Genomic DNA, 57,671 nt, shown 5'->3' on the forward strand with positions numbered 1-57,671 from the left:
ATGAAATTCAAGGTTGTCGGCCGAGATCGTCCCGTGGTTTCGAACGACAAAATCTACAAGCAATTCAAAGACGCGATCGAAGCACGCGATTTCATTTTCGTGACTTTGGCCGATTCGGACGGCGAATATTTGATGTAACCGTAACTTGATTCGCGGTCAAATTTGAGCGTTTTCCCGACAGACCTAACAGATTTTCAAAATCTGTTAGGTCTTTCAAAAATAACGATTTTCAAGCACAGGTAAGTACATGAAAAACGCATCAATTCTTAAAATTCCGCAATTAAAATTTGAGCATACTCGTACGCCTGCAAGCGTCGTTTCCAAAGACATTTAAAGACGATGTCGCGGGCGGCGGTGATTCCTCACGATCGTTCACTGCAATTTCTTGCGGCAATCGGTCATCGAATCGCTTTGAATAGCTGAACCAATTCGTTACTTTTACGGCGCTGCACCGCGGCAAAAATCACGATACCACGAACAAAAAGCTTAAAAATGACAACAGCGGAATTTATTTCAGGATTGCACGAAGAACTCGAATTCGACGCCCAGCTCACCGAGTCGACGAACCTCAAAGACCTCGACGAATGGGATTCGATGGCCGCGATGGTCCTGATCGGATACGTTTCGAACAACCTCGACATAACGCTCACTGCCGACGATCTGAAGGAAATCACAACGGTTTCGTCACTCATCGACCGCATCGGCGCCGATAAATTTAACTGATATGTTCCAGGATTTCAAAGGAGTCGAAATCACGGCGATCGCGACCTGCGTTCCAAAGAAAACCGTGGGTAACGACTCGTTCGGGGAATTGCTGTCGGCCAAGGAATTGCGATTGTTCGAGAAAACGGTCGGGATTCTCGAAAGGCGATGGGTCGAAGATGGCGTTACCGCTTCCGATCTGTCGTTTGCGGCCGCCGAAGCGCTTTTCGCGAAATATCCATCGGCGAAAAACGACATCGATTGCCTGATCTTCCTGAGCCAATCTCCCGATTATAAAATCCCGTTCACGTCGAATATCCTGCAGGATCGCCTCGGTTTGAAACGCGGCATGCTGTGCCTCGACATCAACGCCGGTTGCGCCGGATTCGTGCAAGGTTTGGCAACTGCGTTCGCGCTCGCCCAGACCGTAAAAGGAAAAGTGCTGTTGATCACGGCCGAAACCATGTCGCGCATGTTGTCTAAAAAAGACCGCGCCACGACGATGCTTTTCGGTGACGGAGCCGCGGCGGTCCTGATCGGGAATACGGGCAACCAAAACGCAATTTCAAACTTCAATTTCTTTACCGACGGAGCGAACGCCGACGCGATCATCATCCCCGACGGCGGTTACCGAAACCCTACGACCGACAAGAGTTTTGAACCTGTCGAAGACGAAAAACTCAACGTCAAGAATCGCCTGAATCTTTCGATGGACGGCGCGCGAGTCTTCGATTTTACGTTGCGCGAGATCACGCCAAGCCTCAAATCGTTGCTTGAAAAAGTCGGGAAAACCACGGGCGAAATCGAATATTTCCTGTTGCACCAATCGAACCGCTTCATCCTTGCGCAAATCGCGACGCAATTGGGAATTCCGATGGATAAAATGCTCGTCAACATCGAGAAATACGGGAACACGAGCAGCGTTTCGATTCCATTGCTGATGGCGAGTCATCGCGAAAAATTGAGCGGGAACCAATCGATCGCGTTGTGCGGTTATGGCGTCGGGCTCAATTGGGCAAACGCCGTTCTTGAGAATACCAGAATCGACATTTTAGAAACCGTTTCCATATAATGTTCACCGACAAAACCATTGTAGTCACCGGCGCTTCGTCGGGAATCGGGAAAGCCGTAGCCATTCATTTGAGCAGCCTCGGGGCGAACTGCGTACTCATCGGGCGCGACGCGGACAAGCTTGAAAAAGTGCGTCAGTCGTGCAAAGGAAAGACGTTGGCAATCAGAGAAGATTTGTCGGATTTTGAAAAGTATACGGATATCGCCGATAGGATTTTGAATGAATTCGGCCCGATTTCAGGGTTCGTACATTCGGCGGGAATCGACCAGACCATCGCGTTGCAACAATTGCGCACCCAGGATCTGCAATCGATTTTCGACATCAACGTTTTCGCGGCGATCCAACTTTCAGGGATCTTTACCAAGAAAAAATACAAGGCCGAAAGCCAAAGCATCGTCCTTATTTCGTCGGTCATGGGAATCGTCGGGAACAAAGGGTTGACTTCATATTCGGCATCGAAAGGCGCAATCGTCGCGATGGTCAGATCGATGGCGCTCGAACTCGCCCAGAAAGGCGTGCGCGTGAATGCGGTTTCGCCTGGACATATTTCGGATTCCGAGATGGCGATTCTCAAAGAAAGCCGATTGCCCGAAGAAGCCAACCAACGCATACGCGACAACCATCCGCTCGGACTCGGAACCTGCGACGACGTGGCGTTTGCGGTCAAATTTTTATTGTCGGACGAATCGCGCTGGATCACGGGACAGAATCTTGTCATCGACGGCGGTTATTCGATACAATAACTTTAATGAACGGCAAATTCATCATATCGCTGGATTTTGAGCTGCATTGGGGCATCGCCGACATTTGTGCGCTCGACGGCAAAAAGGAATATTTCGACGCCACGCGTGAAAGCATCCCGAAAGTCTTGTCGCTGTTTGAAAAATACGGCATCCACGCCACTTGGGCGAGTGTCGGTTTTTTGTTCGCGCATGATAAAGAACAATTGTTGGACTTCAGCCGAATCGAACGTCCGAATTACGAAAATCAAGTGCTTTCGAATTATTCGATCTTCGATACGGTCGGCGCCGATGAAAAAAGCGATCCGTATCATTTCGCGCCTTCGTTCATCCAAAAAATTATCGACACACCCAACCAGGAACTGGGAAGCCATACGTTTTCGCATTACTACTGCAACGAATCCGGGCAGACGGCCGCGCAATTCGAAGCCGATTTGAAATCGGCCCAGGAAATAGCGAAACAAAATTTTGGCGTTGAAATGCGATCGCTGGTGTTTCCACGCAATCAAATCAATGCCGATTACTTGTCGATTCTCGCTGAGAAAGGTTTCCGGACGGCGCGTTCGAACCCGAAACAATGGTTCTGGAAAGGAAATGCTTTGCACATGCGATTGGCGCGTCTGCTCGATACGCTATTGCCGATCGGAAATCCGCCCGCGTTTGAAAGTGAAGTGGTCGACGGCGTTTTGCTGTTGCCCGCGAATCGGTTCTTGCGTCCGATAAACGCAAATGAAAAATTGCTGCAACCGTTAAAGTGGAACCGAATAAAAAGCGAAATGAAATATGCCGCCAAGCACAAACGCGCGTATCATTTGTGGTGGCATCCGCACAACTTCGGATATTTTACAAACGAGAACATGGCCTATCTCGAAAAAATCCTCAACTACTATTCGGAACTGAACAAGAAATACGGTTTTGAATCGGCGTCGATGATCGAGATGCTCAAACCTTAGTTCGCGACGGCCGTAGTTTCCTTTTTACCGAAAATCTTCTTGTACCAATTCTTGTCCATGCACGGCCTTTCGACCAAAAGGAAGAAAAGTGCCGAACTGACTGCTATCGGAACCAGCATGATCAACGTGTAAATCGTGATGTTGACGAACGAATAACCTGAAAACTGAAACCGCATCAACGGATTCCCGAAAGCGCTCATCACATAATAATGCAACAGGTAAATCGAATAGCACATGCCGCCGATGTTCGTGACCAAACTCATGCGCATCACGCTGAAAACCTTGTGGAACAAGATGTAGTAATATAAAAGGAACACGCAAGCGATTTGCAGGACTTCCCATAGATAATTCTGGTACGCAAACGCGAAGTCGCCGCGTTCGAACAACCAGATCACACAAAAACACAGCAACGCGATCACGGAATCATAGCCGGTTTTGGGCAATAACGTTTGTTTGGAGACATATAGATCGGCGAGTAGAAAACCCAGCAGGAAATATTGTAAATAGTTGAGCAGCGAAATAAACGGAAGATCGCTCACGTAATTGAATCCGATCATGAGCACAATCGCGATCGATAGCAAAATACGTCGAACGTTCGCATTTCCAATCGCGAAAACCAGGGCGAGAATAGGAGCGAGGATGTAAAACTGCACTTCGATTTCAAGGCTCCAAGCGACGCCGTTGGCCTGCAATCCGGGATAGATGAAATTGTTGATGTACACGAGAGAGCTCAAATATCGCGGCAACGCTTCGTCAAAAGTCAGCGTCTTGGCAACATAGACCGCGCCGATGGCGAGCAATGTCATCACGATGATATACGGCGGCTCGAGTCGCGTCAATCGTCTCAGGAAATATTGTTTGAGACTTACCTTTTTACCGTTTTCTATGTGGTATTTCGCGAACGGCATTCCGAGTATCAAACCGCTGATCGCAAAAAACAACGGCACGCCGAAGTTTCCGTGCGACAGGATTTTTTCCAAAAAGGAATAGTCGATGCTGTCTTTGTAATGGCTCGCATCCTTGATATTGAAAAAACACCAGTAGTGATACAAAACCACGCTCACGACCGCGATAAAGCGCAATCCGTCGATTTCAGGGATAAAACTCCCCGAGGAAGTAATGCGTTTGAAAGATAATTTCATCAAGCCTGGGCGATTTGCGGCAAATATAGAAATGTTTTACGAGCTTTCGCGCAAGCCCGGCCGACAGTTAACACCAATGTTAATCTAACAGTATCGCCGAATTAACACAAAAAAAAGTAAGTTTGTGCTCTCAAGATGCACAAGAAAAAAATCATACGCACAAGCACGGTTCCCATCACGCTCGATAATTTGCTGCGCGGGCAGTTGGCGTTTCTCGACCGATATTACGATGTAATCGCGGTTTCAGGAGAAGGCGAAAACCTGCGGGCCGTCGAACAGCGGGAACAGGTAACCGTGATTCCGTTGCAGATGTACCGTAACATCAAGCCGTTCCATGATTTGGTTTCACTTTGGAAACTGTATCGCCTGTTCAAAAAAGAGCGTCCGTTTTTGGTACATTCGATGACGCCCAAAGCCGGTCTGCTCACGATGACCGCGGGTTGGCTCGCCCGGATTCCGGTCAGGGCGCATACGTTCACGGGTCTAGTTTTTCCAAGTAAGACGGGAGCGATGCAGAAGTTGCTGATTCTGATGGATCGCCTTTTGTGCCGCTTCGCTACCGATATTTTTCCCGAAGGCGAAGGCGTAAAACGCGACCTGCAACATTTCGACATTACTAAAAAACCGTTGACGATAATCGGAAACGGAAACGTGAACGGCATCGACACGGATTTTTTTAATCCCGACAAGATCGACGAAAGCGAGAAAAACCAATTGCGGGCTTCACTCTCGATCGCGCCCGACGATTTCGTATTCATCTTCGTGGGCCGACTCGTGAAAGACAAAGGCATAACCGAGTTGGTCGGCGCCTTTCTGGAGATGACTGCGTTGCATGCGAACGTGAAGTTGCTGCTCGTCGGCGATTACGAACCGGAGCTCGATCCGCTTCCCGCCGGAACGATACGGGCGATCGAGTCGGAAAAAAATATAATTACGACGGGTTGGCAAACCGAAACCAGGAATTTCTATGCGATCTCGGACGCGCTCGTGTTGCCGAGTTACCGCGAAGGTTTCCCGAATTCGGTGCTCCAGGCGGGCGCGATGGGTTTGCCAAGCATAGTTACCGATATAAACGGCAGCAACGAAATCGTCATTCCACGCAAAAATGGGTTGATCGTCGCTCCCAAAAACCAATCGGAATTGCTCGGAGCGATGCTCGAAATATACGACGACAAAGAATTGTTTGCACTGATGCGCCAAAACGCAAGGCCGAGCATCGTGGAGAGATTCTCCCAAACCGAATTGTGGAACGCCTTGCTCGCAAAATACCGCTCGCTCGAAAATAAAAAATAGAAATAACAATAGGAATAAAATGTACGCAGTCCTAAAACGTCCGCTCCAACTTTTTTTAGTGCTCATATCGGCGCCGGTCTGGTTGATCGTTTATGCGATCGTAGCATTGCTCGTCGCGGTAAAAATCGGTCGTCCGGTACTTTTTTCTCAGGATCGTTGCGGTTTGGACGGACGCGTTTTCCGCATCTACAAGTTCCGAACGATGACCAACGAGCGCGACGAAAACGGCGTCTTATTGCCCGATAATCTGCGTCTGACGGCATTCGGAAAGTTCCTGAGAAGTTCAAGCCTCGATGAATTGCCGAGCCTGTTCAACGTAATAAAGGGCGATATGTCGCTTGTCGGGCCGCGTCCGTTGCTCGCGCAATATCTGGAACTCTACAGTCCTTTCCAGAAGCGTCGTCACGAAGTCTTGCCCGGAATTACAGGCTGGGCGCAGGTCAACGGACGGAACGCGATTAGTTGGGAACAGAAATTCGAATACGATGTCTGGTATGTCGACCATGAAAGTTTCCTCTTGGATTGCCGAATCATACTGCTCACGCTAAAAAAAGTCGTCGTGGCCGAAGGAATCAACGCCGCGAACGATTCGGCGATGGAAGTTTTTCGCGGAAGCAAACAAGAAACGCCCTAAACCATAAAAATGCTCTTAAAACGGATTCTTGATTTTGTCGTTTCGCTGTCGGTGCTGCTGCTTTTTGGCTGGCTGATCGTTTTGTTCTGGGCGATTGCGGCCATCGATACGAAATCGTCGGGTATTTTTAGGCAGACGAGAATCGGGCAATTCGCCAAACCGTTCACGATCCTCAAATTGCGTTCGATGACCGACACCGACCCGAAAATCATCACGCCCTACGGCAAATGGATGCGAAAATACAAGGTTGACGAACTTCCCCAATTCCTTCATGTCCTGATCGGTCAAATGAGTCTCGTCGGACCGCGCCCCGATGTTCCGGGATATTACGACAAGCTCGAAGGCGACGACCGCAACGTGTTGAAACTAAAGCCCGGACTAACGAGCGACGCGGCGATCAAATATTCGAACGAGGACGAACTGCTGTCCGAACAACCCGATCCGCTGCGCTACAACGACGAAATCCTATTTCCCGACAAAGTCAAAATGAATCTATATTACGTGGAAAACCGCAGTTTTTTTGGAGATATCGCCACGTTGCTGCGCACATTCGCTAAATTTATCCCTGCCAAAAACCGCCAATAATGCTTTTAAGTATCATCGTTCCCGTTTATAATGTCGAAAAATACCTGGCGCGTTGCCTTGACAGTCTCGTCGATCAGGATTTGTTGCCCGATGAATTCGAGATTATCGTGGTCAACGACGGTTCGCCCGACGGAAGTCTCGCCATAGCCGAACAATACAAAGCAAAATATCCGCAAATAAAAATCGTTTCCCAGCACAACCAAGGCTTGAGCGAGGCGCGAAATACGGGCGTCCGGGAAGCGAAAGGCGAGTATATCAACTTTGTGGATTCTGACGATTATGTGGAGCGAAACGTATACGGCTGCTTGATGTCGCTCGTAAAAAAACACGATTTGGACTTTTTGGGTTTTTCGGCCACGAACACGCCCGAATCGAATTATAGGGCAACGGTCGATTTTTCGCCTTATGACAAATCGCTCGAAGTCTACACGGGTCTGGAATTCATCGCTAAACACAACTATCTCGCGAATGCGTGGTGGTACATCGTCAGGAAAAAATTGCTCGACGATACGGGTTTGGTGTTCGAGAAAGGGCGCATACTCGAGGACGGCATGCACACGTCGGAACTGCTTATCAGTGCAAAACGCGTGGCATACGTGAAACTCGACATCTATCGCTATTTCCTGAACATGGTTTCGATCATGACCACGACGGCCCGGAAGAACAGCGAGCGCATGACCAACGATTCGTTTTTCATCATCGAGCGATTCGGGAAATTGGTCGGAATGGCGCGCGAAAAAGGCGCGAATCCGGCAGCGTTGAGGCGATTGCGCACCATACGCGAAGCCTATTTGTTTTTTTTCTTCTTACGAATGGTTCGCGGCAATGCGCCGTTTGGGGAATTCTCGAAAGTCATCGCGAAGATGGAGAAAGACGGCGTTTGGCCGATGCGCGATTTTTTCGGGGTCGATTATACGTCGAAACAGGAGCGACTGCTTTCCATCATATTCAATAACAAATTTTTGCTGCGACTGATGCTCGCAGGAAATTCGATTTTTAAGATCATCAAATGAACCCGATCAGGATCAAATACCTCGACGGATTCCGTGGACTGGCCATCTTGCTCGTAGTCCTTTTCCATGCGTACTCGCGCTGGACGGAATTCGTGCCTTATGGAAATCGCTTCGAGCACGTCCAGATCTTCCACAAAGGCTGGCTCGGCGTGCAACTCTTTTTCCTGATTTCGGGCTTTGTGATTCTGATGAGCCTGAACAAATGCGAATCGCTTTGGCAATTTCTCGTCAAGCGATGGCTGCGTTTGTTCCCGGCGATGTGCATTGCGACGGTACTTATTTTCGCGACCGCATTTTTATTGCCCGAACGACCTTTGGGCAAACCGAATATCCAGGACATATTGCCGGGCTTGTTGTTCCTGCCGCCCAAATGGCTCAGCGTCGCGACGCATTCCGACATCGGATTTCTTGAAGGTTCGTTTTGGTCGCTGTTCGTCGAAGTGAAGTTTTACATCGTTTTTGGTTTGCTGTATTTTTATGCAGGAATGAGAAAAGCGATCTGGGGCATTTTTGCGATTTATCTGCTTTGGTTTGCCGTCTATGTTTTGGATCGGGTATCGGGTTCCGGCGTTTCGGGAATCGCTGAAACGGCGTTGCGTCAAATGGGATTCGAGCATTTCGGCTGGTTCGCGTCGGGAAGTTTCGCGTATTTGTATGCCATCGAAAAAAAAATAAACGATATTTTGGCCGCCGCGGTGTTGGCGTTGGTCAGCTGTTTTTCGGTAATGCTAAACAATTGGGATTCGTGGTATGTTTTCGGTTGGGCGTTTTTGATCGCGTCGGTGTTCATATTGACGGTGTATTCTGAGAAAATGCAAACGATTTTCAGGTTCAGGGCGTTGCTTTTCGTAGGTTTCGTGAGTTATCCGTTTTATTTGATACACGAGAATGCGTTGATCGCGCTTACGGTGAAGTTCAGCCGCATCTTCCCTGATTTCCCGGCGATTTTAATGCCTGTGCTGCCGACGATTTTCCTGCTTGCCGTAGCTTACGTGATTGCAAAGTATCTGGAACCTGTCGCCGCCCGATTTTTCACGACCTTGCTCGAACGCGCCAAGATTTACCAAAAGACGCACACAACCACAACTAATCCCAGCTCGAACCGATAGACTATGGACAACCACAACATATTGATCACTTCAGCCGGAAGGCGCGTTTCCCTCGTGAGGTTTTTCCAGGACGAATTGCTCAAGTCGTTTCCTCTTGCGAAAGTATTTACATCTGACGCCAATCCGGCATATTCGGCGGCGTGCAGGATTTCCGACGGAGCGTTTCGGGTTCCCCGTGTAACCGAACCTGACTACATCGCGCAATTGTTGCAGCTCGCAATCGAGAACGACATCCGCGTGATCATCCCGACGATCGATACCGAATTGCTTGTTTTGTCAGAAAGCATAGAATTATTTGCGATGAACAATATCGCGGTCGTGGTCTCGAGTCCCGAACTCGTTTCAATTTTCCGCGACAAACGAAAGACGCATGCCTTTTTTGCGTCTCACGAAATTGGCGTCGCGCGTGAATACGAAAAAGGAAAGCACGAAATCCCTTTGTATATCAAGCCATACGACGGAAGCCGCAGCGTCGATAATTACATAATCAGGAAACACGAAGAACTTACCGATTATCATTTTTCGAACGATAAACTCATGTTCCTCGAATATCTCGACCACAGCGACCACACCGAATTCACGATCGATCTGTATTACGACCGACTCGGGAATCTCAAGTGTTTCATTCCGCGCCAACGCATCGAAGTGCGCGACGGAGAAGTGAACAAGGCCGTGACGAGGAAGACGAAATTCATTTACGATTTGTCAAAAAAACTGGGTTACGTGAACGGCTTTCGCGGCTGCATCACGCTCCAGGTTTTCGTGAACAACCACGATGAGCGACTGTACGGGATAGAAATCAATCCGAGATTTGGTGGCGGTTATCCGTTGAGTTATCTCGCGGGTGGGAATTTCCCGAAATGGATCATCAACGAATATCTAAAAGATGAACCGGTTCCTTTTTTCGAAAATTGGGAAGAAAATCTCATGATGCTGCGTTATGATGACGAAGTTTTGGTACATAATTTCAGCTGATGCAACCTAAAACCATAGTTTTCGACCTCGACGACACGCTCGCACTTGAAATGGACTACCTGAAGTCGGCGTTCAAGGCGATCGCAAGCGAACTCGATGCAGGAAACGAACTACTTTTTCATGAAATGCTCGAATGGCAACGGTCGAAACAAAATGTTTTTGCGTTGCTGAAACAGCGGTTCGATCTTGATGGCATCGATGATTTGAGGAACATCTATCGCAACCATATTCCCGACTTTTCACATTTGGTCCATGTGCGCGAAATGCTTTCGGAATTAAAATCAAACGGGCATTTCCTGGGTTTGATCACCGACGGCTATTCGGTCACCCAACGCAACAAACTGCGCGCGTTGCAGATAGAGGAGTTGTTCGATCTCATCGTGATTTCGGAAGAATTCGGATCAGAAAAACCGCACGAGAACAATTATCGCGCATTCGAACGGTTCGGAACCCGGGATTACATTTACGTGGGCGACAATACGGCGAAAGATTTCGTCACGCCCAATAGACTCGGATGGAAAACCGTCTGTGTCGAAGACTCCGGGCACAACATCCACATGCAGGATTTCAACCGCGATTTGATATATTTGCCAACCACCAGGATCAAAAGTCTTGAACAGCTAACCCTAGAATGAGTACTACAAAAATTTGGCTTTCCTCGCCACACATGGGCGGAACCGAACAAAATTACGTCAATGAGGCGTTCGACACGAATTGGGTCGCGCCTTTAGGACCGAACGTCACGGGATTCGAAACCGATATCGAAGCGTTTTTAGGAGAAAATGTCCACGTTGCGGCACTGAGTTCAGGAACCGCAGCTTTGCATTTGGGCCTGATCTTACTCGGTGTGAAAGCCGGCGATCATGTTGTTTGCCAGAGTTTCACGTTTTCAGCTTCGGCGAATCCGATCGCTTATCAAGGCGCGATCCCGGTTTTCGTCGACAGTGAAAAAGACACCTGGAATATGTGTCCCGACGCACTTGAGACAGCGTTACGCGATTTATCGGCAAAAGGGAAAACCCCAAAAGCGATTATTGCCGTACATCTATATGGAATGCCGTTCAAGGTCGAGGAACTTCGTTCGGTTGCGCGCAAGTATGGCGTACCGATCCTCGAAGACAGCGCTGAGGCTTTGGGCAGCACGTACAAAGGCCAAAAGTGCGGCACGTTCGGAGACATCGGAATTTTGTCTTTCAATGGGAATAAAATAATCACGACATCGGGAGGCGGCGCTTTGGTGAGCAACGAAAAAAGCGTCAAAGAGAAAGCGGTTTTTCTGGCTACTCAGGCGCGCGATCCGTTTCCGCATTACGAACATAGCGAAATTGGCTACAATTATCGACTGAGCAATATTTGTGCGGGAATAGGGCGCGGACAAATGGAGGTGCTTGAAAAACATATTGGTTTGCGAAGAAAAATGAATGCGTTTTACGTCGATTATTTTTCTAACTTCGATGGTGTTAATGTACTCGGCGAACCGTCGGCTGATTATTTTTCGAATCATTGGCTGAGTGCGATTACGATAAACGAAGAACAATCGGGCGGAAAGACGCGTGAAGGTTTGAGATTGGCGTTCGAAGCCCAAAACATCGAGAGCCGGCCGTTGTGGAAACCGATGCATCTGCAACCCGTTTTTTCTGGTTGTGCTTATTATGGAGGCGATGTTTCTCAAACTTTATTCGAAAATGGCCTGTGCCTGCCGTCAGGATCGAACCTTGGGCAACAAGATATTGACAGAATTTTAAATGTTTTGGATGTTTTTTTTAAATAATAGAGTATTTTTGAGGAAATTTAAATAAGTTGATGTTAAAACAATGTCAATTTGATACTGAGAATGAAGTATGAGCTATTCGATATTATCGGAAATAATAGGAGGAATTTCAGGTAAGCGTTTCCGCAATTTGAATTATTTGCCGCGTTGGATCATTTTCCTGATCGACGTGTGCATCGTGGTTTTGGCCAACGTCATCACGTTTACGATCGTTTCGAGCCTCACGGAATTGCATCCGAACTATCAAACGATAAACCAGCCGATCCGATATGGTTTGATCATCGCGATAAATGCGATGTTTTTCCTTTTTTACCGAACGTATTCGGGAATTATCAGGCATTCGACTTTTTTGGACGGAGTGAAACTGTTGGTGTCGACGAGTTCGTCCTTCGTAGCGTTGCTCACCATTAATTATTCTTGGGAATTCTATTCGGGAGTGCGTCTTTATCTGAGTACGGCCCTGTTCATCAGCTATGTGATCTCGTTCCTTTTGCTGTTCCTTTTCAGGATAATGGTCAAATACATGTTCGAGAAATACATGAACGTCGAAGATCAGAAAAAACGCGTCGGAGCGGTGATCTATGGCGCCGATGCAAATGCGATTTCAGTCGCGAACGCTTTGAGTACCGAAGTTCCCGGACGTTTTAAATTATTGGGTTTCATAGATAAATTCAACCAGACAAAAACGTCAAAAAGCATACTCAACCTTCCCATACTCAACCAAAAACGCAGTCTTCACGTGATCCTGCGTGCGATGAAAGCCGACGCGCTCATCATCGCTGAAAAAGGAATGACCAAAGAAGAAACGATCGCGATCGTCGAGGAATGTCTCGAATTCAATTTCAAAGTATATACGGTTCCGCTCATTTCCGATTGGGAAGATCAGCAACAAATCTCCAAACAATTGAAGTCGTTCGCGATCGAAGACCTTTTGGAGCGCAAACCGATCGTGCTCGATACCAAGTCGATTTCGAACCAATTGCGCGGAAAGACCATCCTGATTACGGGAGCCGCGGGTTCCATCGGAAGTGAAATTACCCGTCAGGTCTTGAATTTCGGGCCTTCGAAACTCATAACGCTCGATCAGGCCGAAACGCCTTTGCACAATCTGACGCTTGAAATCGCCGATTCCCAGACTGATGGCACGCAAATCTGCAGTGTTCTCGCCGATATCAGGAACAAACAGGCACTTGAGCAAGTTTTCGCGACGTATAAACCTGATGTCGTATATCACGCCGCGGCCTACAAACACGTGCCGCTCATGGAAGAACATCCGGATCAGGCCGTCAACACGAACGTTGCGGGTACGAAAAACCTCGCCGACCTTTCGCTCAAATATCACGTGGAGCGTTTCGTGATGGTTTCGACCGACAAAGCCGTAAACCCAAGCAGCGTAATGGGCGCGAGCAAACGCATCGCCGAGAAATACGTGCAGGCGATGCATTTCATGTCCCAACAAAAAAACAAAGTTACTACGAAGTTCATCACCACGAGATTCGGGAACGTATTAGGCTCGAACGGATCGATAGTGCCGTTGTTCACGCGCCAAATCGAAGAAGGCGGGCCGATCACGATCACGCATCCTGAAATCATCCGCTATTTCATGACGATTCCTGAAGCCTGCCAACTTGTGCTTGAGGCGGGAGCGATGGGCAACGGAGGCGAAATCTATATTTTCGACATGGGCCAGCCCGTAAAGATCCTTGATCTCGCCAAGAAAATGATCCGACTCGCCGGTTTTACGCCCGATAAGGAAATCGAAATCAAGATCATCGGTTTGCGCCCGGGTGAAAAATTGTACGAGGAATTGCTTAACGATACGTCAAAAACGCTTCCGACGCACAACAACAAAATCATGATCGCCGAAGACGTAAGCGGCGATTTCGAGACCATTCGCGAAGCCGTGGACGACTTGTTCCAGAACTCCGGGAAAGTGCCGAACGAAGAAATCGTGTATCGCATGAAAAAAATCGTTCCTGAATTCAAGAGTATGAATTCGGTGTTCGAAACCCTTGATTTCCGCGAAAATATTTCACTGTAAGCGGCTTCTCGTTTATATTTGCATGCCTAACCACCCTAATATGCGTTTTTCAAATTTCTTTTGTGTTGTAATAGCTTGCCTGGCCGCGGTTTCGTGTGCTTCCAAAAAAGACATCCTGTATCTTCAGGACGCCAATCGCAACCGAGAAATGCAATTACTCAATTACGAGCCGACGCTTAAGCCCGACGACATGCTCAGCATCATCATTTCCTCAGAAACGCCCGATGCGACGATCCCGTTCAACCTTCCGGCTATCCAAGGGAATTACGAGGTCGGAAACAATCAAAACGGAATCAAGACGTATTTGATCGACAACTTCGGGAATATCGATTTTCCAGTACTCGGGAAACTGAAACTCGGCGGATTGACGCGCACTGAAGCCAGTAATAAGATCGTTACGGCCATGTCGGAATACATAAAGGATCCGTCGGTCAACCTGCGCATATTGAACTACAAGATTTCGGTTTTGGGCGAAGTGAACAAACCCGGAACCGTCCCGATCGAAAGCGAGCGCATCACGATCCTGGAAGCGTTGAGTGCCGCGGGCGATCTCACGATTTACGGCAAGCGCGACAATATTCTCGTGATCCGCGAAACCGACGGAAAGAAAACCTACGCGCGCATCGACCTTACCAAATCCGACTTTACCACATCGCCATATTACTACCTCACGCAAAATGACGTGATCGTCGTAGAACCCAATCAGACGCGCATGAATTCGTCGGTGGTCGGGCCGAACTTGACGGTCATCATATCAGGTCTTTCATTGCTTACGGCCATCATGGTTATAATTTTCAGATAAAATGCAGGATCATCCTTCTTTTACGCCTAAGCAGGGCAAACCCGAAGATACGTTCAACATCCGCGAAGAGATCGACAAGTATCTGATCCATTGGAAATGGTTCGTGTTCGGCGTTTTCATTTGTTTCACGGGCGCCGTGTTGTACCTGCGTTACGCGATCCCGGAATACAAAGCCAGTGCGACTATCCTGGTGCGCGATGAACGAAAAGGAGGAATGGCGACTGAACAAACCGCATTCGCCGATCTCGGTCTGATGACGGGAATAAAGAACAACGTCGACAACGAGGTCGAGATCATCAAATCGCGCACGATCATCGAGCGTTCGGTCAAAAAACTCAATCTTCACGTACAATATTTTACTGAAGGACGCGTAAAAACACTCGAAGTCTACAAGGACAAACCCATCGAGATTTCGTTTTTCGAACCTAAGGACGCCTTTTACACGGCCGGGAAAACCTTCGTCGTGAACGCTGTTTCCAATGGAAAATATGAAATCGTTTCGGTTTCGGGAAAACAATTGGGTACGTATTCATACGGAAATGTAGTCGATCTCGGGTATGTAAAAATGATCGTATCTCCAACTTTGGTTAAGAGCGAAACGAAAAGCGACGGTTTTTCAATTAAAGTCCGCATCGGCAAATTGGCGAACGTCGTGCAGAGTTACAAGGCGAGATTGGCTATTGCGCCATTAAGCAAGAATTCAAGCGTCGTCGAACTTACGCTGAACGATGCCGTGGCCGAGAAAGCCGAGGATCTGCTCAACGTGATCATCGATACCTACAACAAGGACGCGATCGACGACAAGAACTTCATCTCAAGGAATACCGAGAAATTCATAGCCGAACGTCTCCAGATAATCTCACTCGAACTCGGCGATGTCGAAAAAGACGCGGCAAGTTTCAAGCAAAGCCAGGGACTTACCGATATCAGTTCAGACGCGGGCGTTTACCTCCAGAATTCGGTGGATTTCGAGAAAGCGTTGATCGAAACCGAAACCCAGATCCGAATCGTGGCCGAAATGATCTCGTTCATGGATACGAACAAGGCCGAACTCATCCCGAGCAACATCATCCCGAACGACCTTACATCGGCTTCGTTGATATCGGAACACAATCAATTGGTGCTCGATCGCGACCGTCAGCTTAAAGGCGCGACCGAGAAGAACTCCATGCTTATCATCGCCAACACGAAGATCGCCGACATGCGCGCGAACATCATTGAAAGCCTGCAACGTTTGAACGCCTCGCTTAAGATCCGTAAATCCGACCTGGAGAAACAAGTGAACATGGTCTCGGGCAAGATTTCACGGATTCCTGGCCAAGAACGCGAATTTAGGGTTATCGACCGCCAGCAAAGGATCAAGCAGGAATTGTATTTGTATCTGTTGCAGAAGCGCGAAGAGATCGCGATCTCGCTTGCCGTTACCGCGCCGAATGCAAAAGTCATCGATCCGGCCATGGCGATGGGTGCGCCCGTTTCGCCCCAAAGCCGCAACATTTATTTCATCGCGATCGTACTTGGATTGTTCATTCCGTTCCTCATTTTGTACCTGCGCTATCTTTTGGACACGAAAGTCAAGGTGCGTCAGGATGTCGAAAGTCGGATCCCGGCGCCATTCCTCGGCGATGTTCCGAAATCCGAGACTCAAGAAGAAATCATCAATTCGAGCAGCCGTTCGAGTTCGGCCGAAGCGATCAGGATCGTGCGTACCAACCTGGAATTCATGCTTACGAATGTTCCTGAAGATCGAGGGAAAGTCGTGATCGTCACATCGACGCTTCCAAAAGAAGGGAAAACGTTCGTGGCGATCAACCTGGCCAGTACGATTGCACTTTCAGGTAAAAAAGTCTTGCTCGTAGGTCTCGATATCCGAAACCCGAAAATCGACAAATACGTGAAGTTGCCGTCGAAAGGTCTCACGAATTACCTCTCGCGGCCGAACGAGAACCTGGACGATTACATTGTCCGACTCGAAGGATACGATCGTTTCGACGTTTTGCCGTCAGGAGTCGTGCCGCCAAATCCGGTCGATATGCTCATGAACAGCAAGATTTCCGAACTTTTTGAAGAACTCAAGCAAAAATACGAATACATCATCGTCGATACCGCTCCGGTGAGTCTGGTTACCGACACATTGCTCATCGCCAAATACGCCGACGCGTTTATCTACGTCGTCCGTGCGAATTATCTTGACAAGCGATTGCTTAAAGTTCCACAGTCGATGTATGCCGAAGGTAAATTGCCGAACATGTCCATTTTGCTCAACGACACGTTGTGGGGCAAGGCATACGGTTATGGCTACGGATACGGTTATGGCTACGGATACGGCTATGGCTACGGCCAGGATGAGGAAAAGCAAAAGGCACCGTGGTGGAAACGCTTCTTCGGGAAATCCTAATACCTGAAAAAAGAGTTGTTTTGTAACGCGTCGGCGAGTGGCTTGACGTCTTTGAGATTCAGTTTTCTCGAGAATGCGTCGATGTGTTTGCTGTGATGCACGTCGGATCCCGTGAAATCTATTAAGCCTTCGCGAAGCAGTCGTTCGGCGGTTTTTTGCACGCCTTCGCCATAATAACCCACGATCGACAGTAGGTTAATCTGAAACAAACAGCCCGCGTGTTTAAGCTTCGCGTATTCCCCAAAATTTCGGTGATAGAACGAATATCGCTCGGGATGCGCCAATACTGGCGTGTAGCCCGCGACCTGCAGGTCGAAAAGAATTTCATAGAGATGTATGGGCGGATTCACGTACGACATCTCGACCAAAACGTGATTGTCTTTTAGCGTCAAAAGTTTTTCAGTCTTGAGACGTTGTACGAAAAAACTGTCCATCATGTATTCCGCGGCCGCGCGAAGCGGGATTCCGATGTTGTTTTGCGATAATATCGCTGCGGTTTCCGACAGTCTCGCCGTAATTTTTTCCTGCGAATTATCCCAAACCGTATGCATGACGTGAGGTGTCGTGATAAATTGAGTGAAGCCCATATCGGCCAGGCTCGTCACGAGAGAAATGCTGTCCTCAGGTGTCTTTGCGCCGTCGTCTATCGCGAAGAGCAAATGCGAGTGTATGTCGACATAGTCGTTCGGAATCAGGTCGGTGAGTGCGGGCGTATGTTTAAAAAACGAAAACAAGTCTGGAATTTTGGCCAAAAGTACGTGATTTTCATGTTCTTTTCCAATTTGCGTGAACTACAGTTACAAAGCCGATAACTTCGATGATATTCAATGCGTAATGTGTGTCAAATTATTATCTTTGCGACTTGTTCAAAAACACCGTAAACCGTATGGATATTAATTCGAAGGAAGAAAATTGGGATCTTGTAATCAAGGGACATTCTTCACTTCTCGACCTCAAGCTTTCCGACGTATGGCGGTATCGCGACCTGCTTTGGATGTTTGTCACGCGCGATTTCATTCGTTTTTACAAACAAACCGTACTCGGCCCATTGTGGTTTTTCATACAGCCGATTTTCACCACTATTGTTTTCACTTTCGTTTTTGGAAATCTTGCTGGAATTGGAACCGAAGGTCTGCCGAAACCGTTATTCTATCTATGTGGAATCACGGCCTGGAATTACTTTTCAGAGTGTTTGCTCAAGACCAGTACGGTATTCCGCGACAATTCGAACATTTTTGGAAAGGTTTATTTCCCGAGGCTGATCATGCCATTGAGCATCATCGTGAGCAACCTGATCCGCTTTTGCGTGCAATTGGTATTGTTGGGTTGCATGATGGCTTACTTCGCTTATTCGAAACCGGGAAGTTTCCATGTTACGGAAGCCATTTTCATATTTCCGTTGCTGATTTTATTGATGGCATTGTTGGGACTCGGCATCGGATTAATCATCACCGCCATGACGACGAAATATCGCGACCTGACGTTTCTCGTACAATTCGGTGTGCAGTTGCTCATGTACGGGACGACCGTGGTATATCCGCTGAGTCAGGCAAAGGCAAAATTCAGCGATAGCGCGTGGATTATCGAACTCAACCCCATGACAGGCATAATCGAGGCATTCCGTTACGCACTTTTAGGGCAAGGTGAATTCACGCTCTGGAGCATCGGATATTCGGTATTGATCACAATAATCGTATTAATTACAGGTGTCATCGTCTTCAACAAGACCGAGCGCAACTTCGTAGACACAATATAATGGCAGAGAAAGTTATAAAAGTCGACAACCTTGGGAAAGCGTACCAGATCGGACAATTTGGGACGGGAACGATCACGCGTGACATGGAACGCTTTTGGGCGATGAAAGTCCGCCGAAAAGAAGATCCGTTCCTCAAGATAGGCGAAACCAACGATCGGAGCAGGAAAGGCGACAGCGACATCGTATGGTCGTTGCGGGATATCAATTTTGAGGTCAATCAAGGTGATGCCGTTGGGATCGTCGGCAAGAACGGAGCCGGGAAAAGCACGCTGTTAAAGTTGCTTTCACGGGTTACGGCGCCCACTTTGGGTGAAATAAAAGTAAAAGGCCGCATCGCGAGTCTGCTCGAAGTCGGAACCGGTTTCCATCCGGACCTCACGGGTCGCGAAAATTTGTACCTGAACGGGGCAATCCTGGGCATGCGCAAAAAAGAAATCACGCGCAAGCTCGACGAAATCGTTGAATTTTCAGGTGTCGAGCGTTACATCGATACGCCCGTAAAACGCTACAGTAGCGGCATGTACGTGCGACTCGCATTTGCCGTGGCCGCGCATCTCGAGAGCGAAATACTTATCGTGGACGAAGTGTTGGCCGTAGGCGACGCCGAATTCCAGAAAAAATGCCTCGGCAAGATGGGCGACATCAGCAAAGGACAGGGCAGGACGGTTTTATTCGTGAGCCACAATATGGCGGCCGTGAAAAATCTGTGCTCGAACGGAATTTTGCTAAAAAATGGAACGGTTGCTTTCAATGGTGATGTGAACGAATGCGTGAGCCGATATTTGGCGCAGGACGACAGCGAAATTTCAGGTTTTTTCGCCAACACTAACTCTAACGAGAAAAATAGTGTCGCGACAATCAGGATTTTAGGGGATCAGGCATTCCATCAGCATGAAGAAACGGTTGCGATCGAGGTAGTCTTCAAGCAACCCGCTTCAGACTGTTACGTTGGTATCGCATTGCTCAATTCCGACAAGAATAAAATTTTTACCACGATGCACTTTTTGGACAAACCCGTGGACTCGATAGTTTGCGAGATACCTTCCAAATTATTGCTTAAAGGTTCGTACAGTTTAGACGTGGCAACGTTTAAAGGAAACACGGTGTTCGAATATCACAACGATATCTGCGCATTTGGAATTGTGGATCTGGTCAATGATTTCCAGATTTATGGAGCGAATATCGGGGACATAAAAGTCGACTGCAAATGGTACGAAAACTGATTTTACGGTTGCGCAACCTGTTTCGTGCCAAGCCGACCAGGGTATTTCTACATCCAACCGTGAAAGTATTTCCGGGCGCTGTCCAGGAAGCCAATATCGGTGGAATTATCGAAGTCGGTAAAAAAACCGAACTGCTTCACGGGAGCTTACTCATGGCGTATGGAGGAAAAATCACCATAGGCGAGAATTGCTCGATCAACCCATATACGGTATTGTACGGACATGGTGGGCTTACGATCGGCAACAATGTCCTGATCGCTTCACATTGTGTCATCATACCATCGAACCATAATTTTGACGACATTTCGATCCCGATCAACCATCAGGGAGAAACGAAGAAAGGCATCTCGATTTCAGACGATGTCTGGATAGGCGCAGGCTGTCGCATACTCGATGGTGTTACGATAGGTAAAGGTGCGATAATCGCGGCCGGAGCGGTAGTGAATAAAGATGTTCCGGAATACGCCATCATGGGCGGCGTCCCGGCCAAACTAATACGAATGAGAAAATAACATGAATATTTCCCAAAAGCTACGAGCTGCTTATCGCGTCTTCTTTCCCAAGAAAATCTCTCAAGCCGAAATGTTCGAGTACCGAATGTCGCGTAACCCTGAAATCCTTTCGTTCCAAAAAAAGGACGGATACTACGATGTGAACATCAAATCAGGTACGCTGACTATCCGCGATGAACGGTTCAGCGACTGGTTGGTTTTTGACCAGATATTCAAACGCGAGGAATATGGGATCCTAATGGGTTTCATGAAGCATAACGGCTATCTCGATGCTGACGTGACCATAATCGATGCGGGTGCGAACGTGGGCTACGCAACTTTTTATTTTAGCACACATATTCCCAAAGCACGAATTTTCGCCGTCGAACCGTCATCTGAAAATGCCGCGGCGTTCCGAATGAATGTCCAATCGCTCGCAAATTCCGCGAGCATAAAAGTCTATGAAAAAGCATTGAGTGCGTCCGATTCGTCTTCGTTCACGCTCGATCGCGGTTTCAGGGACGGAAAGGATTGGTCGATTGTGACCGAGCCGGATTCGAATGGTGAAATCGAAGGAATTTCGGTCTCGCGCATCATGGCCGAAAACCAGCTCGAAACGCTTACGTTGCTCAAGATCGACATCGAAGGTGCCGAGCGCTTCCTGTTTGCTCCCGATGCGGATTTGTCGTATCTGGACAGGGTAAGGATCATTTCGGTGGAAATCCATGACGAGTTCGAAATCAGGGAAATTATCTATAAAAACCTGCGTGATCGCGGATTTCTGCTCATTGATTCATCCGAATATACCATCGGCATAAATAAAAACCTGTGCTGATGGAAAAAGTCAAGTTGGTAAATACGCCACGAATCTCGGTGATCATCCCGTGTTTCAATCGGGCGCACTTTCTTGACCGGACGTTGCAATCGGTGCTCGATCAGACACTTGCCGATTGGGAATGCATCATCATAAACAGTGGTTCCGACGATACGAAGCAAGTCGCCCAGAAATGGGTCGAAAAAGACAGCCGTTTTTCGTATTTCGAGAAGGAAAACCAAGGCCCGTCATCGGCTCGCAATCTGGGTGTCGCGAAATCGTCAGCTCCTTATATTTTTCCGCTTGACGACGACGATTATATCGAATCCGGTTATTTCGAAAAAGCAGTCGCCATACTCGATGCCGATCCAGAGATTAAAGTCGTGCATGCGCGCGTGATGCAATTCGGTCATATCACTGGCGAATTGGTCTTGCCAAAATATTCATACGACGCGTTGTTGCTCAGGAATTGTATCATCTGTTGCTCTTTTTACCGCAGAACCGACTTCGATCGCGTGAAAGGTTACGACGACAATCTGTTCATACTTGAGGATTGGGATTTTTGGCTTTCGATGCTTGACGACAACAGCAAAGTGCATCGGATCGATGAGTTTATGTACAACTATCGCAAACATCCGTCCGGTTCGCTTGTCAATAGTTTCAGTGACGACCGACGAAATCATCAGGATCATCTTGATCGTATCTACAAGAAACACGTTGATACGTATTTGGCGCACCACGGCAATCCAATGATGTTATATCGCGAAAACCTCAAGCTTCTTGAATTTCAAAAGAAAGTAATGTCAAACCCTTTATTCCGATTTGCGAAATGGTTCAGGAAGAAAATATAAATTTATGGTCGACGTCTTCTCGCAGTAACGGCGACATCACGCTTTAATTTATCCGATGAATCCCGAATTCGCCATATTGATCTGTACGAAAAATCGCCGAGACGACCTTTTGGAAACGTTGGCTACCTTGCGTCCGCATCTTAGTTCATCCGTGACCTGCGTTGTGATCGACGACGGTTCTTCTGACGGCACTTTCGAAAGCGTCCGTTCAAAATTTCCCGAGGTGCAACTTTCGCGAAATCCCCTTTCAAAAGGTTATTTGTATTGTCGCAACAAAATGCTAAACGAGACCGAAGCGACGTACGCGATTTCACTCGATGACGATGCCAACTTCGCTACGCCCGATGCGATTCGGACAATTCGCGAACACTTCAAGAAAAATGACCGATGCGGCGTGATCGCGTTGCGTATTTTTTGGGGATTGACATTACCCGATGATGTATCACACAACCAGCCCATAGAGCAAGTCAAGAGTTTCGTAGGCTGCGGACACGTCTGGCGCATGTCGGCATGGAAAGCGATCCCCGATTATCCCGAATGGTTCTTGTTTTACGGCGAAGAGGATTTCGCGTCTGAAGAACTGTTCATGAAGCATTTTTCGGTCGACTATTTACCTGAAGTTCTCATACAGCATCGCGTCGATATCGAGAAGCGCAAAACAGCTTCTGACAAGGCGTTGCGACTCAGGCGCGCGATTGCCGCAGGTTGGTATTTATACTTCTTGCATTTACCGTTGTCTAAAATCCCTGTCAAATTTGCATATTCGATATATTTGCAGCTTCGGGACAAGTTGTCCAAAGGCGATTTGTCAGTGCTGACGGCGATGGTTCTGGCATTTTGGGATCTGTTGAAGAACGCCGATAACATCAGGAAAGGCAGGCACGCGTTCGGCCCTGACGAATTCGAAATGTATAAAAGATTGCGTTCGGCTCGGATTTCCTGGAAACCGTGATCGGCCCGATTCTCGAAGTTTCCGTCCAAATAATATAACACAATGATGAATTACCGCAGATTTGGCATTTTTCGATCTTTCAAATGATAAAACTCTCAGCCGTAATCCTCGCCAAGACTGATTCCGACGCGAATTTCAACATGACATTGGAATGCATCGACACGTTGCTCGCCTCTGAACCGGGCGCTGAGATCATCGTCGTCGAGTCGAACAAGAAAATAGGCGAAACGAATTTCCGATATCCCGAATCGGTGATTTTCACGATGCCCGATGACGATTTCAATTTCCACAAATTCCTCAACGTCGGGATAAAAAAATCAAAAGGCGAGTACGTCGCGTTGCTCAACAACGATTTGATTTTCGATAAGGACTGGTTTGCCGAAATTCTGAAAGTCGCGCAAAAGCGTCCCGACATAAAGTCATTTTCACCCGCCGCCGACCGCTATAAAACCTATGACACGGATTTCGAAGTCGGATACAAAGTCCGCACGCATGTCAACGGCTGGTGTTTGGTTGCGAAGCGTGAGGTGTTTTCAAAGATCGGGATGCTCGACGAGACGTTCGATTTCAATTACGCCGACAACGATTACGCGATGACGCTCAAAAAACATAACATTCCGCACGCCGTCGCCTACCGGTCGAAAGTCACGCATCTTGAGAACGAGCGGGACGGCAAAGGCGAATGGTACGAACGCAAACGCAAGGAAGCGGAACGGGAATTGTCGAAAATCGTAGCACAGCCTGATGCCATCGTCGATCCCAAAGGTCATCGCGACAGTTTGAAATTCCACAACAAATGGGGTTCGACCACGAAGTTGTACCGAAAGAACAGAGTCGCCGACCTGTTGATCAAATACAAACTCGGATTTCTGAACCGTTTCCTGATGTCACTTTAATCGCGAAATTGCCCAAGGGTCGCGCAAAATATTGTAAATTGTCGCCAAAATCGAGTACGTAGTTCATGCGAATAGGCTTAAATCCAAACCGTGATAAACAGCAGGAAAAGTCACCTTTTTTTCACCAGGTGGTTTTGCCGGTTTACGTGCCCGACCAGGACGGTTATTTCGAGAATGGTTTCGATATACTCAGGTATTGCATCGACTCGCTTTTACTCACCGCCCACAAAGCGACCTATATTTGTGTAGTCGATAACGGAAGCGGGCAAAAAACCTCGACCTATCTCGATGGATTACTCGCTCAAGGCAAGATCCACGAGCTTGTGCATACGACGAACATCGGTAAGATGAATGCGGTTTTCAAAGGCATTTCAGGCCATTCGTTCGATTGGGTGACGATCGCCGACAGCGACGTGATGTTTCTTGATGGCTGGCAGGAGGCGACCTACGATGTGTTCCGTAATTTTCCGAAAGCCGGAGCGGTTTGCCCCACGCCTTCGTCAAAATCCTATAAAACGTATGGTCAGGTAGTGCTCGCGAGGCATATCTTTTCGTCGAAAATGAGATTCACACCTGTAAAGAACCGGGATGGATTGCTCGCATTCGCACATAGCGTCGACAACCCGGATTTTTACAACGAATACCAACTCGAAAATTTCCTCACGTTCTCGAATGGAAATTTCCGCGCCGTCGTCGGGGCAGGACATTTTTTTACCACATACAAAGCGCGTCTTTTGGATAAACCGGTTGCGCGTTATACGAAGAATATGTTGGGAGGCGAAAGTGAGTTGATCGACAAGATCGTCATAGATCGAGGTCTTTGGCGGCTTTCGACTGAAGACAATTACGCCTATCATTTAGGTAACGTCCCGGAAGCCTGGATGGCTCAAAAAATTACGCAACTCAAACCGAATATCGAAATTCCCGAACCGCTTGACGCTTCGATCCCGCCAAAGGCGCCGTTTTATTGGAAAAGCTTGGAATGGATAGCGATCAGGCTTTTTAGCAAGAAGTTTTTTTTGCGTTGGTTTTTACGCAGAAAAGGATTGTCGAACGAAGCATCTTTTAACTATTGACTATGGCGACCGTAATTCTTTTATCGACATTTCCATTGCCATATTCCAAGATCGGAAGCTGGACGACCATGTACAAGAACTACATGGCTGACGGCGACCACCAAATTGACTACATCGTCTGCCACGATCCCGTCGAGCGCTTTCCTAACGTCGAGTATTCGATCGTCAACGATGGAATCCTGACCAAAATAAGCCGCGAGTTCACCTTCTACAAAGCCGCTTACCTCAAGGCGCTTGAAAAAATTATAAAACCGGGCGGAAAATACATCATCCAGCTCGTCGACAATTTCCAAATGGCCTATAAGGTAGACGCCATGTTGCGCGAGAAAGGAATGCGCGACAATTGTTATCTACAGATTTTTTACCACGGATTTTCACCGTTTTTGCCCGCCGACAAAAGCAATTTCTATTCGATTATAGACGAACTCGTCGTGTTGACGCACGACAGTTACCGCGCGCATTTGGACTTTTATACCGTTTTCACATGCCGCGTATCGGTGCTTTACAACGGTATCGATACCAAAAAATTCAGCCCGGTTTCCAAAGGCGAACGCTACGCGCGCAAACAACTTTTAGGACACGGCGGTAAAAAACTGTTCCTTTGGCTCGCCCAGGACAGGCCCAAAAAAGGGTTGAACCTCATTCTTGACGCCTGGCGCGAATTCCACTCGAAATTCGGGGATACTGAACTCATGATAGTAGGCGCGATGCGTGACAAGAAACAAAAAGGCGTAACCTATTATGGGCAGATTCCAAACGATGAATTACCCAAATATTATCAGGCCGCCGATTGCTATCTGTTCCCGACATTGTGCCACGAAGGATTTGGGCTCAGCCTTATCGAAGCGTTGAATTCCGGTTGCTACTGCATCGCGTCGAAACTCGGTGGAGTTCCCGAGGTACTCGATTACGGCAAGTACGGCAGACTTATCGAAAATCCGAATTTCAAGAAAGAATGGGTGAAAGCGATGGCCGATTTCATGGACGGCGCTCCCCAAATCGAATTGCCCGAACAAGGTTTATATACGAAAGAATCCTGGAACAGCGGTATGAACGCAATCATCAAGCAAGCCAAATCAAGCCTTGAATAATGACTGAATCCACGCCGATTTTCGAAATACACATTTCGACAAAAAACCGAAAGGACGACCTTTTGCAAACGCTTTCAAGCCTTGAAATCTTGCTTGAGCGCGACGATGTGACTTGCGTCGTATTCGACGACGGTTCAACCGACGGCACATCGGAAGCCGTAAAAAACCGATTCCCGAAAATCATCCTGAAGCGAAACGACCTTTCGAAAGGTTATATGTTTTGCCGAAATGCGATGCTCGACCAATCGAACGCGCAATTCGCCATTTCTCTCGACGACGACGCAAATTTCGTTTCGGCCGATCCGCTTGAAAATATTTCCGCATATTTTGAAAATAACGACAAGTGCGGTTTGGTCGCATTCCGGATCTTTTGGGGAAAATCGCTTCCGTGTTCGATCGGGACCGACGAAAAACCGCTTCAGGTAAACAGTTATGTCGGCTGCGGACATGCTTGGCGCGTCTCGGCCTGGCGTGAAATCCCGTCTTATCCCGAATGGTTTGAGTTTTACGGAGAGGAAAACTTCGCATCCCAGCAACTCTTCAAAAAAGGCTACGAAGTACATTATGTGCCGCAGGTTTTGGTGCAACACCGCGTCGAAATACTCGAAAGGCGCAAACAAAAAGATTACGCTGTCCGTTTGCGCCGATCTTTGCGCTCCGGATGGTATTCGTATTTCTTATTTTTACCTTGGCGAAAAATTCCGCGAAAAATGGCGTATTCGACGTGGTCGCAATTGAAGTTTAAGGTTTTAAAAGGCGATTTCCGAGCTTTGAAGGCTTTGGTGCAAGCCAAGTTGGACTTGTTGGCATCGACATCGAAAATTTTCGGGAATGCCAACAGGATGAGTTCATCGGAATATGAGCGATGGGTAAAAATTCCCGAAGCGCGTATTTACTGGAAACCTAAAAATAAATTATGAAAACCATCGCAGTCATTCCCGCACGAGGCGGATCGAAAAGACTTCCCGGCAAAAACCTGATGTTGCTGGGCGACAAACCATTGATCGCGCACAGTATCCTGTATGCACGGTTGTTTGCGGATATAATCGATGAGGTTTTCGTGACAACTGACGATGATGCGATCGCCCAAACGGCGCTTCGATTCGGCGCTAAAGTCATAAAGCGTCCCGCTGAGATTTCAGGCGATAACGAACCGACCGTCACCTCAATCCAACACGTGCTCGAACAATTGTCGCCCATCGGGATACAAAATGTCGTGTTGCTCCAGCCTACGAATCCGTTGCGTCCCGAACATTTATTGCGCGATTGTTTTTCGGCCTATCAAAAAAGTAATGCCGACAGCCTTTTCACGGTGAGCCGCGACCATCATAAACTCGGCAAAATACAGGACGGTACGTTCAAGCCGTTCAATTACGAACCCGGCCAACGTAGCCAAGACTTGGAACCGCTCTTTTTCGAGAACGGATTATTGTATATTAGCAACAGCGAATGCATCCGCAACGGAAACGTTTTTTCGAGCGATGCGATTCCGTTTCCCGTCGATCACGTTTTTTCAGGCGTCGATATCGACACGCGTGACGACCTAGATTATGCCCAATACCTTTACCAAAAAATAAAAGAATGAACCCGTATATTGAAATCGCCGGACGTAAAGTCGGCCAAGACTTCCCGCCATTAGTAATCGCCGAAATCGGAATCAACCACGAAGGCTCGCTCGCCGTCGCCAAAGAAATGGTCGATGCCGCACAACGCGCCGGAGCCGAGGTCGTGAAACACCAAACGCATATCGTGTCTGACGAAATGGCCGGGGCCGCCAAAAAGGTGATTCCCGGAAATGCGAGCGTTTCCATATACGAGATCATGGAGCGCTGCGCCTTGGATGAAGACGAAGAACTCGAACTAAAAAATTACGTTGAAAGCAAAGGCATGATCTTCATTTCGACGCCGTTTTCACGTGCAGCTGCCGAGCGACTCAGGAAATTTGACGTACAAGCGTATAAGATCGGGTCGGGCGAATGTAACAATTACCCGTTGCTCGAACATATCGCGTCGTTCGGGAAACCCGTGATTTTGAGCACGGGCATGAACACGATCGAAAGCGTAAGCAAGGCCGTCGCGATTTTCGACAAACACAATGTTCCCGTCGCCTTATTGCATACGACGAATTTGTATCCGACGCCGATCCATTTGGTTCGATTCGGAGCGATGACGCAGTTGAACGAAGCGTTCCCCGATAAAGTTTTCGGACTCTCGGATCATACCTTGAACAACAACGCCTGTCTGGGCGCGGTCGCGTTGGGTGCGTCAATATTGGAGCGCCATTTCACCGACCACATGCAACGCACCGGTCCCGACATCGTTTGTTCGATGGACGAACAGGCGTGCCGTGAACTCATCGTTTCAAGCGCCGAGATCGCACAAATGCGCGGCGGGACAAAAGAACCCGCAAAAGAAGAGCAAGTCACAATAGATTTCGCGTTCGCGACCGTCTGCTCTATCGCGCCGATAAAAAAAGGGGAAACGTTCACCAAGGAAAATATTTGGGTAAAACGTCCCGGAACAGGCGAAATCCTTGCCGAAGAATTCAATGACATCCTTGGAAAAATTGCCACGCGGGACATAGGAAACGACGAACAACTCATCTTTAAAGACATCGGGAATGGATAAATTGTACGACATCAACCGGAAATTTGAATACGAAAACGGCTTTTACGCCACAGCCGATCCGACTCGGTTCAGCAAATTCGTGACGCACCTGGAATTCTTCAGGCAAACGTCGAACGTGCGCGGAGAAATAGTCGAATTCGGCATTTTCAAAGGCAATTCATTTTTCAGGTGGATAAAATTCCGTGATCTGCTCGAGCAGACCGGAAGTCGTAAAGTGATCGGTTTCGACATATTCGGGGATTTTCCTGAAGCGAATTTCGAAGCCGACAAATCCAAACGCGATGCATTCGTAGCTGAGACCAACGGCGGAAAAAGCATCTCGTTCGAAGAAATAAACACGCTGCTTGAAGCGCAGAACATGCATAAGAATGTCGAGATCATAAAAGGCGATATCCTGAAAACGCTCGACGATTACCTTGAGAAAAATCCGCACCTTAAGATTTCCCTGCTGCACATTGACGTCGATCTGTACGAACCGACCAGACATATACTTGAAAAATTGTACGACAAGGTTACGAAAGGCGGCATCATTATCTTTGACGACTATGGCGCTTTCGCAGGCACGAACAAAGCGGTCGACGATTTTTTCAACGGGACGGCTGAAGTCAGGAAATTGCCGTATTCAAACGCCATTTCGTACATAGTAAAATAAACGTGAAGAAAATCCTATTCCTAACCGGTACGCGCGCCGATTTCGGTAAAATAAAGTCACTCATCGAAGCCCTCGAGGCACAAGATGGTTTTGAGGTTTTCGTGTTCGTCACGGGCATGCACCTGCAACATGAATACGGTTATACGCTGATCGAGATCGAACGTTGTGGCTTCAAGAACCTGCATACGTTTTCCAATCATACGCATGAAACGACGATGGATCTCACGCTCGCCAAGACGATCGAAGGATTTTCGGCCTATGCAAAAACGATACATCCCGATTTGATCGTGGTGCACGGCGATCGCGTCGAAACCCTTGCCGGTGCGATTACGGGTTCACTCAACAACATCCTCGTCGCGCATATCGAAGGTGGCGAACTCTCGGGAACGGTCGATGAACTCATTCGTCATAGCGTCACGAAACTGAGCCACATTCATTTCGTTTCGAACGACGATGCCGCGCGTCGCCTGGTGCAGATGGGCGAAACCAAATCGTCGGTTTACACTATCGGATCGCCCGATGTCGATATCATGTTCTCACCGAATCTGCCGAAACTTCCTGAAGTGAAAGACCATTACGACATAGCGTTCGACCAATATGCGATCGCGATGTTCCATCCTGTGACGACCGAGGCGGGCGAAATGCAGAAATACGCCCATGATTTCGCAAAAGCCTTGCTTGAAGACAGCCACAATTACATCGTGATTTATCCCAACAACGATTTGGGAAGCCGATACATTCTCGACGCTTACGCAGGTTTCGAACATAACGAGCGATTCCGTGTCTTTCCTTCGCTGCGATTCGAGTATTTTCTGGTGCTCTTGCACAATGCGAGATTCATCATCGGCAACAGCAGCGCCGGAATCAGGGAAGCGCCGTATTATGGAATTCCAGTGATAAACGTCGGGACGCGCCAGCAAAATCGCGCGCTCCATGCCGATATCGTAAATGTCGGTTACGCGGCCGATGAAGTATCACGAGCGCTTTCGTCAATCGATTCGCACAAAGTGAAGAACGCGGCAGACGATTTCGGGAAAGGTGACAGCACGAAGCTTTTCATCGATTCGTTAAGCGAACCTGATTTTTGGAAAATTAACCAGCAAAAGCAATTTCGCGATAGCTGATTACGTTGTGGTTTCGTCAAATTTAACGTACTTTTGCGGCAAATTCCCCTGTAGTTGTATACCACTCAAAAAAAATTGTTCATTCTGTTGCCCGATGGAGTCGGTTTGCGCAATTTTGCCTTCACGGATTTCTACGGAAAGGCCAAAAACAGTGGTTTCGACGTGGTTTTCTGGAACCATTCGGCATTTGATCTTTCCCAAATCGGGCTTCCCGAAATAAAATTACACGAGAAAAAACCGCATCGGCTTACCGACATTTTGAAATGGGCGAAGATCGCAATCGAACTCAACCGAAATATCGAAATAACCGGCGATGATGTTTACGATTCCTACCGTTTTCCACCATCGGGGAAGGACTTGAAATCGAAAATACGCCGCGCCATGATTCGCTGGTATACGTTCAGGTATAGTTCGAAAAACGGTCTCGAGCGGTTGCAGAAACGCATGGAGTCGCTGGAAAGGACAACACCCTTGTATCGCGAAAGCATGGAAACGCTGCGCCTTGAAAAACCCGATCTCATTTTTTGCACGAACCAGCGTCCCGTATTGGCAATTTCCCCGTTGCGTGCCGCCAAAGATCTCGGCATACCCGTTTCCACCTTTATTTTTTCGTGGGACAATTTGCCCAAGGCGACCAAAGTCATCGAGGCCGACCATTATTTTGTGTGGAGCGAACACATGAAACGGGAATTGTTGTTTTACTATCCGAATATTTCCGACCGACAGATCGCGGTAACCGGAACGCCACAATTCGAAAGCCATTTCAATCAGGATTTGCGTGAAGATCGCGAAACGTTTTTCGCGAAACACGATCTCGACCTTGACCGTAACTATATTTGCTACTCGGGCGATGATGTGAATACGTCACCGCACGATCCACGATATTTGAGTGACGTGGCTGCGGCCGTGCGTGAATTGAACGCGAATGGAAACAAACTTGGAATCGTTTTTCGACGTTGCCCGACCGATTTTTCAACTCGCTTCGATAAAGTCCTGAACGAAAATGCCGACATCATCACGTCGATCGCTCCGGCCTGGGCCAAAATGGGCGACGTCTGGAATATGGTGTTGCCGACGGCGGCCGACATGGCGTTGCTGTCGAATACGATCGCACATACTGAAATGGTCGTCAATCTGGGTTCGTCGATGGTTTTCGACTACGCCGCATTCGGGAAACCATGCGCGTTTATGAACTACGACCCGATCGACAATCCCGTCGAAGGTTGGTCGGTGAAAAAGATATACGAATTCGTGCATTTCAAATCCATGCCTGATGCTGGATCTGTGATTTGGCTCGACAATCCCGGTGAAATCGCGCGCAAGCTTGGATCGGCGATACGTGAAACTTCACAAACGGTAGCGCATGCGAACGATTGGTTTTCCAAAATCAACCAACAGCCCGCAACCGAAGCTTCGATTCGCATCGTAAACGAACTAAAATCACTCGCCGGATGCATATAGGTTTTCTCACACCGGAATATCCGCACGCAAAAACCGGCAATTCGGGCGGCCTGGGCACGAGCATCAAGAATCTCGCGAACGGCCTTTTGGCATCAGGTCACGAGGTTACGGTTTTGGTTTACGGTCAAAAAATTGACGATTCCTTCGAGGAAAGCGGGCTGGTCATCCATCGCATAAAAAACACGAAGCTCAAAGGTCTTTCGAGATTGCTTACGCAAAAGAAAATCCAAAAGCTTATCAATACACTCGTCTCGGCGAAAGGACTTGAAGTGATCGAAGCACCTGACTGGACGGGAATCACATCGAACATCAAAGTGAAATGCCCGATCGTCGTCCGCCTCCATGGAAGCGACACGTATTTTTGCCATCTCGACAATCGGAAAGTAAAAACGATCAACAAGATTCGCGAAAAACGCGCGCTTGAGAACGCCGACGCGCTGTTGTCGGTGAGTCGATACACGGCGACGGTAACCCGTGAGTTGTTCGGATTGTCGCGTGAATTCACGGTCATTCCGAACGGTATCGATACGTTGGTCTTCCAACCGTCGAGCGTGAAAGAAGCGCCTCAGTCTTTGTTGTACTTTGGAACCTTGATACGAAAAAAAGGCTTGCTCGAATTGCCGTTCATATTCAATGAAGTGATTTCCAGGAATCCGAACGCTAAACTCATCTTGATTGGAAAAGATGCCACCGATGTCGCCACCGGCGGTGATTCTACGTGGAAGTTGATGCAGCCACTTTTCTCGTCTGATGCGCTTGAGAATGTAAATTATATAGGGCCAGTGAGTTACGATTTGATGCAAAACCATATAGCCGCGGCCAACGTATGTGTGTTTCCGTCGTTCGCCGAAGCATTGCCCGTCTCCTGGATCGAGGCGATGGCGATGGGAAAAGCGATCGTGGCCTCGAATATCGGTTGGGCTCCTGAAGTGATTGAGAATGGCACCGACGGATTTCTTTCGGACCCGAAAGATCACATCGATTATGCCCAAAACATCACGACATTGCTCGCCGATGACCAACTGCGCTCAAGGATTTCGACAGCGGCGAGGGAAAAAGCGATAAGCCGTTTTTCAGCTAGGACGGTCGTGGTCCAAAACGAACAATTTTACGACAGCGTAATACGCAATTATAAAGCATGATTTTTATCTATCATAAAGACGACAAAGTGATCCGTACCGAAAATGCTTCGGGTTACGTCGGTTGGAATGTAGCCAAAGCTCTGGTGGAACTTGCAAAAACGCATCCTGAGGAAATCCTCGTGTGGTGCGATGAACGTCTGGAGGGAAACCTCAATGTGTCTGTTTTGCCTGAGCTCATGCATCACAAAAGGCTGTTGTATTCGTTCGATGCTTCGGGTAGGAACTACATAGATCCGATCGTGGGCTTCGCTGAAGAATCGTCTCCGTTTTTGCGCGTGAAGCGTGAAGTGAAATATCCCACGTGGCAAATGAGCGGCAATGTCGGCATGGTTCACGCGGCAGCTGTCATCGCTTCGGAACCTTACCTGAACGTAAACGACAACTTCGATTATTTCCTGAATTCATTCGCAAAACGCGCGATGATCGCCGGACTTTTTTGCTATTCACATCCAAAATTGCTCAAAGGGGATTTTCCTAAAATCGAATGGAAACACGCCGATACGTACGAGACATTCCGCTTCGTGCGCCAGCATTATCGCATGCGCTGGATCACGCTTTTACTGCTCAACCTGATCCTGTTCAAGAAAAACTACGCCGTACTGCCGTATGTCCGATCGTTTTTCTACGCGAACCGAAAGTTCAATGAAAAAAGCTTCGCCAATATTTCCATCGAATCCGCGCGTAACGTCATCTCTGAGGGAACAATCGACGTGATGATTCCCACGATCGGGCGACGCGAACATTTCCATAATGTGATGAAAGACCTTTCAGCACAGACATTTCTCCCGAAACGCGTAATCGTCGTGGAGCAAAACCCGTTGGAAGGCAGCGTTTCGGAACTCGATTTCCTTAAGACCGAAACCTGGCCGTTCGAGATCGATCACGTATTCACGCATCGAAGCGGTGCTTGCGCGGCACGTAATGTCGGGCTTATGAAAGTGGAAAGCGAATTCGTTTTCATGGCCGACGACGACATTAGGTTCGGACCGACGCTGATCGAGGATGTCTTTGGCTATCTCAGGAAAACCGGGAATGAGATCATTCAGGTTTCAGGTCCTCAGCACAATGAAACGGTAGGATTTAGTGAAGTCATACAGCATGCGGTTTTCAGTTCGGGTTTGGCTTTCGTGAAGAGAGATGCGCTCGACGGCGTGTGGTTCAGCCCCGGATTCGAGTTCGGATATGGCGAGGACAAAGATTTCGGGATACAGCTTCGCAACAAAGGACATGACGTGATATACGTTCCATCGCTGAGGGTTTTGCATTTAAAGGCGCCTATCGGAGGTTTCAGGCTCAAGCCGAAATTACAATGGAACGACGACAAGCCGGCTCCAAAACCGTCACCGACCGTCATGCTTTACATGATCAGGAACATGACCAACGAACAGGTGAAAGGCTACAAAGTCGTTCATTTCTTTAAGAATTACGGCAAGAACGGGAACATCAATCCGTTTTCGGCGTATCGAAATTTCAAAAAACGCTGGCAAAAAAGCGTGTATTGGGCTAATGAACTTGCAAAGCGTTAAGCATGGATTTCAGCCTCATCATTTGCACGTATATGCGACCGGAACCACTGCGCGTGCTGCTCGAATCGATTGGCCCACAAACGAAATATCCTTCTGAAATACTGATTATCGACGGATCGACGAACGACCAAACGCGCGACATGCTCGTCCAAAATCGGTTCGAGGCGATTTCCTACCACAAAGTCCCTGACGAACATCGCGGCCTTACACGTCAACGAAATTTCGGCATCGCACGCGTTTCGAAGTCCAGCGAAGTCGTATGTTTTCTGGACGACGACACGATCCTCGAGCCGACGTATTTCGAAGAACTGCTCAAAACATATTCGATATTTCCCGAAGCGATTGCCGCAGGCGGATACATTACGAACGAAATCCAATGGACGAAAGTCGATGAAAAGTATAGTCCGACAACTTCCGAATTCGCGTTCGACGCATGGAAACGAAAAGACGGAAGCCGCTACATCCTGCGCAAAAAACTACATCTCGACACCGATAAGGATCCGGGTTTCGCTCCCGATTTCTCGAATGGACGCAGCATAGGGTTCTTGCCACCGTCGGGCAAGATTTATGAAGTCGAGCAGATCATGGGTGGCGTTTCTTCGTTCCGCGCAAAAGTGTTCGAAACGCTGAATTTCTCAACGTATTTCGAGGGTTACGGGCTTTACGAGGACGCCGATTTCAGTTACCGCTTGTTGCCTTACGGAAAGCTTTTCGTGAACACGGCAGCGCGTCTTGAACACCATCATGCGCCGTCGGGTCGCCCGAACCAGTACCGTTATGGGAAGATGGTCGTGCGCAACGGCTGGTACGTCTGGCGCGTCCGAACCCCGAAACCATCGTTCAAGGCGAAAATCAAATGGCACGCGATTGCGTTGTTGTTGGCGTCGGTGCGCGCAACAAATGCTATCTTTGGCAAATCAAACAAGAAACAGGCGTTTACGGAGAGCGTCGGGCGATTCGTCGCTTATTTCGAATTGTTTTTCAACAAACCGTCGGCTCCGCGAACCGATAAATCATAAAAAATCCACATGAGATTTGCCATCATCACGCATGTCCCGCACAAATTGTCGAACGGCAGGCTGGCGGCTTATGGACCGTATGTGCGTGAAATGAACATTTGGGGAAGTCATGTCGATATGATTGAAATCGTCGCTCCGTTCGAGGATGGTTTTCCCGACGCGATCGACATCGAGTACGATCATCCAAAAATCATCTTCAGGAAAATTCCCGCATTCGACGTGATTTCGTCGTCGGCAAAAATAAAAGTGCTTTTTAAGTTACCCAAAATCGTATGGAGGATCGCGACGGCAATGCGAAAAGCCGACCACGTCCATTTGCGATGCCCCGGAAATATCGGATTGATAGGATGTTTCGTGCAGATTTTGTTTCCGTCGAAACCAAAAACGGCAAAATACGCGGGCAATTGGGACCCGAAATCGAAGCAGCCGTTAAGTTATCGTCTACAGAAATTGATCTTGAACAATGCGTTTTTGACACGCAACATGAAGGTGCTCGTGTACGGAAAATGGGAGGGAAGTTCACCGAATATACAGCCGTTTTTTACCGCAACCTACAACAATTCCGACAGGGATCGCATTTTTGAGCGAAACCACCACGGGCCGTTGCGACTGCTTTTCGTAGGGACGTTGTCGCCCGGAAAACAACCGTTGTACGCGCTTAAGATTGCCGAACGACTTCACGATCTCGGCGTTGAAACTTCCTTGGATTTTTATGGTGAAGGCAAGATGCGTGATTCGCTGGAAACGTATATTTCTGAAAAAGGCTTGCAAGATGTCGTCCGATTAATGGGAAACCAAAACGAAATGACCGTACGCGGCGCATACAAAAGCGCGCATTTCGTACTTTTGCCGTCTCTGAGTGAAGGTTGGCCCAAAGTACTGGCCGAGGCGATGTTTTGGGGTTGCGTGCCCGTGGCGACAAGGATTTCCTGCGTTCCATTCATGCTCGGCAATGGCGGGCGTGGAATTTTGATGACCGAGGATTTGGAGAAGGATTCAAAGGCCGTATTGCAGATGTACCGAGACGCTGAAGAATACAAGGTGATTTCTGAAAACGCGTCGGAATGGTCAAGGCAGTACACGCTTGACGTCTTTGGAAATGAGATACGAAAAATGCTGGAGTCGGGCAAAATCCGGGACTAGGCTTACAATATGAACGACTCCCAATTGAGAATTGTCCAACTTATAGACTCGCTTGAAACTGGCGGTGCCGAGCGCATGGCCGTAAATTACGCCAATGCGTTGCGCGATAAGATCGGGTTTTCGGCTGTGGTCGTGACGCGAAAGGAAGGAAATCTGAGCAACGATTTGGGCGATGGCGTCGGCTACAGCTTTTTGGCGAAAAAGAGTACGATCGATTTGGGCGCGATCCTTCGGCTCAGGAAATACTGCAAAGCGAATTCGGTAAATGTAATCCACGCGCACAGCACATCGTGGTTTTTGGCGGTCTGCGTGAAATTGACAATGCCGTCGGTAAAAATCATCTGGCACGACCATTACGGTTCGAGTGAATTCGTCGACGAGCGAAAATTCGCAGCGTTGAAATTCGGATCGTATTTTTTTGGCGGAATCTTGTCGGTCAACGAAAAACTCGCCGATTGGGCGAAACGAAAACTAAATTGCGCGAACGTAACATACTTGGCAAACTTTTTCCAAATCGTTCCCGACGCGAAAAAAACAACCGAATTATTCGGGCAAAAAGGAAAACGGATTTTGGCGCTTGCGAATCTCCGACCTCAAAAAAATCATTTCCTGATTCTCGATTCCTTGCGCTTCTTGCCAAAGGACGAATGGACGTTCCATTTGGTCGGAAAGGATTTCGACGACGATTATTCGGCGAGACTTCGGCAGGAAATAGAATCGGACCATCTTGAAAGTCGCGTTTTCATCTACGGTTCCAAAGACGACGTACAGCATATAATTTCCGAGAGCGAAATCTGCATCCTCACATCGAATTCTGAAGGTTTGCCCGTAGCTTTGCTCGAATATGGAGCGCAATCCAAAGCAGTCCTGGTTACGGCCGTGGGCGAAATTCCTTCAATAGTGAACGACGGCGTAAACGGCAGGATCGTGGCGCCCGGTAATGCGAAAGCCTTTGCCGCGGCACTTGAGGCCTTGAAGTCGGATGCCGGATTGCGCGATCGCATCGGGAAAAACCTCTACGGAACCATTGTCGAAGGTTTTTCAGAACAAGCTGTGATTTTCCATTATCTTAACTGGCTAAAAAGATTGTGATGTTTGGCATTGACAAAAAATACCTGTTCCTGGTTGGTTTCCACGTTTTGTTGGGAGCGCTTTTTTTTGCCGTCAATTCGTTCTCGAAGCCTTATTCCTTACTCGTGTTGGTCGTTGGCACGTATTACATTTTCAAAAACAGGAATGCGAACGATGAAGCTCTGCTCGCTGCGGCCTACGCCGTTGGGTGCGAGGTGATGATGCGCATGACCGGAGGAGCCGTGTTGTATGAATTCGGTAAATATTCGGTCATTTTTTTCCTGTTGTTCGGAACATACTACACGGGATTTTCGAAGAACGGAGTCGTGTACTGGATTTTCCTCTTGTTGCTTGTTCCGGGAATAGTGATTGCCACACAGACGCTTAGCGAAAACGTGGACATGCGAAAGACGATCATTTTTAACGTTTCCGGCCCCGTGTCATTGAGCATCGCCGCATTGTACTGTTATTCGCGCAAAATTTCGTTTGACCAGTTCCAGAATATTTTGTTGTGCCTGGGATTGCCCGTGATCACAGTTGCAATTTATTTGATGATCTTCACGCCCGACATCAGGGAAAGTGTGACAGGAACGGGCTCCAATTTCGCTACGTCGGGAGGTTTCGGTCCCAATCAGGTCTCGACTATGCTAGGACTCGGCATGTTTATTTTTATATCTCGTGTGATTTTTAAATCCCCGAATTTGCCTATTGTTATTTTTAATTTGGCCATTGCGATCCTGATTGGTTTTAGGGGATTGGTCACATTTTCGAGAGGCGGAATGATAACGAGTGTCATCATGATTCTGTTATTGGCATTTGTAATCTTTTCGAAAACCAATTCCCGCGGAAGGCAAAAAATGACGATGGTCGTCGTATTCGGGACAATCAGCTTCGTGGCGATATGGACTTATTCATCAGTGCTTACGGGCGGGCTCATAGAGAAACGGTACAACAATCAAGATGCGGCGGGAAGAGTAAAGGAAAGCCAATCGAGCGGTCGTGGGGAAATTGCCGAAACTGAAATCAATAGTTTTCTGGACAGTCCGTTCCTGGGAATCGGAGTTGGTCGCGGGGCGGATTTACGCGCCGATTCTGAGGGAACGTCGCTTTCCCACAGCGAAATTACGCGCATGCTTGCCGAACACGGTTCCCTGGGCATACTCGGGCTACTTATTTTGTGTATCACTCCAATCGTACTATACGCCGACAACAAGCAGCATTTCTTTTTGCTTAGCATGCTTATCTTTTGGTTGCTAACCATAAATCACGCCGCCATGCGACTCGCCGCGCCAGGATTCGTTTACGCGTTGTCAATCCTAAAAGTCACCTATCTTGAAACACCTGCTGTACATAGGGAATAAACTTTCGGGCGTCGGGAAAACGCTTACCGCGATAGAGATTTTGGGTCCGTTGTTGGAATCGGAAGGATTTTCAGTCGTGTACGCGTCGTCGGCAAAGAAAAAGGTCGTACGTCTTTGGCAAATGTTGCTCGCTGTTGTCGTAAACCGAAATAAAATTGATTTCGTCCTTATCGACACATACAGCACTTCGAATTTTTGGTACGCGTATCTCACGGGCCGACTCTGCCATTTTTTGAAAATGAAATATATACCGATCCTGCACGGCGGAAATCTTCCGTTGCGTTTGCAGCGAAACCCGGTCTTGTCGCGTCAGCTGTTTGGAAACGCCTATAAAAATGTCGCGCCTTCAAATTACCTGGTCCAAAAATTTGCCGATGCAGGATTTGATTCGGTGCAAAAAATACCGAATCCGGTTCCGACGTCGGCTATCGAATACACCGAAAGGAAAAACTTTAAGCCGAGATTGCTTTGGGTGCGTTCCTTCTCGAAAATCTACAATCCTCAAATGGCGATAAAAGTCATCGTGGAACTCAAAAGGGAATTTCCCGATGCAAGTCTTTGCATGGTCGGGCCTGACTCGGGAAGTTTGGAAAGTGTAAAACAGGACGCTGAAAATTTCGGCGTTTCGGTGAAATTCACTGGAAGGCTTGAAAAAAAGCAATGGATGGAAATGTCAGCCGACTACGATTTTTTCATCAATACATCGGAAATAGACAACACACCGTTCAGTCTTTTGGAAGCTGCGGCTCTCGGATTGCCTGTCATATCGACGAACGCTGGCGGAATTCCTTATCTTTTCGAAAGCGAAATCAGTGCGAAACTCGTCGAAAGAGGCGATTTTATCTCGATGGCCAAATCGATTTCAAACTGTATCAAAAACCCTCAAAAAACAACCGAAATGACAATTCGGGCACGTGAAGTCGCGCTTGAAAGCGATTGGCGGAATTTGCGCAACAATTGGCTCGAAATTTTAACATAACCTTCAATGCCTATGTCGGAATTTAGTAACTTGCGGCCTTATTCCACAAAGCTCGATGATCAAAAACAAGAAGATACATTTTGAAGTTTCGGAGCGAAAGATCCTGCTCAGGATTTTTGACATACTCTCGGTACTTTTAGCGCTGTATCTTGTAGGCAAGGTTTTCAGTTTCAATTATTTCGACATATCGACGACGAATTTTTACTGGACGATCGTGCTCGGGTTGTACATCACGATCATCGGGACCGTTTTTGAAATGTATAATCTCCAAGTCGCGAGTAACGAACTGCAGATGATCAAAAGTATCGTGCTGACGGCGTCGGTTACGGTTCTCGTGTACTTACTGACGCCAGTCTACACTCCGATTCTACCGTCGAACAGGATACAGATATTATTTTTCTATCTGGCCGTTTTGGCTGCTTTGGTGATTTGGCGTTTTTTTTATGTGAAATTTCTTGCGTCACATCGGTTCATTAAAAAAGTCGTACTCATTTGCGACAGGGATCAGGCCGGAGAACTTATCACGGGTCTGGAAAGCGTCGATCCGCACTACAAAGTTCTGGGTTACGTGAACACCGATAGCAATTCGCCTCACAACGACGGTTTTGGTTTTATCCAACATATCAATTCAGAAAATCTTGAGAAATACGTAGGTGCGAATATGGTTTCGGAAATCGTAATCGCATCGCAAAAAACCGACGGCATAACCGCAAACCTGCACAACCAGTTGATCCATCTGTTAGAAAACGGCTACATAATTCGCGAATACACGCAGGTTTATGAAACCATCACGCAACGCATTCCTGTGCAATATGTCGCCCGTGATTTCTACCGATATTTCCCATTCAGCCGAAGCAATCAAAATCACCTGTATCTGCTCGTGGTGCGTATTCTTGAAATTTTGTTTTCGATTGGCGGAATCTTGGTCGGATTGGTTTTGTTGCCTTTCATCCTTGTTGGAAATGCACTTGGAAACCGCGGAAAGCTTTTTTATACCCAGGAACGGGTAGGGCGGAACGGCGAGGTCTTCAATATTCTGAAACTCCGCACAATGATCAAGAATGCCGAGAGCAACGGTGCCGTTTTTACGACTACGAACGATACGCGGGTCACTCCGTTCGGGAAAATCATGCGCAAGACGCGTATCGATGAATTCCCACAATTCTACAACATCTTAAAAGGCGATATGGCCGTGATCGGTCCGCGTCCCGAACGTCCGGTTTTCGTAAAGGAAATCGCCGACGTCATGCCGTTCTATGAAACGCGCCACGTCATTAAACCCGGGCTTACGGGTTGGGCGCAGGTGAATTATTCATACGGGGAAACGATTGACGACAGCCTGATGAAATTGCAATACGACTTGTATTACATCAAGCATCGCAGTATTTTCCTCGACATCAACATCGTGATCAAGACGTTGAGTACCGTTTTATTTTACCGCGGGCAGTAATCAGATTTTTTTGTCGGTTATGAAAGCCATGAAAATCGAAAGCAAAAGGAACAGCAGAAATGTAAGGCTTTCTATTACCAGGACGAGAAGTAAGGCGATACGTATAAATTTCTTGGAATAAGCCAGATTTCCACTTGGAAGGACGGCGAACAACGCGGCAATCACTAAAGCCGCGATCGGAATTACCACAATCGAGATTGCGAGTGCAACCAATAAGCTTTTCCCCACCGGTAAAGGAATTTTCGTGAAGAATCTAGTCAGCAACACAACGTTTGCGAAAATGACGATCGCGGCAATCCGTATGATTTTATAGTTGAGCGAGCGCCGTTTTTGTTCGTTCGACACGACAATCAATTCTTTGATGAAATCCTCGTCGATTTGATTATTTTGTTCCATCGGCTTTCGCGAATAACGACCCTTTTCGCGCTCTCAACGCAAACTTCGCCAACAGGATAAAGTGCGCGACCATCATCGGGGCCACGATCAGCAAATGGATTTTGTCGATCATAAAACCCAAATAAAGCAGAAGGAAAATCACGCATATCATCGACACATAGAAAACGCCTTTCGCATTGCGTCGGCCGTAAAAAAACACGAGCAAAAGCAAAAGCGGGTTAATGAAAAATGCGTTGTAATTCCATTTCAATTCGACGTGGAACGAATACCAACCCGCGATGCAAAAGAATGCGCCGATCAAACCGATGATGGAAAAATAAACCAACGTCACTTTGTCCTTATTTAAAAAAACGAGCAGCAGCAACAAAGCGAAATACGTGTACACGTTGTTCCACCATGAAAAAGGCGCGGGCTGATCTTCAAAAACCAGCCACGATTTATTTTCCTTGAGCAAAGGCGAGCCGTTGTTTTGGGCCGACGCGATGCTTTGGTACAATTCGATCGGAAGGAACAGCTGTTTCGCCTTGTCGTCGACGCGCGTCCCGAAGATCACGCTCGTTCCCCATTGTTCGTAGAAATGCCCGTCGAATTCGGGATAAATGACTTCGCGGTATGAAATTTCGGTATTGCCGATTTTCCTGATCGTTCCGGCTCCGGCGAGTTCGTTGATGAGATCGGCGACTTTCGTGGTACAGTTTCGGTCGATGAATTTATATGTGTAAAAACGTTCTTTCGACATCAAGACCAAATTGAGTTTGTTGTACAAAAGCTGTTTCTGCGCCTGAGACAAATTCAAAACCTGCTCGAAAACCGACCGTTTCTCGTATTCGTAATTGTAGATGAAATCCTCAAAAGTGCTTACCGACACGAAGTACTGCAAATCGCCTTTCACGAATCGCAAAGCGAAATTTCCCGTATTGAAATCGAAAGTGCCGTAATTGAAAACCTTGTCGATTCCGGTCGCCGGATCGTTTATGCGAAGCGCCGTATGCCCGTAAAGTGAATACAATTCGTTGCCTTTTCCGCACGTCAAAACGCTGATCTGGGCCGAATCGGATAGGGTAACGAGCTGCCCGAAACTCAGCAACGGCATGAAAATCAACAGGAAAAGGAAACGACGCATGCGGTTAGGTTTTACGGCAAGATAGCCAAATTACCTGAAAATGCCCATGTCGACTTTCAGCGAAAAGATGTTCGAATACAAGGCCGCGCTTTGGTCGCCGAGATCGGTGAGCGCATAATCGACCTGAATGCCTTTGTATTTGAATCCGATGCCGACGTTGGGTTGGAATCCGACGCGTTCCGAACCGTCAATCTCGGTCAAATTCTGGAAGTTCCCGACACCGGCGCGAATAAATGCCAGGTCGATGTATCCGAGCTCAAACCCGACCGCGGGATCGATGCTCACGGCCGACGTCGAAATGATGTCGTTCGTCTGCTCGAAGCGCGTGTTGAGGTTGATCGCGGCAAGCAACGTCATTTCGTTGTGGAACTCGTATTTTTTGGCGACTCCGATCTGGAGTTTCGGAAGCGTGATCTCAGTACTTTCAGGCAATTCCTGATTTTGTCCTTCCACGGCATCCTGGACTTTCTGGTATTCGTCCTCGTCGATCATCCAGATGTTGTAGGTCGTCGTGATATCGCGCGCCATGGCTCCGAATTTCCAGCCATTGCGTTCGAACTGTATGCCCAAATCAAATCCGAATCCCCATGAATTCGCGAATTTCCCGATCACGCGTCTCACGACTTTCGCGTTCGCGCCCCAAGACAGGCCTTCGACCTTCAGATGTCGCGCGTACGAGAACATGAACGCATAATCGGCCGTCGAGAACAGGCTGATTCGGTTGTAATCGATATTTCCCTGCTCGTCGATGAGCTGCGTCGTGTTCATGATGTCGTCGACCCCGAATCGGATCGCCGAAAATCCCCAGGCGCTGCGGTCGTCGATCGGTTTTGCATAGGCGATGTAATCGTATTGGGCGATGTTCGCGAAATAGCTCGCGTGCATGGCGGCGACCTGTCCGTCTTCAAGATTCAGGATGCCCGCGGGATTCCAATACACGGCGTTCACGTCGTTCGTGCTGGCCGTGACGGCGTTCGACATGCCCAATGAGGCCGCGTCGACACCGATGTTGAGGAATTCGTTCGAGTATTTTCGTACCGCTTGGCCGTAAGAGCACAGCCATCCGAAAAGGAACACGAGTAACGAGAGTTTTTTCAAGGCAAAATTTTTTTCAAAAATAGCTATTTTTTCTGACGCTTTCCCGCACAATTTCAAGCGTGTCGCGAGCGTTAAAAACTGTCTTAAAAACGCGTTTGCCTTAAAGTTATTGTACTACATTTGTGCTGACCGAGACATTTAAACGAACATTCGATGCGCCTTTTGCGACAATTGCCCAATCTCATTACCTTGCTCAATTTATTTTCAGGCTGTATCGCGCTGGTTTTCGCGTTTCAGGAAAATTGGCTGCTCGCGTTATTTTTCGTGGCTTTGGGAATTTTCTTCGACTTTTTTGACGGATTTTTCGCGCGCATGTTCAAAGCGTCGTCCGAACTCGGTTTGCAACTGGATTCCCTCGCTGACATGGTCACGAGTGGCGTCGTTCCCGGTGTAACGATGTTTTTCATGTTGAGCCGCGCCGTGCAGCTCAAAGGTTTTTCGCCCGCCGAACCGAATTTGTGGATTTGCCTGCTCGGATTCGTGATCACGCTGGGCTCGTGCTTCAGGCTCGCGAAATTCAACATCGACACGCGACAAACCAATTCGTTCATAGGATTGCCCACGCCGGCCAACGCTTTATTTATTTTGAGTTTACCATTGATACGCGAAGGCGATTCGCTTATACTTTTCGAATTGTTCATGGATACGTATGTCCTACTGGGCATCACGGCGTTCAGCGCATTCATGCTCAATGCCGAAATCCCGCTGTTTTCGCTGAAATTCAAGAAACTCTCGCTAAAGGAAAATGCGACCCAAATAATTTTCCTGTCGCTTGCGATCCTGTTGCTTGCATTTTTCAGATACGCGGGAATTGCGCTTACCATCCTGACGTATATCGCGATGTCGGTCATCACAAACAAACGCAGTAAAAAATAATGGCGGCACGCAGACCAGTTTCGGGATCGCGTTCACGCGGTAAGAAATCGAGTGCGGCAAAGAAGTTATCGCGCTGGCTTTGGGTGCTCGCGGGTTTTCTCTTGTTGTTCGCAATCGCTTGGCATTACCGAAACGGAATCGCATATTACTTCAGCTTCAGGACCGACAAAAAAGTTTCGGCCGAAGAAAAGCGCCTCGCCGATGTGCGTAACGTCGAAGTTCTGACGCGCCATTACGGCAATGCGATCGGGTTCGACGTGTCGGAATATCAAGGCGAGATCAATTGGGCGAAAGTCGACTCGGTCGAAGGTTTGTATCCGCTTGATTTCGTGATGATCCGCGCTACGGCCGGAAAGAACAAGGTCGACGCTTGTTTCAAGGAAAATTGGAAAGGTGCGAAACAGCGCAATTTGATCCGGGGCGCGTATCATTATTATCGTCCGAACGAAAACTCATTGGAACAGGCCGCGCATTTCATCTTGAACGTCCGGCTCAAGAACGGCGATTTGCCGCCCGTTCTCGACATCGAGAAAATTCCCGAGAACCAGTCGATGGACAGTCTTATGGTCGGGCTTCATCGCTGGCTGAATGCCGTCGAAAAATATTACGGCGTGCAACCGATCATCTATTCGGGTCAAAAATACTACGACGATTTCCTGGCCGACGAATTCGAAGGTTACGTATTCTGGATCGCGAACTACAATTTCTTTGTTGAGGAAATTGACGAGGAATGGATGTTCTGGCAATTCACTGAAAGCGCGAGCATCGAAGGCGTTCCGGGTCCTGTCGACGTGAACATCTATAACGGGCCGCGCGCCCGGCTCGAATATTTGCGCATCAATCCAACGCAGATGAAGAGTAAGATAGGTAAATAATCAAACTGATTTATGGACGCTACGCCAAACTCGGAATCCCAAAAAGTAACGGAATACATCGATTCGCTTGACGCTCAAACAAAAGCCGTCGTCGAATTTTTACGCGAATTATTCCTGAACGTCGATCCGGAAATAGCGGAACATATAAAATGGAATTCCCCGAGTTTTTACTATTCGGGGCAAATGGAAGCGTTCGATGCCAAGGAATACAAGCGCGATATCGCGGTAATCAACATACATCGTGGCAAAATTTTAATTGTTTTCCCGACCGGCGCAAAAATAAACGACGAAGCCCGACTCAAAGGCAAAAATTATCCCGACGGACGAAAAATCATCACGATTGAAAATCTCGAAGACGCCAAAGCGCAAAGCGCGGCGTTACAAAACGGGATTAGGGATTGGTTGTCGCAGGTTGAAAAGTAACACCTGACTGATGACGGAATTTACTCGCTCTTCGCGTGGAAGTCGATCTTCTTCTTACGCAATTCGAAGTTCTGCCCCAAATAAACGCGTCTCACCATTTCGTCCTGCACCAATTCTTCGGGCGTTCCGGCTTTTAGGATGCCGCCTTCGAACATGAGGTAACTTTTCTCGGTAATCGCGAGCGTTTCCTGGACGTTGTGGTCGGTGATCAGGATGCCGATGTTCTTTTCCTTGAGTTGTGCGACGATACGCTGGATGTCCTCGACCGCAACCGGGTCGACACCTGCGAACGGTTCGTCAAGCAGGATGAATTTCGGGTCGGTCGCCAGCGCGCGCGCGATCTCGGTACGACGTCGTTCGCCACCTGAAAGCAAGTCGCCACGGTTGGTTCGGATGTGTTGCAACGAGAACTCATCGAGCAACGATTCCATTTTTTCTTCCTGTTGTTCTTTCGTCAAATCGGTGAGCTGAAGTACGCTCAAGATGTTGTCCTCTATGCTGAGTTTCCTGAAAACCGACGCTTCCTGAGCCAAATATCCGATCCCGTTTTGTGCACGTTTGTACATCGGGAAATCGGTGATATCGGTTTGGTCGAGGTAAATATTACCGCTGTTTGGCTTCACCAAACCTACGATCATATAGAAAGACGTGGTTTTTCCGGCACCGTTCGGCCCGAGCAACCCGACGATTTCGCCTTGGTTCACTTCGACCGAAATGCCTTTTACGACGGTTCTTTTCTTGTAGGTTTTGATTAGGTTCTCGGCTCTTAGGATCATTTTTTGCAATTTGAAAATTTGAAAATTTGGAAATTACTTCAAGACCAAATTCGCGTTCAAAGTTATGATTTAACGGATAGTTGCGATCTGGATTAACAAAATAATTTGAAAATTGATAACTTGCTAATTCGAGTATGAGTTCGTTCGAGTTTACGTGATAACTCAAAATAAGAGAATTGGAGTACATATCGAGAAGTTAATTCGATCCAGAGCCAATTTTCAAATTTCCAAATTATCCAATTTTCAAATTAGGCTTGTTCCAACGCTTCCCAAAACTCATAAGCTCTCCTCAAATGCGGAATCACGATCGTGCCGCCAACCAAAGTCGCGATGCCCATGGCTTCCATCATTTCCTCTTTCGTGACGCCTTCCTTGTAGCTGGTTTCGAGATGGTATTTCACGCAATCGTCGCAACGCAGCACCGTCGACGCGACAAGCCCGAGAAGTTCTTTCGTCTTCACGTCGAGCGCGCCCGCAGCATAAGCGTTGGTGTCGAGATTGAAAATGCGCTTGATGACTTTGTTGTTGTCAGCCAGCAGTTTTTCGTTCATTTTAGAACGGTAGTCGTTGAATTCCTGGATCAGATCAGACATTACAATTGCTTTTTAGCTTCTTCTTCGAGTTTCTCTTTTGCCTCTTGCTTGAGTTTGTTTTTCACGACATGGCCCGCGATGAATATGCTCACTTCGTAGATGATCAACATCGGAATCGAGACGATAACCTGGCTCACTACGTCGGGAGGCGTAACGATAGCCGCGACGACCAACACCAGAACGATCGCCCAACGGCGGTATTTCCGAAGGAATTCGGCTGTGACCAAACCTAATTTGGCGAGGAAAAATATGATGATCGGCAATTCGAAAAACAGTCCGCACGCGATCACCGAAGTCTTCACCATGCTGATGTACGAATCGAGGTTGAACTCGTTCTTCACGATTTCACTTACGTGGAATGTCGCGAAGAAATTCACCGACATCGGAACGATCAAATAATATCCGAACAACACGCCCATGAAAAACAACAAAGACGAAATCGAAATGAAAACCTTCGCGCCCTTGCGTTCTTTCTCATACAAAGCCGGGCTGATGAAACGCCACAATTCCCACAAAATATAAGGAAACGCGAGGATGAAACCACCGGCGATACACGTCCAGACGAGAATCGTGACCTGGCCTTCCATGTCGGTATTCTGGATCACGAAGTCGAGTTCGGTCACGCAGATGTCTGAAACGCCGAGCTGGTTCGCGAGGTCGCAAAAGAAACCGTATGTCCAGAAACTCGGTTGCGTCGGCCCGAAAATAATCGTATCAAATACAAAATCGCTCACGAAGAAAATCAACGTCGCGGCGATCAAAGTCGCGATGGTACTGCGGACAAGCAACCAACGCAATTCTTCCAAATGGTCCATGAACGACATTTCATTCATGGGTTTTTTAACTCTTTTTGCCATTATACGACGCCTTCTTTTAAGATGTCGTGCAGATGGATGACGCCTTTGTAAGCGCCTTCGTCAACGACTATTAATTGTGTGATCGAGAAATCTTCCATGGTATTCAACGCATCGGTGACCATACTTACGGACGATACGCTCTTTGGGTTTTTCGACATGATATCTTTGGCCGACAGATCGCCGAACGAATCCCGCGTTTCGAGCATGCGTCGGATATCGCCGTCGGTAATGATCCCGATGACTTTTCCATCATCTTCGACCGCGGTTACGCCCAAACGTTTTTGAGAGATTTCGAAAATGACTTGTTTGATCGATGAATCGGGAGCCACGACGGGACGATGTGTCTGGTCGAGCATATCGCCCACGCGCAACAACAATTTCTTGCCAAGTGCGCCGCCGGGATGGTATTTCGCGAAACTTTCAGGCCCGAAGTTGCGCATCTCAATGAGGCAGACCGCGAGTGCGTCGCCCATTACGAGTTGTGCCGTAGTCGAATTCGTCGGAGCCAGATTATTCGGATCGGCCTCAGTAGCGACAGTCGTATCGAGCACGAAATCTGAATTTTTTGCCAAAAATGACGTGATGTTGCCCGTCATCGCAATAAGCGTATTGCCGAATCGTTTTATAAGCGGCACCAAAACCTTGATTTCAGGACTGTTCCCGCTTTTGGAGATGCAGATCACGACATCTCCGGGTTGGACCATTCCGAGGTCGCCGTGGATCGCCTCGGACGCGTGCAAAAACATCGCAGGCGTTCCGGTCGAATTCATGGTTGCGACTATTTTCTGCGCGATGATCGCACTCTTGCCGATTCCGGTCACAACGAGCCGTCCCGAAGCTTCGAATATCAGCTCGGCGGTTTTGGCGAAATCAGGCGTTAAAATGTCAGTAAGATGGGCAATGGCCTCGCTTTCAGCAAGAATCGTTCGCTTTGCGGAAGCCAGTATTTTTTCGATTGTAACCAAAAGATTGTAACAGTATAAAGTTTGTATCCCTGAAAAAAACTCGTATCTTTAGGGAAAGCAAATGTACATAAATTACCCTAATCTCTCAGAATGAATCCACCCGAAATTGATATACACCAGCAGTTACGGAAGTATTTTGGTTTCAGCCAGTTCAAGGGCCTGCAAGAACAGGTCATTCGAAGCATCCTCGCACATCACGACACTTTTGTCATCATGCCAACGGGCGGCGGCAAATCGCTTTGCTACCAATTGCCCGCGCTTATGGAAGAAGGAACGGCGATCGTCGTTTCTCCGCTGATCGCGCTCATGAAAAACCAGGTCGATGCGATCCGCGGCATTTCGGCTGAAGCTGGTGTCGCCCACGTTTTGAATTCGTCGCTTACCAAAGCCGAGATCGCGGTCGTCAAGCAGGACATCGCGAGCGGCGTTACGAAACTGCTCTATGTCGCGCCCGAATCCCTTATAAAAGAAGAATACGCCGATTTCCTTAAGACGCAGAAATTGTCGTTCGTCGCGATCGATGAAGCGCACTGTATCTCAGAATGGGGACACGATTTCAGGCCCGAATACCGAAACCTGCGCAGCATCATCAAACAATTCGGCGACGTTCCCGTGATCGGTTTGACCGCGACCGCGACGCCCAAAGTTCAGGAAGACATCCTTAAGAATCTCGATATTCCCGACGCCGACACGTTCAAAGCGTCGTTCAACCGTCCGAATTTATATTACGAAGTACGCCCGAAGACGAAGAACGTCGAGAGCGACATCATCCGTTTTATCCGAAACCACAAAGGCAAGTCGGGCATCATTTACTGTTTGAGCCGTAAAAAGGTCGAAGCCGTCGCCCAGGTTCTGCAGGTAAACGGAATCAGCGCGGTTCCGTATCACGCGGGCCTCGACGCCAAAACGCGCGCGAAACACCAGGACATGTTCTTGATGGAAGACGTCGATGTCGTTGTGGCGACGATCGCGTTCGGAATGGGAATCGACAAGCCCGACGTTCGCTTCGTGATCCACCACGACATCCCGAAATCGCTTGAAAGTTATTACCAGGAAACCGGTCGTGCGGGACGAGACGGAGGCGAAGGTCATTGCCTCGCGTATTACTCGTACAAAGACGTCGAGAAACTCGAGAAATTCATGTCGGGCAAACCCGTGGCCGAACAGGAAATCGGGTTCGCATTGTTGCAGGAAGTCGTTTCTTATGCCGAGACTTCCATGTCGAGACGCAAATTCCTGTTGCATTATTTCGGAGAGGAATTCGACAGCGAGACCGGAGATGGCGCCGACATGGATGACAACATGCGCAATCCCAAAAAGAAAAAAGAGGCAAAGGACGATGCGAAATTATTGCTCGAAGTCGTCCGTGACACCAAACATTTATACAAGGCCAAGGAGGTCGTGTTCACGCTCATCGGCAAGGTGAACGCCGTGATCAAAGCGCACCGGACCGATACGCAACCGTTTTTCGGCGCGGGTTCCGATCAGGACGAACGTCATTGGATGGCATTGATCCGACAGGTTTTGGTCGAAGGTTTCCTGTCAAAAGACATAGAAACGTACGGCATTCTCAAAGTCACCCGAAAAGGTCTCGATTTCATTGCGAACCCGACCTCGTTCATGATGACCGAAGACCACGAATACGATGAAACCGATGACGATACGGTCGTGACATCGACGAAATCATCGGGAATCGCCGACGAAGCGTTGATGGCGATGTTGCGTGACCTTCGTAAAAAAGTCGCGAAACAGCTCGGAGTGCCGCCATTCGTTGTATTTCAGGATCCGTCGCTCGAGGACATGGCGCTCAAATATCCGATTTCAATCGAAGAACTCGGAACCGGAATCCATGGCGTCGGCGAAGGAAAAGCCAAGAAATACGGAAAGGAATTCGTGGAACTCATCGCGCGTTACGTAAAGGATAACGACATCACGCGGCCTGACGATCTGGTCGTGAAATCGACGGGAGCGAATTCGGCGAACAAACTGTACATCATCCAAAGCATCGACCGTAAACTTTCGCTCGACGACATCGCCAAGGCCAAAGGCATGAACATGGACGCATTGCTCAAGGAGATGGAAATGATCGTGTATTCGGGTACCAAACTCAACATCAAATACTGGATCGACGATTTGCTCGACGATGACCAACAGGACGAGATCCAGGAGCATTTCATGGAATCCGAGTCGGACAAGATCGAGGATGCGCTCAAGGAATTCGAAGGCGATTACGACATTGAGGAATTGCGTTTGATGCGGATTAAGTTTATTTCGGAAGTCGCGAATTAGGCAAAAGTCGAAAGTCGAAAGTCGAAAGTCATGGAGCGGCCGATGAATCCTCGTTAGGTCTGCGATTAACGTTTCATGTCGTCAACTAAATTCACTCTCACATCTAAAAATGAGTCCTGCCCATAAAGGCTGTTGAATGTTGGTTAGGTATGCGATTAACGTCTCATGTCGTCAACTAAATTCACTCTCACATCTAACAACGAGTCGTCGTTTATAACCGCCTTTACGACTTTATGACTTTCGACTTTCGACTTCAAAACATAATGACTTTCGACTTTCGACTTCTTTTGTTGCTTTTTTGGACCGGACTCTCGGCCCAGGAAATCGATTCCGCTGTCGAAGAAACCGATACGATTTCGGAGATAATTTCAGAAACGCCACCGCCGCGTTACATCGCACCGTACGCTAAACTCGACAGTATCGCACGAACGGTCAGATACGACGGCAACCTCGAGAAAGCCACGTACGAACTCACGAAATCTTATTCGTCCGAGATTGAGAAGACGCGTGCCATTTTCGCGTGGGTAACGGCCAACATCGCCTACGATTACAAATCCTACAACAAAAACAAGCGGACCGATTTCCCGAAGTGTAAAGGCAAAGATGACTGTGCGGCCAAGTTCATAAAATGGGAAGCCGATTATCTCAACAACGTATTGCGAAAAGGCAAGGGCGTTTGCGACGGATACGCGCGCGTGTTCAAGAAAATGTGCGGTTTTGCGGGCATCCGATGCAGTGTTGTGAGCGGCTGGTCGAAACAATATATAAACCAGGTCGGCAGGATGGGAGCGTTGAATCACGCGTGGAACGTGGTCATCATTGAAGAGAAACCGTATTATCTCGACGCGACCTGGGCTGCGGGATATTGCACGAGAAACGAGAAAGGCGAACTCGACGCTTTCCACCGAAGTTACAACGATTATTATTGGCTGACGCCTGAAGATCGGTTCCTTAGAAACCATTTTCCGAAAGACACGATCTGGCCCAAAACCTCAAAGGCCGACAAGATCGTGTATCGCGACCAGCCGTATATCAACAATCATTATCTCAGTTCGATCGACATTCTTTCGCCCGAATCCGGCGTGATCAAGGTGAAGATGTGTGAGTTCATTAAGTTCAAGTTCGATTTGAGATACGTTGTTCGGAAAATGCAGGTAAACACCAATCTCTACAAGAATCCGCGCGCCTGGGTTCTGGAAAATGGAGAGAAAGTCCTCGACGGGAACGCGCTCAAAAAACAAAAATATGTCGATTTGCAGGACAGCGACTTGTTCTACGAGTTCGAATATGAAGTGTTGGATCGAAACCTGCGTTTTATCGAAGTGCTTTTCGATTACAATGTGGCGTTGAAATTCAAGGTTGAAGTGGTGGACTAATCAACAGGTCGTAAGGTCTTAAAGTTTTAAAGGCGGACATAAGCTGCACATTATATCTTCGATTAATGCATCAGATCGTACTTTTGACGGGCTTTGCGACTTTACGACTCATAAAGTTCGCCTCGATGCGGTTTCAAAGCATCCCTAACCGAAATCATTTCGGCGTCGGTGACGACCATGAACGCGATCGAATGCATGTCGGATTTCACTTCGAAACCTGTGATGTTAAGCGGAAGTTTTTCGGCGGCGATGAATTCCTTCAAGTGTATTTCGTGATGCTCGGCCGTTTTTTCAGCCGCCGGGCCGCGAAAATCCCAGATCATTTTAATTTTTCTCATGTTGTTGGGTGCAAGGTTCAGGGTGCAAAGTTACGAAGGCGCGTCGTGGTTTTTTAAAAAACTGTAGCTTTGGGAAAACCATCGGCATGAAAAGATTTGTTTTTGTTTTTTTGTTTGCGTTCGGATCGGCGTCAGCACAGGATTTGACATTGGAGCAAGCGAACCATCTCGCGACGTTGCCCGTAAAATGTGTGCAACAGGAATATCCGAATAAACCCGGAGAAACGCTCATCGACAGTACCGAAATCATGGGCCCGAAGAAGATGCATCCCGCGTTCTACGGCTGTTACGATTGGCATTCGTCGGTTCACGGCCATTGGAGTTTGGTGTATTTGCTCAATCATTTCACCGACTTGGAAAACCGTGAATTGATCATTTCGAAGTTGAAAACCAATCTGTCGAAAGAAAACATCCGGGCTGAAATCGCTTACCTGAGCAAGAATCACGAGAAATCTTTCGAGCGCACCTACGGCTGGAATTGGCTGTTCAAACTACAACTCGAACTTGAAAAGTCGACTGAACCGTATGCGAAAGAACTTGCAGGAAACCTGCGTCCGCTGACCGATTTGTTGATTGGACGATACATTTCGTTCCTTCCGAAATTACTGTATCCGATCCGCGTCGGAACACATTCAAATACCGCGTTCGGCCTCATGTTCGCTTGGGATTACGCAGTCTGGTCGAAAAACGAAACCTTTCAAAAATCAATTCGCGACAATGCGATCCGATATTTTAGATCCGACAAGAATTATCCGTTCACGCTCGAACCGTCGGGCAGCGACTTCCTTTCGCCTTGCCTCGAGGAAATCGGGATCATGCAACGCGTTTTGCCCAAAGACGAATTCCTCAAATGGCTCAAAGAATTCATGCCACGACTTTTCAAGAGAGATTTCAAATGGGAAGTCGGCAAAGTTTCAGATCCGACCGATCCGCAACTCGTGCATCTTTACGGACTCAATTTTTCACGCGCGTGGAATTTGTATCATCTGATCAATCAATATCCGACAGCATTCGCGCATTTAAAGTCGTTGGCCGACGCGCATTTGGCGTATTCGCTACCAAAAGTCACCGACGGAAATTACGAAGGCGAACATTGGCTCGCGTCGTTCGCGTTTCATGCGTTCGAAGAAAAGTAGATGCTCGGCTGCAACTTTAGCATTTCAGCACTTTAGCACTTCAGCACTTCTCCGTATTTTTGCCCCATGCCAAAAGAGCTTCTCATTCAAGTTTCGCCAGAACAGGCGACTCAAAATGATTTCCTAAAAGAGCACGCAGCCAAGTTGTTGCGCACGTCTGCAAAGGAAATCCAGCACGTGAACATCTTAAAACGTTCGATCGACGCGCGACAAAAAGCCATAAAGATCAATCTCAAGCTCGAAATATTTTTCGCAGGCGAATCCGTAACCGAACAAAACGTCGATTTGCCCGATTATAAAAATGTGGCAGACGCTCACGAAGTAATCGTCGTTGGAGCAGGACCGGCCGGGCTTTTCGCGGCTTTACAACTCATCGAACTGGGATTGAAGCCGATTGTAGTCGAACGCGGTAAAGACGTTCGGGGACGCCGACGCGATCTGAAGGCGATCAACCGCGACCACATCGTAAATCCCGATTCCAACTACTGTTTCGGCGAGGGCGGCGCGGGAACCTATTCCGATGGAAAGTTGTACACGCGCTCCAAAAAACGTGGCGACGTCGACCGTATCCTGAAACTGCTCGTCGCATTCGGCGCGACGCCCGACATCTTGGTAGAGGCGCATCCGCACATCGGAACCAATAAATTACCGAAAATAATCGAGGACATTCGCGATAAGATCATCGAGTGCGGCGGCAAAGTCCTGTTCGACACGCGAGTCGACGATATCATAATCAAATCGGGAGAAATCCAAGGCATCGTCACGCAAAATGGTGATCGAATAGAAGCGAACAAGTTAATCCTCGCGACAGGACATTCGGCTCGCGATATTTTTGAATTGCTCGATCGAAAGAAAATCGAAATCGAGGCAAAGCCATTCGCAATCGGCGTTCGCGCGGAACATCCGCAGGAATTGATCGACCAGATACAATACAGTTGTGATTATCGTGGCGAGTTCTTGCCGCCGGCTCCATATTCGATCGTTAAACAAGTCAATGGACGCGGCATGTATTCGTTCTGCATGTGTCCCGGAGGCGTGATCGCGCCATGTGCGACGAGTCCGGGCGAGGTCGTCACGAACGGTTGGTCGCCGTCAAAACGCGATCAGGTAACCGCGAATTCGGGCATCGTGGTCGAACTCAAGCTCGAGGATTTCAAGCCGTTCGCAAAAGCAGGCGCGCTCGCGGGATTGGAATTCCAGAAAGCGATCGAGCAACAAGCTTGGCAAATGGCAGGGCAGACGCAGAGAGTTCCGGCCCAGCGAATGGTCGACTTCAGCCAGGGAAAAGTTTCGGCCGACATCCCGAAAACGTCTTACGTTCCGGGCACGACTTCGGTGGAACTTGGAGCCGTTTTCCCGGGATTTCTCACGCAGATCATGCGCGAAGGCTTCATGGATTTCGGGAAGTCGATGAAAGGTTATTTCACGAACGACGCGATTTTGCACGCGCCCGAATCGAGAACATCATCACCCGTGCGCATTCCACGCGACCCGATTTCACTCGAACACACGCAGATCAAAGGCTTGTATCCGTGCGGGGAAGGCGCGGGTTTCGCCGGAGGGATCGTGTCGGCGGCTATTGACGGGGAAAAATGTGCGATCAAGATAGCCGAATCATTAAAGAAATGACGGTTCTCGGTTAAAACCGTGGGGCTTCTATGCAGAAAATCAAGTCGTGGAAAACAGGCGCGCGCAAAATCCAGCGGAGGCGGTCAGCGGCGGTTGCCTGCCGTTTCCATTTCTTTCCAAACACCATTAACAATCCTGTAGATGGAAGGGCTGGACGTAGCCGCGCAGTTACCGACACTTGACGAAGTAATTGCGGCAAGTTCAAAATTTTCGTCAAAAATCGGAGCTGAAATATAAGTAATTCCTTTAGGACATTTTTTTAATAATGATCCGGCAGAATCAGGATTGGTTCTCTAAGGAATCAAATCACTTGTCTTTACAAACGAGATTCCTATTTTTTTGATCATATTGGAATCAAGTTTGAATTTCTTTGCTCGTGCTTCCAAAGTTTTTAGCTCAGACTTGTTGCGTAAATATAATTTCCGAATTACGAATTCTTCGATATGATAATGTGGATTTACAATTTTGCTCGTTGCGATAAACGATTCGTTTGTCGTCTCCAAAATACAGTTGCAACTATCGTTTTTTAAAATCTGCTCGACTAAATTATTTGCGTTCTCGTTATACAAATCTTTCGAAACCTCTTTGGAATTCTTACAGGCAATAGTAAAAATTAAGGCAATCAAAATGTAGTAGCGTAGCGACATAATTTGATCTTCGTAAATTGCAGATTGACTGACATTTACCGAATTTCGACATCAGCAGCGTTATCGGAACGATGCTAGTCAATTAATCACCGACTCAATCCCACCAAAGCATCAACGACTTGGTATCGGTGATTTCGTCTTTCAAAGCGGTCAGCGTTCCTGCGCCTTGATCGACGCTGTCGGGACATAATTTATAAACGTCTTTTGCGAATGCGGTCATGTTTTTTGGCAGCGTTTCGAATGTGATTTTCACCCAATCGTCGGCACAACCTACGACCGTGAAATTGCACAGTTTCTTCCATTTTTCGAGCGATGCGACAATCATGTTATTGTCGACG

Annotated in this window: 56 protein-coding genes (1 of these 56 running past the window's edge); 45 read left to right on the forward strand and 11 right to left on the reverse strand. The window is 48.0% G+C overall.

Annotated features, from left to right (window positions below; genetic code table 11):
- The first annotated feature begins 492 nt into the window (after nucleotides 1-492).
- From EOO50_RS11130 to EOO50_RS11145, 4 genes are read left to right on the forward strand one after another with little or no spacing between them, the layout of a single operon-like run.
- Nucleotides 493-723 carry an acyl carrier protein gene (locus EOO50_RS11130; RefSeq protein ID WP_290840100.1) on the forward strand — a complete coding sequence of 77 codons (231 nt, stop codon included), beginning with the start codon at nucleotides 493-495 and terminating at the stop codon, nucleotides 721-723.
- Between the two features lies 1 nt (nucleotide 724).
- Entirely contained in the window at nucleotides 725-1,774 is a 1,050-nt protein-coding gene (locus EOO50_RS11135; protein ID WP_290840101.1) for a ketoacyl-ACP synthase III, read from the forward strand.
- Nucleotides 1,774-2,517 carry an SDR family oxidoreductase gene (locus EOO50_RS11140; RefSeq protein WP_290840103.1) on the forward strand — a complete coding sequence of 248 codons (744 nt, stop codon included), beginning with the start codon at nucleotides 1,774-1,776 and terminating at the stop codon, nucleotides 2,515-2,517. The genes EOO50_RS11135 and EOO50_RS11140 overlap by 1 nt, the downstream gene beginning before the upstream one ends.
- Before the next feature lie 5 nt (nucleotides 2,518-2,522).
- Nucleotides 2,523-3,467 carry a polysaccharide deacetylase family protein gene (locus EOO50_RS11145; protein WP_290840105.1) on the forward strand — a complete coding sequence of 315 codons (945 nt, stop codon included), beginning with the start codon at nucleotides 2,523-2,525 and terminating at the stop codon, nucleotides 3,465-3,467.
- Here the strand turns inward: EOO50_RS11145 and EOO50_RS11150 are convergent.
- Nucleotides 3,464-4,609: an acyltransferase gene (locus tag EOO50_RS11150; protein ID WP_290840107.1), complete on the reverse strand. Its 1,146-nt coding sequence runs from the start codon at nucleotides 4,607-4,609 to the stop codon at nucleotides 3,464-3,466. The genes EOO50_RS11145 and EOO50_RS11150 overlap by 4 nt on opposite strands.
- A 135-nt stretch (nucleotides 4,610-4,744) precedes the next feature.
- On the opposite strand from EOO50_RS11150, the gene EOO50_RS11155 reads away from it, so the two are divergent.
- The 11 genes from EOO50_RS11155 (at nucleotide 4,745) to EOO50_RS11205 (ending at nucleotide 17,230) form a co-directional block, all read left to right on the forward strand.
- Nucleotides 4,745-5,902: a glycosyltransferase family 4 protein gene (locus EOO50_RS11155; RefSeq protein WP_290840109.1), complete on the forward strand. Its 1,158-nt coding sequence runs from the start codon at nucleotides 4,745-4,747 to the stop codon at nucleotides 5,900-5,902.
- A 19-nt stretch (nucleotides 5,903-5,921) separates the two neighbouring features.
- On the forward strand, nucleotides 5,922-6,536 hold the full coding sequence (locus tag EOO50_RS11160; protein WP_290840111.1) for a sugar transferase: 615 nt from the start codon (nucleotides 5,922-5,924) through the stop codon (nucleotides 6,534-6,536).
- A gap of 9 nt (nucleotides 6,537-6,545) precedes the next feature.
- On the forward strand, nucleotides 6,546-7,121 hold the full coding sequence (locus EOO50_RS11165) for a sugar transferase (protein WP_290840113.1): 576 nt from the start codon (nucleotides 6,546-6,548) through the stop codon (nucleotides 7,119-7,121).
- Nucleotides 7,121-8,134: a glycosyltransferase gene (locus tag EOO50_RS11170; RefSeq protein WP_290840115.1), complete on the forward strand. Its 1,014-nt coding sequence runs from the start codon at nucleotides 7,121-7,123 to the stop codon at nucleotides 8,132-8,134. Before EOO50_RS11165 ends, EOO50_RS11170 begins: the two co-directional genes overlap by 1 nt.
- Complete coding sequence (locus tag EOO50_RS11175; RefSeq protein WP_290840117.1) at nucleotides 8,131-9,243, forward strand: acyltransferase; 1,113 nt, start codon at nucleotides 8,131-8,133, stop codon at nucleotides 9,241-9,243. The genes EOO50_RS11170 and EOO50_RS11175 overlap by 4 nt, the downstream gene beginning before the upstream one ends.
- 3 nt (nucleotides 9,244-9,246) lie before the next feature.
- Entirely contained in the window at nucleotides 9,247-10,218 is a 972-nt protein-coding gene (locus EOO50_RS11180; protein WP_290840119.1) for an ATP-grasp domain-containing protein, read from the forward strand.
- Nucleotides 10,218-10,853, forward strand: a complete 636-nt coding sequence (locus EOO50_RS11185; protein ID WP_290840121.1) for an HAD family hydrolase — start codon at nucleotides 10,218-10,220, stop codon at nucleotides 10,851-10,853. The genes EOO50_RS11180 and EOO50_RS11185 overlap by 1 nt, the downstream gene beginning before the upstream one ends.
- Complete coding sequence (locus EOO50_RS11190; RefSeq protein ID WP_290840122.1) at nucleotides 10,850-11,989, forward strand: aminotransferase class I/II-fold pyridoxal phosphate-dependent enzyme; 1,140 nt, start codon at nucleotides 10,850-10,852, stop codon at nucleotides 11,987-11,989. The genes EOO50_RS11185 and EOO50_RS11190 overlap by 4 nt, the downstream gene beginning before the upstream one ends.
- 70 nt (nucleotides 11,990-12,059) lie before the next feature.
- On the forward strand, nucleotides 12,060-14,030 hold the full coding sequence (locus EOO50_RS11195) for a nucleoside-diphosphate sugar epimerase/dehydratase (protein WP_290840124.1): 1,971 nt from the start codon (nucleotides 12,060-12,062) through the stop codon (nucleotides 14,028-14,030).
- Nucleotides 14,031-14,178: 148 nt separating this feature from the next.
- Nucleotides 14,179-14,832: a polysaccharide biosynthesis/export family protein gene (locus tag EOO50_RS11200; RefSeq protein WP_290840126.1), complete on the forward strand. Its 654-nt coding sequence runs from the start codon at nucleotides 14,179-14,181 to the stop codon at nucleotides 14,830-14,832.
- A 1-nt stretch (nucleotide 14,833) separates the two neighbouring features.
- Nucleotides 14,834-17,230, forward strand: a complete 2,397-nt coding sequence (locus EOO50_RS11205; protein ID WP_290840128.1) for a tyrosine-protein kinase — start codon at nucleotides 14,834-14,836, stop codon at nucleotides 17,228-17,230.
- On the opposite strand, the gene EOO50_RS11210 is transcribed toward EOO50_RS11205, so the two are convergent.
- Nucleotides 17,227-17,964, reverse strand: a complete 738-nt coding sequence (locus EOO50_RS11210; RefSeq protein ID WP_290840130.1) for a CpsB/CapC family capsule biosynthesis tyrosine phosphatase — start codon at nucleotides 17,962-17,964, stop codon at nucleotides 17,227-17,229. The two genes, EOO50_RS11205 and EOO50_RS11210, sit on opposite strands and share 4 nt — an antisense overlap.
- 152 nt (nucleotides 17,965-18,116) lie before the next feature.
- Between EOO50_RS11210 and EOO50_RS11215 the strand changes: the two genes are divergently transcribed.
- The 23 genes from EOO50_RS11215 to EOO50_RS11325 all read left to right on the forward strand — a co-directional run bounded on the left by EOO50_RS11215 (nucleotide 18,117) and on the right by EOO50_RS11325 (nucleotide 41,936).
- Complete coding sequence (locus tag EOO50_RS11215) at nucleotides 18,117-18,986, forward strand: ABC transporter permease (RefSeq protein WP_290840132.1); 870 nt, start codon at nucleotides 18,117-18,119, stop codon at nucleotides 18,984-18,986.
- Entirely contained in the window at nucleotides 18,986-20,209 is a 1,224-nt protein-coding gene (locus EOO50_RS11220) for an ABC transporter ATP-binding protein (protein WP_290840134.1), read from the forward strand. The genes EOO50_RS11215 and EOO50_RS11220 overlap by 1 nt, the downstream gene beginning before the upstream one ends.
- Nucleotides 20,194-20,721, forward strand: coding sequence for an acyltransferase (locus EOO50_RS11225; protein WP_290840136.1), 528 nt, complete (start codon nucleotides 20,194-20,196; stop codon nucleotides 20,719-20,721). Before EOO50_RS11220 ends, EOO50_RS11225 begins: the two co-directional genes overlap by 16 nt.
- A 1-nt stretch (nucleotide 20,722) precedes the next feature.
- On the forward strand, nucleotides 20,723-21,535 hold the full coding sequence (locus EOO50_RS11230; protein WP_290840138.1) for an FkbM family methyltransferase: 813 nt from the start codon (nucleotides 20,723-20,725) through the stop codon (nucleotides 21,533-21,535).
- A complete protein-coding gene (locus tag EOO50_RS11235) occupies nucleotides 21,535-22,365 on the forward strand; it encodes a glycosyltransferase family A protein (protein WP_290840140.1) in 831 nt (276 codons plus the stop codon). Before EOO50_RS11230 ends, EOO50_RS11235 begins: the two co-directional genes overlap by 1 nt.
- A gap of 55 nt (nucleotides 22,366-22,420) precedes the next feature.
- Nucleotides 22,421-23,317 (forward strand): glycosyltransferase, encoded by an 897-nt coding sequence (locus EOO50_RS11240; protein ID WP_290840142.1) that lies wholly within the window; start codon nucleotides 22,421-22,423, stop codon nucleotides 23,315-23,317.
- An 83-nt stretch (nucleotides 23,318-23,400) separates the two neighbouring features.
- Nucleotides 23,401-24,213 carry a glycosyltransferase gene (locus EOO50_RS11245; RefSeq protein ID WP_290840144.1) on the forward strand — a complete coding sequence of 271 codons (813 nt, stop codon included), beginning with the start codon at nucleotides 23,401-23,403 and terminating at the stop codon, nucleotides 24,211-24,213.
- Nucleotides 24,214-24,278: 65 nt separating this feature from the next.
- Nucleotides 24,279-25,289: a glycosyltransferase family A protein gene (locus EOO50_RS11250; RefSeq protein ID WP_290840146.1), complete on the forward strand. Its 1,011-nt coding sequence runs from the start codon at nucleotides 24,279-24,281 to the stop codon at nucleotides 25,287-25,289.
- A gap of 2 nt (nucleotides 25,290-25,291) precedes the next feature.
- Nucleotides 25,292-26,380, forward strand: coding sequence for a glycosyltransferase family 4 protein (locus EOO50_RS11255; protein WP_290840148.1), 1,089 nt, complete (start codon nucleotides 25,292-25,294; stop codon nucleotides 26,378-26,380).
- Nucleotides 26,380-27,300 (forward strand): glycosyltransferase, encoded by a 921-nt coding sequence (locus EOO50_RS11260; RefSeq protein ID WP_290840150.1) that lies wholly within the window; start codon nucleotides 26,380-26,382, stop codon nucleotides 27,298-27,300. The genes EOO50_RS11255 and EOO50_RS11260 overlap by 1 nt, the downstream gene beginning before the upstream one ends.
- Nucleotides 27,297-27,965 carry an acylneuraminate cytidylyltransferase family protein gene (locus EOO50_RS11265; protein WP_290840152.1) on the forward strand — a complete coding sequence of 223 codons (669 nt, stop codon included), beginning with the start codon at nucleotides 27,297-27,299 and terminating at the stop codon, nucleotides 27,963-27,965. Before EOO50_RS11260 ends, EOO50_RS11265 begins: the two co-directional genes overlap by 4 nt.
- On the forward strand, nucleotides 27,962-29,008 hold the full coding sequence (neuB, locus tag EOO50_RS11270) for an N-acetylneuraminate synthase (RefSeq protein WP_290840154.1): 1,047 nt from the start codon (nucleotides 27,962-27,964) through the stop codon (nucleotides 29,006-29,008). The genes EOO50_RS11265 and neuB overlap by 4 nt, the downstream gene beginning before the upstream one ends.
- Nucleotides 29,001-29,660: a TylF/MycF/NovP-related O-methyltransferase gene (locus EOO50_RS11275; RefSeq protein WP_290840156.1), complete on the forward strand. Its 660-nt coding sequence runs from the start codon at nucleotides 29,001-29,003 to the stop codon at nucleotides 29,658-29,660. Before neuB ends, EOO50_RS11275 begins: the two co-directional genes overlap by 8 nt.
- 2 nt (nucleotides 29,661-29,662) lie before the next feature.
- Nucleotides 29,663-30,784 (forward strand): UDP-N-acetylglucosamine 2-epimerase, encoded by a 1,122-nt coding sequence (gene neuC / locus EOO50_RS11280; protein ID WP_290840158.1) that lies wholly within the window; start codon nucleotides 29,663-29,665, stop codon nucleotides 30,782-30,784.
- A gap of 75 nt (nucleotides 30,785-30,859) precedes the next feature.
- Entirely contained in the window at nucleotides 30,860-32,245 is a 1,386-nt protein-coding gene (locus EOO50_RS11285; RefSeq protein ID WP_290840159.1) for a UDP-glycosyltransferase, read from the forward strand.
- Nucleotides 32,236-33,387, forward strand: a complete 1,152-nt coding sequence (locus EOO50_RS11290) for a glycosyltransferase family 4 protein (RefSeq protein ID WP_290840161.1) — start codon at nucleotides 32,236-32,238, stop codon at nucleotides 33,385-33,387. Before EOO50_RS11285 ends, EOO50_RS11290 begins: the two co-directional genes overlap by 10 nt.
- The gene (locus EOO50_RS11295) at nucleotides 33,384-34,913 is read left to right on the forward strand and encodes a glycosyltransferase family A protein (protein ID WP_290840163.1); all 1,530 of its coding nucleotides are present in this window, start codon (nucleotides 33,384-33,386) and stop codon (nucleotides 34,911-34,913) included. The genes EOO50_RS11290 and EOO50_RS11295 overlap by 4 nt, the downstream gene beginning before the upstream one ends.
- Before the next feature lie 2 nt (nucleotides 34,914-34,915).
- Complete coding sequence (locus EOO50_RS11300) at nucleotides 34,916-35,932, forward strand: glycosyltransferase family 2 protein (protein WP_290840164.1); 1,017 nt, start codon at nucleotides 34,916-34,918, stop codon at nucleotides 35,930-35,932.
- A 9-nt stretch (nucleotides 35,933-35,941) separates the two neighbouring features.
- Nucleotides 35,942-37,075, forward strand: a complete 1,134-nt coding sequence (locus EOO50_RS11305) for a glycosyltransferase (RefSeq protein ID WP_290840166.1) — start codon at nucleotides 35,942-35,944, stop codon at nucleotides 37,073-37,075.
- Nucleotides 37,076-37,084: 9 nt separating this feature from the next.
- Complete coding sequence (locus tag EOO50_RS11310) at nucleotides 37,085-38,167, forward strand: glycosyltransferase (RefSeq protein WP_290840168.1); 1,083 nt, start codon at nucleotides 37,085-37,087, stop codon at nucleotides 38,165-38,167.
- Nucleotides 38,167-39,507 (forward strand): O-antigen ligase family protein, encoded by a 1,341-nt coding sequence (locus EOO50_RS11315; RefSeq protein ID WP_290840170.1) that lies wholly within the window; start codon nucleotides 38,167-38,169, stop codon nucleotides 39,505-39,507. Before EOO50_RS11310 ends, EOO50_RS11315 begins: the two co-directional genes overlap by 1 nt.
- Nucleotides 39,479-40,486, forward strand: a complete 1,008-nt coding sequence (locus EOO50_RS11320) for a glycosyltransferase family 4 protein (RefSeq protein WP_290840172.1) — start codon at nucleotides 39,479-39,481, stop codon at nucleotides 40,484-40,486. Before EOO50_RS11315 ends, EOO50_RS11320 begins: the two co-directional genes overlap by 29 nt.
- A 55-nt stretch (nucleotides 40,487-40,541) precedes the next feature.
- The gene (locus EOO50_RS11325) at nucleotides 40,542-41,936 is read left to right on the forward strand and encodes an exopolysaccharide biosynthesis polyprenyl glycosylphosphotransferase (protein WP_290840174.1); all 1,395 of its coding nucleotides are present in this window, start codon (nucleotides 40,542-40,544) and stop codon (nucleotides 41,934-41,936) included.
- Here EOO50_RS11325 and EOO50_RS11330 read toward each other — a convergent pair whose 3' ends face one another.
- Genes EOO50_RS11330 through EOO50_RS11340 form a run of 3 tightly spaced genes read right to left on the reverse strand, consistent with a single transcriptional unit; the run spans nucleotide 41,937 to nucleotide 44,514 of the window.
- A complete protein-coding gene (locus tag EOO50_RS11330; RefSeq protein WP_290840176.1) occupies nucleotides 41,937-42,332 on the reverse strand; it encodes a hypothetical protein in 396 nt (131 codons plus the stop codon).
- On the reverse strand, nucleotides 42,319-43,455 hold the full coding sequence (locus tag EOO50_RS11335; RefSeq protein WP_290840178.1) for a DUF4105 domain-containing protein: 1,137 nt from the start codon (nucleotides 43,453-43,455) through the stop codon (nucleotides 42,319-42,321). Before EOO50_RS11335 ends, EOO50_RS11330 begins: the two co-directional genes overlap by 14 nt.
- A gap of 30 nt (nucleotides 43,456-43,485) precedes the next feature.
- A complete protein-coding gene (locus EOO50_RS11340; RefSeq protein ID WP_363331751.1) occupies nucleotides 43,486-44,514 on the reverse strand; it encodes a PorV/PorQ family protein in 1,029 nt (342 codons plus the stop codon).
- A gap of 192 nt (nucleotides 44,515-44,706) precedes the next feature.
- On the opposite strand from EOO50_RS11340, the gene EOO50_RS11345 reads away from it, so the two are divergent.
- The 3 genes from EOO50_RS11345 to EOO50_RS11355 are packed head-to-tail and all read left to right on the forward strand — an operon-like array spanning nucleotide 44,707 to nucleotide 46,727.
- Nucleotides 44,707-45,429 (forward strand): CDP-alcohol phosphatidyltransferase family protein, encoded by a 723-nt coding sequence (locus tag EOO50_RS11345; protein WP_290840182.1) that lies wholly within the window; start codon nucleotides 44,707-44,709, stop codon nucleotides 45,427-45,429.
- Complete coding sequence (locus EOO50_RS11350; RefSeq protein ID WP_290840184.1) at nucleotides 45,429-46,304, forward strand: GH25 family lysozyme; 876 nt, start codon at nucleotides 45,429-45,431, stop codon at nucleotides 46,302-46,304. Before EOO50_RS11345 ends, EOO50_RS11350 begins: the two co-directional genes overlap by 1 nt.
- Nucleotides 46,305-46,316: 12 nt before the next feature.
- A complete protein-coding gene (locus tag EOO50_RS11355) occupies nucleotides 46,317-46,727 on the forward strand; it encodes a DUF1801 domain-containing protein (RefSeq protein ID WP_290840186.1) in 411 nt (136 codons plus the stop codon).
- A 20-nt stretch (nucleotides 46,728-46,747) separates the two neighbouring features.
- On the opposite strand, the gene lptB is transcribed toward EOO50_RS11355, so the two are convergent.
- The 4 genes from lptB to EOO50_RS11375 form a co-directional block, all read right to left on the reverse strand.
- Nucleotides 46,748-47,503, reverse strand: a complete 756-nt coding sequence (gene lptB / locus EOO50_RS11360; protein ID WP_290840188.1) for an LPS export ABC transporter ATP-binding protein — start codon at nucleotides 47,501-47,503, stop codon at nucleotides 46,748-46,750.
- Nucleotides 47,504-47,751: 248 nt separating this feature from the next.
- Entirely contained in the window at nucleotides 47,752-48,096 is a 345-nt protein-coding gene (locus EOO50_RS11365; protein ID WP_290840190.1) for a carboxymuconolactone decarboxylase family protein, read from the reverse strand.
- Complete coding sequence (gene tatC, locus EOO50_RS11370) at nucleotides 48,096-48,953, reverse strand: twin-arginine translocase subunit TatC (RefSeq protein ID WP_290840192.1); 858 nt, start codon at nucleotides 48,951-48,953, stop codon at nucleotides 48,096-48,098. The genes EOO50_RS11365 and tatC overlap by 1 nt, the downstream gene beginning before the upstream one ends.
- Nucleotides 48,953-49,918 (reverse strand): KpsF/GutQ family sugar-phosphate isomerase, encoded by a 966-nt coding sequence (locus tag EOO50_RS11375; protein ID WP_290840194.1) that lies wholly within the window; start codon nucleotides 49,916-49,918, stop codon nucleotides 48,953-48,955. The genes tatC and EOO50_RS11375 overlap by 1 nt, the downstream gene beginning before the upstream one ends.
- Before the next feature lie 90 nt (nucleotides 49,919-50,008).
- Between EOO50_RS11375 and recQ the strand changes: the two genes are divergently transcribed.
- Together recQ and EOO50_RS11385 are read left to right on the forward strand one after the other, a co-directional pair.
- Nucleotides 50,009-52,207 (forward strand): DNA helicase RecQ, encoded by a 2,199-nt coding sequence (gene recQ / locus EOO50_RS11380; protein ID WP_290840196.1) that lies wholly within the window; start codon nucleotides 50,009-50,011, stop codon nucleotides 52,205-52,207.
- 263 nt (nucleotides 52,208-52,470) lie between these two features.
- Complete coding sequence (locus tag EOO50_RS11385; RefSeq protein ID WP_290840198.1) at nucleotides 52,471-53,583, forward strand: transglutaminase domain-containing protein; 1,113 nt, start codon at nucleotides 52,471-52,473, stop codon at nucleotides 53,581-53,583.
- 101 nt (nucleotides 53,584-53,684) lie between these two features.
- Here EOO50_RS11385 and EOO50_RS11390 read toward each other — a convergent pair whose 3' ends face one another.
- The gene (locus tag EOO50_RS11390) at nucleotides 53,685-53,921 is read right to left on the reverse strand and encodes a hypothetical protein (RefSeq protein WP_290840200.1); all 237 of its coding nucleotides are present in this window, start codon (nucleotides 53,919-53,921) and stop codon (nucleotides 53,685-53,687) included.
- An 86-nt stretch (nucleotides 53,922-54,007) separates the two neighbouring features.
- Between EOO50_RS11390 and EOO50_RS11395 the strand changes: the two genes are divergently transcribed.
- Nucleotides 54,008-55,057 (forward strand): DUF2891 domain-containing protein, encoded by a 1,050-nt coding sequence (locus tag EOO50_RS11395; RefSeq protein WP_290840202.1) that lies wholly within the window; start codon nucleotides 54,008-54,010, stop codon nucleotides 55,055-55,057.
- 66 nt (nucleotides 55,058-55,123) lie between these two features.
- Nucleotides 55,124-56,686 carry an FAD-dependent protein gene (locus EOO50_RS11400; protein ID WP_290840204.1) on the forward strand — a complete coding sequence of 521 codons (1,563 nt, stop codon included), beginning with the start codon at nucleotides 55,124-55,126 and terminating at the stop codon, nucleotides 56,684-56,686.
- Nucleotides 56,687-57,427: 741 nt separating this feature from the next.
- Here EOO50_RS11400 and EOO50_RS11405 read toward each other — a convergent pair.
- Nucleotides 57,428-57,671: the 3' portion of a DUF4253 domain-containing protein gene (locus EOO50_RS11405; RefSeq protein ID WP_290840206.1), read on the reverse strand. It continues 404 nt past the right edge of the window; 244 of the gene's 648 nt are visible here — the last part of the coding sequence; the start codon falls outside the window, past its right edge; it ends in the stop codon at nucleotides 57,428-57,430.

Source organism: Flavobacterium sp. (assembly GCF_004211145.1).
Lineage (GTDB): Bacteria > Bacteroidota > Bacteroidia > Flavobacteriales > Flavobacteriaceae > Flavobacterium.

Coding starts and splice junctions, on each gene's coding strand:
- EOO50_RS11400 (WP_290840204.1), top strand. CDS start 55,124: ATGCCAAAAGAGCTTCTCATTCAAGTTTCGCCAGAACAGGCGACTCAA.
- EOO50_RS11160 (WP_290840111.1), top strand. CDS start 5,922: ATGTACGCAGTCCTAAAACGTCCGCTCCAACTTTTTTTAGTGCTCATA.
- EOO50_RS11330 (WP_290840176.1), bottom strand. CDS start 42,332: ATGGAACAAAATAATCAAATCGACGAGGATTTCATCAAAGAATTGATT.
- EOO50_RS11395 (WP_290840202.1), top strand. CDS start 54,008: ATGAAAAGATTTGTTTTTGTTTTTTTGTTTGCGTTCGGATCGGCGTCA.
- tatC (WP_290840192.1), bottom strand. CDS start 48,953: ATGGCAAAAAGAGTTAAAAAACCCATGAATGAAATGTCGTTCATGGAC.
- EOO50_RS11325 (WP_290840174.1), top strand. CDS start 40,542: ATGATCAAAAACAAGAAGATACATTTTGAAGTTTCGGAGCGAAAGATC.
- EOO50_RS11385 (WP_290840198.1), top strand. CDS start 52,471: ATGACTTTCGACTTTCGACTTCTTTTGTTGCTTTTTTGGACCGGACTC.
- EOO50_RS11205 (WP_290840128.1), top strand. CDS start 14,834: ATGCAGGATCATCCTTCTTTTACGCCTAAGCAGGGCAAACCCGAAGAT.
- EOO50_RS11230 (WP_290840138.1), top strand. CDS start 20,723: ATGAATATTTCCCAAAAGCTACGAGCTGCTTATCGCGTCTTCTTTCCC.
- EOO50_RS11145 (WP_290840105.1), top strand. CDS start 2,523: ATGAACGGCAAATTCATCATATCGCTGGATTTTGAGCTGCATTGGGGC.
- EOO50_RS11355 (WP_290840186.1), top strand. CDS start 46,317: ATGGACGCTACGCCAAACTCGGAATCCCAAAAAGTAACGGAATACATC.
- EOO50_RS11345 (WP_290840182.1), top strand. CDS start 44,707: ATGCGCCTTTTGCGACAATTGCCCAATCTCATTACCTTGCTCAATTTA.
- EOO50_RS11225 (WP_290840136.1), top strand. CDS start 20,194: ATGGTACGAAAACTGATTTTACGGTTGCGCAACCTGTTTCGTGCCAAG.
- EOO50_RS11135 (WP_290840101.1), top strand. CDS start 725: ATGTTCCAGGATTTCAAAGGAGTCGAAATCACGGCGATCGCGACCTGC.
- EOO50_RS11220 (WP_290840134.1), top strand. CDS start 18,986: ATGGCAGAGAAAGTTATAAAAGTCGACAACCTTGGGAAAGCGTACCAG.
- EOO50_RS11185 (WP_290840121.1), top strand. CDS start 10,218: ATGCAACCTAAAACCATAGTTTTCGACCTCGACGACACGCTCGCACTT.
- EOO50_RS11215 (WP_290840132.1), top strand. CDS start 18,117: ATGGATATTAATTCGAAGGAAGAAAATTGGGATCTTGTAATCAAGGGA.
- EOO50_RS11155 (WP_290840109.1), top strand. CDS start 4,745: ATGCACAAGAAAAAAATCATACGCACAAGCACGGTTCCCATCACGCTC.
- EOO50_RS11310 (WP_290840168.1), top strand. CDS start 37,085: ATGAACGACTCCCAATTGAGAATTGTCCAACTTATAGACTCGCTTGAA.
- EOO50_RS11260 (WP_290840150.1), top strand. CDS start 26,380: ATGACTGAATCCACGCCGATTTTCGAAATACACATTTCGACAAAAAAC.
- EOO50_RS11200 (WP_290840126.1), top strand. CDS start 14,179: ATGCAATTACTCAATTACGAGCCGACGCTTAAGCCCGACGACATGCTC.
- EOO50_RS11165 (WP_290840113.1), top strand. CDS start 6,546: ATGCTCTTAAAACGGATTCTTGATTTTGTCGTTTCGCTGTCGGTGCTG.
- EOO50_RS11175 (WP_290840117.1), top strand. CDS start 8,131: ATGAACCCGATCAGGATCAAATACCTCGACGGATTCCGTGGACTGGCC.
- EOO50_RS11180 (WP_290840119.1), top strand. CDS start 9,247: ATGGACAACCACAACATATTGATCACTTCAGCCGGAAGGCGCGTTTCC.
- EOO50_RS11365 (WP_290840190.1), bottom strand. CDS start 48,096: ATGTCTGATCTGATCCAGGAATTCAACGACTACCGTTCTAAAATGAAC.
- EOO50_RS11350 (WP_290840184.1), top strand. CDS start 45,429: ATGGCGGCACGCAGACCAGTTTCGGGATCGCGTTCACGCGGTAAGAAA.
- EOO50_RS11335 (WP_290840178.1), bottom strand. CDS start 43,455: ATGCGTCGTTTCCTTTTCCTGTTGATTTTCATGCCGTTGCTGAGTTTC.
- EOO50_RS11235 (WP_290840140.1), top strand. CDS start 21,535: ATGGAAAAAGTCAAGTTGGTAAATACGCCACGAATCTCGGTGATCATC.
- EOO50_RS11240 (WP_290840142.1), top strand. CDS start 22,421: ATGAATCCCGAATTCGCCATATTGATCTGTACGAAAAATCGCCGAGAC.
- EOO50_RS11305 (WP_290840166.1), top strand. CDS start 35,942: ATGAGATTTGCCATCATCACGCATGTCCCGCACAAATTGTCGAACGGC.
- lptB (WP_290840188.1), bottom strand. CDS start 47,503: ATGATCCTAAGAGCCGAGAACCTAATCAAAACCTACAAGAAAAGAACC.
- EOO50_RS11170 (WP_290840115.1), top strand. CDS start 7,121: ATGCTTTTAAGTATCATCGTTCCCGTTTATAATGTCGAAAAATACCTG.
- EOO50_RS11250 (WP_290840146.1), top strand. CDS start 24,279: ATGCGAATAGGCTTAAATCCAAACCGTGATAAACAGCAGGAAAAGTCA.
- EOO50_RS11275 (WP_290840156.1), top strand. CDS start 29,001: ATGGATAAATTGTACGACATCAACCGGAAATTTGAATACGAAAACGGC.
- recQ (WP_290840196.1), top strand. CDS start 50,009: ATGAATCCACCCGAAATTGATATACACCAGCAGTTACGGAAGTATTTT.
- EOO50_RS11195 (WP_290840124.1), top strand. CDS start 12,060: ATGAGCTATTCGATATTATCGGAAATAATAGGAGGAATTTCAGGTAAG.
- EOO50_RS11130 (WP_290840100.1), top strand. CDS start 493: ATGACAACAGCGGAATTTATTTCAGGATTGCACGAAGAACTCGAATTC.
- EOO50_RS11255 (WP_290840148.1), top strand. CDS start 25,292: ATGGCGACCGTAATTCTTTTATCGACATTTCCATTGCCATATTCCAAG.
- EOO50_RS11315 (WP_290840170.1), top strand. CDS start 38,167: ATGTTTGGCATTGACAAAAAATACCTGTTCCTGGTTGGTTTCCACGTT.
- EOO50_RS11190 (WP_290840122.1), top strand. CDS start 10,850: ATGAGTACTACAAAAATTTGGCTTTCCTCGCCACACATGGGCGGAACC.
- EOO50_RS11290 (WP_290840161.1), top strand. CDS start 32,236: ATGCATATAGGTTTTCTCACACCGGAATATCCGCACGCAAAAACCGGC.
- EOO50_RS11140 (WP_290840103.1), top strand. CDS start 1,774: ATGTTCACCGACAAAACCATTGTAGTCACCGGCGCTTCGTCGGGAATC.
- EOO50_RS11300 (WP_290840164.1), top strand. CDS start 34,916: ATGGATTTCAGCCTCATCATTTGCACGTATATGCGACCGGAACCACTG.
- EOO50_RS11150 (WP_290840107.1), bottom strand. CDS start 4,609: ATGAAATTATCTTTCAAACGCATTACTTCCTCGGGGAGTTTTATCCCT.
- EOO50_RS11295 (WP_290840163.1), top strand. CDS start 33,384: ATGATTTTTATCTATCATAAAGACGACAAAGTGATCCGTACCGAAAAT.
- neuB (WP_290840154.1), top strand. CDS start 27,962: ATGAACCCGTATATTGAAATCGCCGGACGTAAAGTCGGCCAAGACTTC.
- EOO50_RS11265 (WP_290840152.1), top strand. CDS start 27,297: ATGAAAACCATCGCAGTCATTCCCGCACGAGGCGGATCGAAAAGACTT.
- EOO50_RS11390 (WP_290840200.1), bottom strand. CDS start 53,921: ATGAGAAAAATTAAAATGATCTGGGATTTTCGCGGCCCGGCGGCTGAA.
- EOO50_RS11245 (WP_290840144.1), top strand. CDS start 23,401: ATGATAAAACTCTCAGCCGTAATCCTCGCCAAGACTGATTCCGACGCG.